The sequence below is a fragment of the Paenibacillus mucilaginosus 3016 genome (genome assembly GCF_000250655.1).
GTDB classification, from domain to species: Bacteria; Bacillota; Bacilli; order Paenibacillales; family NBRC-103111; genus Paenibacillus_G; species Paenibacillus_G mucilaginosus.
The window spans coordinates 3,859,748-3,916,124 of record NC_016935.1; the positions used below are offsets into that span (position 1 = coordinate 3,859,748).

Here is a 56,377-nt window from a genome sequence, read left to right on the forward strand (position 1 = left end):
CCTATGAAAATAACAAGCTATGAGCTGTTCCAGGTTCCGCCCGCGGTGGCTGTTTCTTAAGATAGAGACGGATGAAGGGATTACAGGCTGGGTGAGCCCGTCGTGGAGGGGCGCGCTGCTACCGTGAAGGCATGCGTTCACGAGCTGATGGAGTATCTGACCGGCAAGGATCCGCTCCGGATCGAAGATCACTGGAACCTACTGTACCGCTCGGGCTTCTACCGCGGCGGCCCCATTCTGATGAGTGCGATCGCCGGGATCGACCAGGCTCTGTGGGATATCAAGGGCAAGTATTACCATGCCCCGGTGTACCAGCTTCTTGGGGGCGCCTGCCGCGATTCCATCCGCGTGTATTCGTGGATCGGCGGCGACCGGCCTTCCGATGTGGCCCGGGAGGCGAAGAAGGTGATGGATATGGGCTTTACGGCGATCAAAATGAACGGTACCGAGGAGCTTCAATATATCGATTCCTATCGCAAAATCGACGAGACCATCGCCCGGCTTGCAGCCGTCAGGGATGCCTGCGGGAAGGAGCTTTCGATCGGAGTAGATTTTCACGGGCGGGTACATAAGCCCATGGCCAAGATCCTGGCGAAGGAGCTGGAGCCCTTCCGCCTGATGTTCATCGAGGAGCCGGTGCTGGCGGAGAATAACGAGGCGCTGCGCGAGATTGCCCGGCATACCTCCATCCCCATCGCGACCGGCGAACGCATGTATTCCCGCTGGGACTTCAAAGGCCTGCTGGCTGACGGGGTGGTCGACATCATCCAGCCGGACCTGTCCCATGCGGGCGGGATCACCGAATGCAAGAAAATCGCCGCCATGGCTGAAGCGTACGACGTGGCGCTGGCTCCGCATTGTCCGCTGGGCCCGATTGCGCTGGCCGCGTGCCTGCAGCTGGATGCGACGGCGCACAACGCTTTTATTCAAGAGCAGAGCCTAGGCATTCATTACAACGAATCGAATGATCTGCTCGACTATCTCTCCAATCCGGCTGTGTTCACCTATCAGGATGGTTATGTCCAAATCCCGCAGGGGCCGGGACTTGGGGTAGAGATCAATGAAGAATATGTAAGGAAAATGGCCGAAGCCGGGCACAACTGGCGAAATCCGGTATGGCGGCACCAGGACGGCAGTATTGCCGAATGGTAACCTGCAAGCGAATGAAGGAGGAGCAGTGGCGTTGAACCTATTGTCCATGAAGCTGAGCGGCACCCCTAAAGCCATCTCACACGGCAAACTTGGGGATTGCAGGGGTATCAACCCGAAGGGTGAATCCATCGGATTCACCAACTTCTATATGACCCGGGACGGGGAACCCGTTATTCCCGTTGTGGGGGAATTTCATTTCTCCCGGTTTTCCAGCCTGCATTGGGAAGAGGAGCTTCTCAAGATGAAGGCGGGCGGCGTAACGATCGCCGCTACATATATTTTCTGGATTCATCACGAGGAAGAGGAAGGCTGTTTCCGCTGGGGGGAGCATCTCGATCTCAGGCATTTCGTCGACCTGTGCGGCAAACTGGAGCTGCCGGTCATCCTGCGGATCGGCCCGTTCTGCCATGGAGAAGTTCGCAACGGGGGGATCCCGGATTGGGTATTCCGCAAGCCGCTGGAGATTCGTTCGAATGACCCGCAGTACCTGGCCCTGGTGCGAAGACTGTACCGCGAGATCGGCAAACAGATCAAGGGGCAGCTGTTTCAGGACAGCGGCCCGGTGATCGGGATGCAGTTGGAGAACGAATTCATGCACTGCGGTGCGCCGCTGGACGCCTGGGGATATCAGAGCCGCGTCTTCATGTCCTCCGGCAGGGGAGGCAATGAGCACCTGGCTGAGCTGCGCCGGATTGCGGAGCAGTCCGGGATGAAGCCGGTCTTCTTCACGGCTACGGCCTGGGGAGGGGCGGCCGTACCCGAGACGGATACGCTGCCGATGCTGGCCGGGTATGCGTATACGCCGTGGATTCCGAATCAGCCGCCGAGCCGCGAGTACATCTATCGCGATTTGCATGCGAAGCCGATGGAAGCCGTGGGCTATGACACGCTCCAATATCCAGTCGCGTACTGCGAGATGGCGGGGGGCATGCAGGTCAGCTATACGGCACGCCCGAAGGTAAGCCCGGACAGCGTCGAAGCGATGACCCTCGTGAAGCTGGCGAGCGGAAGCAACCTGCTCGGCTATTATATGTACCATGGGGGCTCCAACCCCCGGGGCGAGACTGCGTATCTGAATGAGTCGGGCCTTCCCCGAATCACCTATGACTATCAAGCCCCGCTGGGCGAGTTCGGCCGGATGGGCCCATCGTATGACCGCATTCGCTCGCTGTCCCTGCTGCTGGATGCCTTCGGGCCGGTCCTGGCACCGATGGGCACGGAGCTGCCGGAGGGCCAATCCGAGGTGAAACCAGAGGATGTGGAGACGATCCGCTGGTGTGTTCGGCAGAAGGACGGAGGCGGTTTCCTCTTCCTGAACAACTTCCAGGATCATGTGGAGCTGCCGGATCGCGAGGGGGTCCGCGTCGAACTGGACACAGGCGTGGGAACCGTATCCTTTCCCCGGGAAGGCACGATGGTCCTCCGGAGCGGAATGGGGGCCGTCCTGCCGTTCCAGCTGGAGCTGTATGGGCTTCATATCCTCTCTGCCACCGTGCAGCCGCTCACGAAGCTGGATTCGGACGAGGAGCCGCTGCTTGTGTTCCAGGCCCTGAGCTCCATCCCGCCGGAGATGATCTTGGATAAGCAGACGGCGGCAGGCATTACTGCGCCAGGCGGGGAAGTGATTGAGGAGGATTCGGTCTGGACCGTTAAGCCGGCCGTCGGGCAGGGCCATTGGGTCGAGGTCCGGAGAGCGGACGGAGGCAAGGTAAGGATCGCCGTACTCTCCCGGGAAGAAAGCCTGCAGGCCTATAAGCTGAAGCTGTGGGGAGAAGAGCGCCTGGTGCTGAGCTCTTCCCGGCTGTATGCGCACGGCGAGCGGCTGGTGTGTACGTCAGAGGGGAGTCACACTTGGGAGGTGGCCGTCTATCCTCCAGTGGCTTCAAAACTGAAGACGAGCACGGGCGGCATTACGGTGAAGAGGGCCGATGGTTTTGCTGTCTATCGCATCTCTGTGCACGCTTATGAGCCCGAGCTGTCGGTCAGCATCACCGGCGGGAAGCATGCGGCGGTCCGGATCGACCCGGCGTGGCCCGAGCAGGTGAGCGACGTGTTTCTCGAGATCGATTATTCGGGGGATGTGGCTGCCGCCTACCTCGGAGGAGAGCTGCTGACCGACCATATCCACTACGGCGAAGTTTGGCCGATCGGCCTCAAGCAGTTTCAGAACGAGCTGGAGCAGGAGGCGCTGCACCTGTCCATTACCCCTTTGCGCCAAGGAGAGGTTCATACGTTCGTCAATCAGGCGCTTGTCGAACGGTTTGAAGGGCAGGAGATTGCCGCATTCCACCGGATTGAAGCGACGCCCTATTACCAGGCTGCCTTATCGATAGTTTATAGCGAATAAATATCGAGCTGGCTGACCGGAATGGGCGTTATATGAAGGAAGGGAGCCGGGAACCCAAACAGCGATGCAGCCCAGCATCGCTGTTTTCATCAGGGGGCCATATCTTCCGTTACAAGTGTAAGATGTTCTTTCGTACTGAAGGGTGTGAATTGGATGACATACCAATAGGGATCCACACTATACAATTCTCGGCCATAGCCAACCGTGGCATGCTTGGAATAACCGGTTCCATCGATCCGTATTTTAGTAACATCAATATGAGAACCATGGCTTATTTTCCCTTGCAGAAAGTAAATCCACCCATCCCGGTATTGTAAGGAACTAAGTTGTCCGCTGCTGTCCCATACGTTCACCGTGTAGAGCTGGATGGACGTGGAACCGTCAAGACTAGTTTTGTAGATGCCATCGGTATCGCCTACCACCTTCGTATGATAGATCCACCCATCGACAATCAAGGGATTACTGAACAGATGTTTATCCGCTTGTTTTTTTCCCCGGCCGGATAAGTCCGTTTGAAATACATCGTAGGTTTCGTTTTGCTGGAAAAAGAGCTGCTGATTGGAGATAAAAAACCGGTGAATGCCCTTTTCCGGGATGATCTTCTCAGTGGATGAACCGTCCGTTTTCATACGGCTGATCCCGGAATCAGAGGTCTCCAAAAAATAAATCCAGTCTTGGTCCACTGCAAGCTGAGAAGCGGAAACAGCGGATAGCCTGGTCCGCTCCGTTCCATCTTGACGAATTTTATAGATCCCGCCGTACTGAAGAACACCATCCACATAGGTCCCCGTATCGATCGTATAATACAACCAATCTCCACTGGCATTGATCGATCTGGCATTATCGTCAGTCAGCTTGATTCTGGTTGCTCCATCTTTCGACCATTTTTCTAGGGAAGGTTGATGATTAAACGGATTGGTGAAGATCCAATCCCCGCTTGAGGCGAGATTCCCACCGATAAGCAGATTACGATGCGCGGCTGCCTCCTCCTGTTTTCTTGTATGTTCCTGTGTTTGTTCTTCACAAGCTTCAATAGAATACCCCTCTGAAGCATCCCATGCCGTCTGCCAATTGAATTCGCTATTGGTGAATCTCCATGTCATTGGGAAGTAAACGATATCGTTAAGAAACAGAATCGGATAAGGCTCCTCTGCATTCCGGATAATCTTCCCATTCACGGTAACAGGGAAAGGAGGCGGCACCGCCTGTTTGGATGTCAGCTGAACAGGGGCGGATTGGAGGTTCTGGGAGAAAGGTTGACATGCAGGCTGCCTGGTAATGTTCAGCCCCTTTTGCTGATCCCACTTCACTTTAAGTCCCAATGCGGCGGTGTTACTCCAAGTCATGGGAAAATAGGTGATACCTTCATAAAGAAACAAGGGATACGGGTTGTGTACATTGTCGAGAGAGGACCCGTTCACTGCTATAGGAAAAGCGAGAGAGTCAATCTCGTAACGGGCATGAGAGTCGGCTGCAAATGTGGTTTGGGCCAGCAGCGGAAGCGTGAAGACCATAGCAAGAACGCTTTTGATTCGTTTCATAAGATGGAAAATCCTCCTGTATCCAGTAAAATAAACTTCTTCGTATACATACTACTTGGGTTAAAGCTCACCACTGTGTGTCTTCCTCGGTTTCATCAAACAACGGTTCATGCGGTACAGCTCCTGCCCGGGTTCCAGTTAGCCCTATAGACGCAAGGAATTGTAAAATGTTTCTTGGCGGATCATTAGGAAATCTTTACTCTTTCCGGTAACGATGAGGAAGCTGCTTCTGTGCAACCTATAGGGCGTTACGGACGTCTCATTCCATGAATCGTTATTCATAAGAGAACGATCCAGAAGGAGAACGAGTCCAATGAAAAAATTCCGTTTGTCCGCCGCTGTCTTCGGGATCGCTGCGGTTCTAGCCTTGAGCAGTCCGCCGCCCGTCTCGGCAATGAAGGTCGGGGATGTGACGGGGCAGGTTCTATCTACCGATATTCATGCTTACGTGAACGGCGCCGAGATGCCCTCCCTTAATTTGAATGGGTACACGGCGGTCGCGGCGGAGGATCTGCGGGAATATGGTTTTGATGTGGCATGGGTGCCTCAGGAACGGAAGATTGTTATCCGCTATAGCGGGAAGAAGGAGGTACAGCCTCTGCCCGTCCAGACTGCGGCCCAGCCGCTAGGTACAAAGCTGGCGGATGTTCTGTATACGGACATCTCCGCATATTACGGTGACCATCAGATTCCTTCTTATAATATTGGCGGAAGAACCGTCGTTACGCTGAATGATCAGTCTGCTTTCGGTAGTGTCGTTTGGTCTGAGAAGGATCGGAGCATCAGCTTTACCCCCGCCGCCCACGATACCGGATGGTTCACCGCTAACCCGCTGGCCGTGCGGGAGACAGGCACGGTCCAGGTGGATCATATTTGGATCGGAGATCCGAAGATTACCTGGAACGGGGAGGAAGTCGGCCGGACGATCGATTATGTGCCTATGCTGGATGTGTCATGGCTTGCCGGCAAGCTGGGCTATACGGCGCAGGAAACGAAAGACGGCAGGCTGCGGGTTGACAATGGGACGGATGGATTTATCCTGAGGCAAGGCGATAACCATCCGGAATTGATCTGGTTTGGGACGACGGCAGGGAAGGTGGAAACATGGAAGGCACCGGTCAAGAGGAACGGCAAATGGCTGCTTCGGGAGCCGGACCTGAAGGAACTGTTCGGCTATGAGTCGGTGTGGAGCCCGGAGACACATATGGAGAACATCACGTACCGTAAGCTGATCGTCGAAGATCATGGGCTCAAGCGGCGAACGGATAACTTCAGTTATATTGTCCGGGCAGACGGGTTCTTGGAAGGAACCTCGAATCTTCCCTTCCTTGGACTTGAAAGAGAAATAGACGGGCAGATGGTACACGCCCCGGTTGTCGCAGGCGGCATGGCCGATGCGGCTGAAGGCGGTCCGAAGTATAGACTGGATACGGCAGTCCAACTGGAGCTGGGAACGAACCGGCTTCATCTTCGATTGACCCAAGGCTATCGCATATTATTCGACTCCGTGTATACGGTGGAGCTTCCCCTGCGGGAACTGGCGCCCATCCTGGACCGGAACACGTCTTACAGCTCCGGAGATTCCACCCGGCTTAAAGAGGTGTCCCCGGCAAAGGCGTATCAGGAAACCTCCGGCTCCGACATGACCTTCTCGGGAACGGCGGAGAAGATCAATGGCACGGAGTTGACTTTTATCATCGAGCGCAAGGCGGGTGAGGACTATGTGCCTTTGGGCGGCCCGGTACCGGCACCGTTCGAGGGCGACCGCTTCCAGACCAAGTTGAAGCTGCCGGAGCAGTCCGGGTTATACAGGGTGACAGCCTTGACCTGGGTTACCAATCCGAAAGGTTCGTTTCAGATGCCGGCGGCTTATTGGTATATTCAGAAGCAAGCCCAATAAATGCAAACCATCCATCCCATCGTTCGAAGGGGGATGGTTTTTTATTTTCTTCAAGGGATTGTAATCTGTAAATAAGTGGGATATGATCATCATTAAATATATCTTAAAGATATATTATGCATAAGGAGGGAAGCATGAAAAGAATCAACACAACCCATTTTGCCATCCTCGGCTTGCTTCGAATCAGACCCATGAGCGCCTATGAACTGGTTAAATTTTCGAAGGAAAGCATCGGATTGTTTTGGAACGAATCCTACGGGCATATCCATAAAAGCATCAAGCACCTGGAGCTCGAGGGAGCTGTGACGGTGGTGGAGGAGACAACGACGGGCAGGCCCAAAAAAGTGTATGGCATTACGCAGCCGGGATGCGAGCAGCTGGATTCCTGGCTGGCACAGGCTCCTGAGGAACCGGTGATGCGGAATGAACTGCTTATGAAAATCTTTGTTTCCGATGAACGCCATGTCCCTCACTTGGTATCGTATCTGGAGGAAGAACTGGAAGCAAGCCGAAGGTTGTCGGCTATGCTGGCGGGAATCAAGGCGATGGTAGAACCAAAGGAAGGTCATCAAGCGCGGCTCTGGCTGTTGACGCTCGAATACGGAGAAAGATACGTACGCATGACGGGCGACTGGTGTCAGTATGCGTTGAACATATTAACCGATGCGGACAGGGGACATGGGAATGAATAACAAACGCTGGAGCATGGCTCCGGTCCTTTGGATCACCCTGATCGTGTGCGTGCTGGCGCCGGCCCTTCTGTGGATTCGAAGGAATCAGCTTCTGGCTTTGGAGGTTTTTGAAAGGGAAGTGTATAATCAGGAGCTGAGCTATCAGGTCACGGTACTCTTTCTGGCCGTTATCCTGATTGGCATGGTTTATGGGCTGACAGGCAAAGCGGGTCTTGCCTATTTGAACCTGAAGAAGCGGGACGGGACCATTCGGCCTGAACCGTGGATCGGCATTACACCGAAAGAGACGGAAACGTGGAAACACTTGGGCTTCAACTTGGCAGTCATCATTACCTTGGTGACGGCGGTTGTGATTTACTTCCAGGTGATTCATGGGAAAAGCCTGAGCCTCGATCTGTTCCCCGGCATCTTATTGGTTCTCGTTTTTGCGCTTATCAATGCGTTCTCAGAAGAAATCATCTTCCGGTTTTCCTTTGTGGCCGTGGTGAGTCATACGGGATGCTCACCGTATTTAGCTCAAGGATTAGCAGCATCCGTCTTTGGGATCCTTCATTACTTCGGAACGCCAAGCGGGCTTCCAGGTGTACTGATGGCCGCTTTCCTCGGCTGGATCCTGGCCAAATCCATGATCGAGACCAAAGGTTTTTACTGGGCGCTCTGCATCCACTTCTTGCAGGATGCCGTTATTTTCTTTGCCTTATTCATGAAGCCGTAGCGGACTGCCGGAATTCATAATAAAAAAACAGGAGGCCCGAAAGCCTCCTGCTTTAAACAACCTACGCCTTAACCAAAACTTCCCTGCCCTCTTTACGGTGTTTCGTATACTCGGCTGTAGCGGTGAACAGAACGTCGGAGGAGGAATTTAGCGCGGTTTCGAACGAATCCTGCAGCACTCCGATAATGAATCCTACACCCACCACTTGAATCGCAATATCGTTCGGAATGCCGAAGATGCTGCACGCCAGGGGAATGAGCAGGAGCGAACCGCCGGCGACACCGGATGCGCCTGCTGCTGCTACAGCGGATACGATGCTGAGCAGGAACGCTGTGGCGAAATCCACCTGGATGCCCAAGGTATGAACCGCGGCCAGCGTCAGAACCGAGATTGTCACCGCGGCGCCCGCCATATTGATCGTAGCGCCCAGGGGAATGGATACCGAGTAGGTATTCGAATCCAGCCCCAGCTTTTCGCACAATCGCATGTTGATCGGAATGTTCGCGGCGGAGCTCCGGGTGAAGAAGGCGGTAATCCCGCTTTCCCTCAAGCAGGTTAAGACAAGGGGATAAGGATTCCTGCGAATATTCACATATACGATCAGCGGGTTGACCACCAGCGCGATAAACAGCATGCAGCCGATCAAGATGAGCAGCAGCTTGCCGTAATCAAGCAGGGAAGAAAGACCGTTGGTCGTTATGGAATTGAACACGAGCCCCATGATGCCGATCGGTGCCAGATTGATGACCCACTTGACGATCTGGGAGACGGCGTCGGACAAATTCGTCAGCATGTCCTTGGTGCTGTCCTTCGCACCCCGCAGGACAAGGCCCAGAAGGATAGCCCAGGACAGAATCCCGATATAGTTGGCGTTCATCAGGGCATTGACCGGGTTGTCCACTACCTGAAAGAGCAGCGTCTTAATGACTTCTACGATCCCTTGAGGCGGGGAAAGATCTTCCGTGCTTTGGACAAGGGACAGGCTTACCGGAAATACGAAGCTGGCAATGACAGCGATCAGCCCCGCGAGAAACGTGCTTGTGCCATAGAGGGCAAGGATCGATTTCATATTCGTTTGATGGCCCTTCTGATGCCTGGAAATGGCGGACATGACCAGGAGCAAGACGAGCAGCGGTGCAACCGCTTTTAAGGCGCTTACGAATAAAGAGCCGAGGAGGCTGACTCCTGACGCGCCAGGAAGGACTAAGGCCAGGAGAACTCCCAGGATAATCCCCGCAAAGATTCGTTTGACAAGGCTCATTTGGTTCCACTTGAGTAACAATGTCTGCAATGTATTCCCTCCGGTAACAATGTAAGAATATAACGGACCCCAGCCATGTTGAAATAGGGCAAGTCATATGTTAACGATAGTTTATCACGTTAATTGTCCAGTGTGCAAAAACGAATATTTCAATGGAAATATTTTTATTAAAAAAACCAGCGGAGCTGATCCTGCGATCAACCCTGCTGGTTTTTTTTCTTTGGCTCGCGTGCCGGATTAACGCTTCACGGGCTCGCCTGCGAAGACTTCCGCCTGCATAGGTGCGGCCATGAAGGCAGGCGCCTGCTGCATGAACGCCTGGAAATGGCTGCTTGCGTTGTACGCCGCGATTGCAGCTTCATCCTTCCACAGCTCCACCATCGTGTAGCGGTGCTCCTGCTCCGTGCTCTTCATCAGGGTGTAGGTCACATTGCCTTCTTCAGCGCGGGAGGCGGGGATGAGGGCTTTGACGGCATTCAGGAACGCCTCTTCCTGGTCGGGTTTTACTTGCAGATGGGCATGAATAATGATCATGACTGTCAGCTTCCTTTCGCTGTTGAAATAGAAATTAATTCCAGGTGGTTACCGTTTCAACCGGCAGGCGGTAGGACGGGTAGCCTTCTTTGGCCGCTTTGCCGATGCTGATGAGCATGATCGGCTGGTAGCGTTCTTGGTCCAGACCGAAGGCTTCGGCAATCTTGTCTTTCTCGTAGCCGCCGATCGGGTTGGTGTCATAGCCGTGGGCACGGGCCACCAGCATAAGCTGCATCGAGACGAGACCGGCATCGATGAAATTCACGTCCCGCAGGTCCGCGGCAGGAAGCTGCTCGTAGTAATTCTTGATCGCCTTGAGCTGCATGTCCTTCACATCCTGCGGCATGTAACCCAGCTCCACCATTTTGCCATAGATTTCGTCCAGGTACTCGGCATTGTTCATGTCGGCGAATACCGCGATGACGGCGGAGGAGGTCAGCACCTGGGTCTGGTTGAAGCGGGCCAGCGGAGCCAGCTTTTCTTTGCCTTCCTGGCTCTCGATGACGACGAAACGCCAAGGCTGCGCATTGACCGAAGAGGGTGCGCGTGTGGCTCCTTCCAGAATGTCGGTCATTTCCTCGCGGCTGATTTTCACTTCAGGGTCATAGGCTTTGACGGAACGGCGTCCGTATGTAATCTCTTTGAAATCATTGGTCTTCTGAAATTCGCTCATGATGGGGACAAGCTCCTTTATTCTGGGTTAGATGTTGTTCTGCATGCGTTCGAGCATATCGGCCAGCACATGGACTTCTTCCTCGCTGAAGCCATGCAGGATCTGGCGGATAAAAAGCTCCTTCTCGGCCGTGTACGCTCCGATCCGCCGCCGGCCTTCCTCGGTGAGTCGCACGAAGGTCACGCGGTTGTCGTCCGGATTCCGGCGCCGGGTAACCATTCCGTCCGCCTCCAGCTGCTTGAGATGGCGCGTAATGGCCGCACTGTCAATGTCGATGCACTTCTGCAGTGTGGATTGGTTGATCTCATCGCTGCGGCACAGTTCGTGCAGAATCTCGAGACGGGACGAGCTGATTCCTGTGCAGCGTTCGAACTTGGGACTGATTTTGTTGCCGAGTCCATTGAGTAGATACAGAATCAGTTCTTCCTTGGAACCGATGCGAGTCATGTTGGAGTCCTCCCGGGTGAATCTGGAACATAGATGAACGGTCATAGGGCCGATTCTGGGATTGCACAAAAGCTTATTTAATTGCCTGCAATTAATTTATCATTTAACAATTGATGTGTCAATTGTTGATGGATCAATGAATGCAGGTTTCTGTTTAGTTGGCATCATCAAGTGCCTCTCCCGGCAGGAAGGGGACCTGGTTATATGGAATATATTGTGTACCCGGCAGGATACTTCCATAAGCAGACATCCATAAGGAGACCTTCATATGAAAACAATCTATGTGGTTCGGCACGGCCAGGCCGAAGGGCAGGAGCCCGGAGCCAAGCTGACGGAGAACGGTGTGCAGCAGGCGGCCAGGCTGGTTTCATTTTTTGGCGGCAGGCAAGTGGATTGCATTCTCTCCAGTCCCTTCAAAAGGGCTTACTCGACCATCCTGCCGCTAGCCCGTCAGCGGGGAATCCAGATTCAGACGGATGAGCGGTTAGCGGAGAGGGTCTTGTCCGGCGGGAGCCATCCGGAGTGGCGGGAGATGCTTCGCAGGACATACGATGATTTGGACTTGTGCTGGGAGGGCGGGGAATCCGGCAGGGCGGCCATGAAGCGTGCCGCGGCTGTGGTGGAGGAAGTGCTGAACAGTCATTACACGAGTGCTGTCCTCGTATCGCATGGGAACCTGATCTCGCTTCTGCTGAAGCTTTATGATGAACGCATCGGGTTCGCGGAGTGGGAACGGTTAACCAATCCGGATGTGTATCAATTATCCTTCCGGGACGAGCTTCCCGAGATTCAGCGAATATGGAACCCGTAAAGGGACGGGTCAAAAAAAAAGGTATGGAGGACCGAGTTCTATGAAACATACGTTACCCGACCAAGTCTTGGCATGGGTTGTACAGGCCGTACATCCGAAAGCCGCTGCTGCTGCGATTGAGCAGCTTCAGGGAGGCGTTTCTTCTCTTGTACACCGGATCACGCTTCGTGTTCACGGGGAAGAGACGGACGTAGTGCTGCGGCTGTTCCACGACGAAGAGTGGGTGAGCGACCAGCCGGACCTCGCCGTCCGGGAGGCGGAAAGCTTGCGGCACGCATCCCGCTGCGCCGGTGTCCAGACGCCGAAGATCCTCGCGATCGACAAGACAGGGGCGCACTGCGGCGTGCCGGCGGTGCTGATGAGCCGGCTCCCGGGCCGCGTCGTATTGCAGCCGCCGGATCCCAAGCGGTGGGTGGAGGCCATGGCCGAAGCGATCTCGCGTATTCACGAGGTGGAGGCAGGCGATTTCCCGTGGTCGTTCTCGCCGTACTGCGATGCCTCGAAGCTGGATACGTCCTCCTGGTCGAAGGTCCCGGACCAGTGGAAGGAAGCTGCCCGTATCGTGACGGGACCCCGTCCGACCCCGGCGGTGAGATTCATTCACCGGGACTATCATCCGGCGAATGTGTTATGGACGGGCGAAGAGGTGAGCGGGATCGTCGACTGGGTCAACGGCTGCACCGGCCCTGCAGGGATTGATGTGGGACACTGCCGTGTGAATCTGGCCCTGCTGCATGATGCGGGAACGGCCGACGCGTTCTTATCCTCCTATCAGGAGCATGCCGGGGATTCTTTTGTCTACGATCCCTACTGGGACCTGGTCACCCTGATCGATTTCGCCTTCTGGCCGCCGGAGGTATACCGCGGCTGGACGGACCTCGGCATGACCGGGCTGACGGATGAGATGATGGGGGAGCGGCTGGACCTTTATTTGTTGAGCGTATTGAAGCGTGTTTTGTAGGATACATCACCGCGGCGCGCCGCAAAACCGCATTCCGTAAGAAATTAAAGCAGCGGCGGCGATGTACGATAGAGGGAGTTATGGATGCATGCCTTTTTAATGAGAGGAGGGCTCGAATAAGTTTCGAAGAGCTGATACTTACATACCAATCGGAGCTGTCCCTATATTCACCGGAACAGCTCCACTGCATCCCTGCCCCCGGAGGATGGTCGCTCTGTCAATTATATGACCACCTGATCCTGACCACACTGGACTATCTCGTGCAGGTGGAGCTCTGCGCTGCGGCTGCGGAGGAGCGGCCGCAGGGGAAGACCGAAGCCGGTGAGCAGGTGTTCGGACTCGGCGGGTTCCCGCCGGTGAAGATCCGGCTGCCGGACGGGCCGGAGAATACTCCTTGCAACACGCACAGCCAAGAGAGTTTGATGCGCGGACTCGACGAAGTGCTGCAGAGCATGAGGGCTTGGGAGAAGAAAATCGATACGATCAACCCCCATCACAAAGTAAAGCATGACGGATTTGGCTGGCTGAATGCACAGGAGTGGTTCGAGCTTGCGGGCATGCACTTTCGTCATCACCTGCGCCAGCTGCGTGAGATCGAAGGATTGATCGGAATGAAGCCCCGGGAGGAAGGGCGGGGACGCTATGGTTCCTCTGCATCCGGATGAAATTCATCCTGACATCTATAGAACAATGGAAAGTGGCTGTCCCATGACAACAAATTCACAGCACGCTGCTTTGAACGAATTCGCCGAATGGATTCCATGGGTCCGGGACGTAAGGGAGCGGGGCAGGGCCGTCTGGCTGGAGCCGATCTCGCCGGGAACCTGGTCACTGAGGGAAGTGCTTACATATATCATGCATTGTGACTGCAACAGTATGGAAGTAATGATTCCAAATATGGCGGAGGGTACGTTTTTCGTTGACATTGAGGAGAATAACCGGCAGGCGCACGGGCGGCGGAGCAGTACACGGATTGGGATGCGCTGATCGATGAGGCGGTGAGGACGCGGCAGGAGCTGCTGAACGTACTCGCAGGCGTCTATGACGATTCGATCCGATTTACGATAGACGGCGAACCCTATACCTACGGAAAATTTATCGGCGTCTTCATCCACCACGATGCTCACCACCGTGGGCAGGTGGAGAGGTTTTTGGGTGCGGGGCGATGAAGATCCTATGGTGCCTGCAGGCCTTCAACCAAGACAAATCTGGAAGATTCCAGTAAAATATAATAGCTTTTTTACATACGTGTTGACCGAAGGAGATTAACGACCATGAAGAATTGTGCCATCTACAGCCCGCAGATGGATCTGGACCGGGTGGCCGGCATTGTCAAAGACCTTTATCCGAAGCACAAGGTAGAAGTCAGCGAGAAGGGAGCCCGCATTGCGGTGATCAGCCGCAAGTGGTTCAGGAGTTCCCGCTTCGGTTTGAACATCATGACCAGCCAGACCCAGCCTGGTGAGTTCGCGGTGATGAAAAACGGGATGGGGAACTATTTTGCGGGACTCCCTGCGGAGAATGCGGCTGTGCAGGAAAAGCTGCTCATTCAAATTTCGGCGCTGAATATGGTGATCGGAGTGGAGACGGACCAGGAGATTACCGGCCCGTTCCGGGAAGCGCTGCTTGAGCTGGCGGACCGGCTGAACGGGATCGTGTTCATGGGGACTCGGGAGCTGCTGGACAGCAGGGGCCGGCTGATCATGGACCTGGACGGGAGAAGCGAAGTGGACGATCTCGTCGTGACGGCCCACGCCAGTTTGTTGGATGGCGACCTCGTTGTTACGGAATCGGGACGCCGACGTAAGGAGCGCAGTGAGAGGATCCTTGAGGAGCAGGGCGTCCGCTATAATGCCCATCTCCCGGTTCGGGCGGGGGATGAAGAAGTAACTATCCGCAGTGTGGAGGAAATAGCCAAGCGGGCAATTGCCTTATGCATTACGGCCCTGAAGGGAGAGTGCCACGGCGCAGGGGAAAGCCCGAAGGATACCCGGTCGCTTGTCAACCGGGTGATCCGACAGAATGGGGCGGAGGATTTCTTTACGCCGAAGGAGGGGGAGTTCTTAAAGGCTGAGGCTCCGGAGCATGGGGACATTGCGGCCTATTCCTGGGGCTACGAGGCTTACACGGTGCTGCTCTGGGCGCTTGGGTATGTTGATGCGCTCGAAACTCCGGACCGGATTTGTGATGTGCCGGAGATGGTTTCGCTGCTCCAGGAGCAGGAGAACTACAAAGGCTTCGTGAAAGGTGCCCGTATGCGGGCGAAGAGCGAGATCCTGGATGCGGCGGATCTCATCTACCGGTACAACTGGGTCTGCGTGGACAGCCGCCTGAAGGGCGAACAGGCCCCCGGAGGACTGGACGCAGGGGTCGTGTATGAGCGTCACCGCGCGTTGAACTGGCTGATCCGGTACCGGGAGCAGGAGTGGGATGAGGTGACGATAGATACGTAGGAGTGGGGAAGCCGGGGGGAGGCAAAAAGGAATGCGTGTCCTGTTCTGCGCGGATCCGTTGGATCCAAGGATGGTTGACAGCGAGTATGCGCAGGAATACGAGGCTGCGAAGCGGCAGGGCTTTGAGGTCGGTCTCATCTCACTCGAAGAGCTGCTTCTTGGGCATGGAACGGCCGCAGTCCGAAGGGTTGAATCCCAGCAAGTGGAGCAGAAGGCGCTCTACCGGGGCTGGATGATGAAGCCGGAGAAGTACAGGCTTCTTTACGATGAGCTCCACAGGAAGAACATCCGCCTGCTCACATCACCGGAGGCGTATGTGCAGGGGCATTATTTTCCTTATTCGTACGATTTGGTCTCCGACCTCACACCCAGAAGCCTATGGGTGGAAGCGAAGGAACTGGAGGAGGGCATGGATCGGATTCACAAGCGGCTCCAGGCCTTCGCGGAGCAAGGCATCCGCTCCCTTCTTATCAAGGACTTTGTCAAATCCCGCAAGCACGAATGGGAGGATGCGTGTTATATTCCGGATCTTACGGACCGCAATCAGGTGGAGAGGGTAGTCGGCAACTTCGTTAGCCGTCAAGGGGAGGAATTGAACGGGGGCGTGGTATTTCGCGAATTCGCTCCACTGGAGCATGCAGCAGTCCACCCGAAGAGCGGTATGCCGCTGTCGAACGAATACCGTCTGTTTTTCCTGCATCACCGATTGCTGACAGCCGCGGCCTATTGGGACGAATTGGAATACAGCGGGCAGGAACTGCCGGATCTCAAGCGGTTCACTGAAGCTGCAGGCCGCATCGCGAGTCCATTCTTCACCATGGATATAGCAAAGACGACCGCTGGGGACTGGCTTGTGATCGAGATCGGTGACGGAGGTGTCTCCGGACTGCCCGCTCATTGTGTTGCGGATGATTTTTATCGGAAGCTTAAGGCACGGTTATGAGAAAATATGCTGTCATCGAGGATGAATCCGGTGTTTGCATCGGTTATTGTGCCGATCTGATTGGCCTAGCGGGCGAGCAGCCCGTAGAAGTGGACGGGGAGATGATCAACCGGATTGTGATGTTCGGTTTTGAACGGAACAGCCGGATTGACGAAGGATATAGCGTTTCAAGCAGCTGGGGCAGTCTTCAATTGGCGATTCTGGATACATCCGAACGAATCATAGGAAGCTATCATTTCGTTTTGTCTCACCCTTCCCGGTTTGACAAGGTCTTTGGGAGGGAACAGAGCCGTCTGGAGTTACTCGGCACGTTGCTGGCACCAGCGTCCGCGGAAGCCCTGGCTGTGTGGGAAGGCTGGAGGGAATCTCCCCCTGTTGAACCGGGTGAATGGATCAAGTTATCCGGAAGAGAACGAAGCGGATGGCTGGAGGTTGTGCGATTGTATGACGGCCAGCTGATGAGAACCCGTCAACTTCAGGGTGACCAAAGACATCAAACTTATGAGATGGATGCTTCCCCGATTACCGATGCGCTCTCTTTTTATTGTGCGTTGGGGGAGGCGGTCCATGGTCCGGGCGGCTATTACGGAACCGAACCGATGAGTCTCTACGATTGTATATGCGGCGGATTCGGTGTCTCTCCACCTTTTCGTATCATCATCCGAAATATTCGGGAAGAGTTGAAGAGGGAACCATTCTTCGCGGCGGCAGTAGATCGGTTAACTTCTTCTGATGTAATCGTTGTGATGGTTCCGAAGGGGGGCTGACGGCATGGGAGCTGGTTTTTCAGCGGTTTTCCCTCATAGACTGAACGGTACAGAGATTGCCGCAATGGCAGAGAAGTTGGCTGGCAGCAGCTTGCCGGTATTGATTGGGCACATAAAAGAAATTCAGTACAATAATCCTCACGTAAGCTGTTCATGGTGCTGGGAGCGGGAGCAAAGATATACGCGAGAATCGAACTACACGAAGAAGAATCTCTTCGATTCGATTGAAGAGGAGTTGGAGTGTAGGGGTACTTTGCTGTTAAAAGGCCCCGCGGGGATCGATCTTCTATTCAGCAGGCATATGTGTGAGCTTCAGACGGGGTCAAGATGGGTTTATGTCTTATCCAATCCAGAGTATAGAGAGAGCATTCGAGCGGTTTGTTGTGAGATTGCTGGTGTACTCGATGCCCAATTTGCAGTATACATGGCGGACAGCTGTTGTGCATCCGACTATCTTTACGATGAACATTCGATGGAGTATTATCTGTCTTCGTTACATAAGAGATTTGGTCCACCGGCCAAGTCACTGGATGTACTTCTCTTAACGCAGGAGAGAACGCGCTCATCAGAAGGATACTTTATCGATTTCTTTCAACAGCGAGTTTGACTCCTGTTTACCTGAGATGACAGTTAAGAAATCAATTGGAAGGCCAACCGGCAAAAGGGCCGGCTGGCCTTTTTGGTATGCCGGTAACTCCGGGCCCCGCTACAGCAGCACCCGCTTCGACCAATCCCCTAGGACCGGCCCGTCTCCGATGGCCGGCAGGCGGAGTTGCCGAGCGGCGGCCTGGAGATACTCGCCACGGTAGGCTGGGCCCGGCTGGAGCAGATCGAGGGGCAGCCCCGGCGCTGGAAGAGGAGCACCGCTTTCCAGGAAGCCCTGCAGCGTCTCCAGGTCCCGCGTATACACGGCCGCATCCCAGCGGACGCGGGAGAGGACTTGGCCGGCCACCTTCACAGGGATGTCTGCGGCCCGGGCGACCAGTTTGGCCGCCTTAAGCGGCTCGCTTCGCAGGAAGGCATGAGCCCGCAGATGCGCCTTCAGGTAAGCGACGGTGAGGTCCTCATGGGTTCTGACCCAGGCCTGGTCTGCGGCCAGGCCGGTCAGATAGTCGTCACCGAGCCCCTCCGAGAACAACAGCCGCCCTTGGCCGTAGTAGTCCAGCAGGCTCGGATAGGGCTCCCACATCACGCTGGCGCCGACGCGCTCCGAAGCGATGCTGCGCAGGCTCTCCGGCATCTCCTGGTGAATCACCTGCCGCGGCGGGGTGCCGATCGATGTGAGCAGCCCCGTCAGCCGGTGGCCGGCGCTGGAATGGGGAACGGTGGCAATCGTCCGTCCCGCCAGATCCGACAGGTCGCGCAGCCGCGCCTGCCGGGGAACGGCGACCGAGATGCCGCGGCCCCGCTCGGCTTTGCCGTCGAAGGCGAGCAGGACGGGGCTGAACTTCGGCAGCACCCTGCCGAGCGCCGCACTCATGGCGATCGGGTAATCGCCGAGGGCGGCGATCTGCACCTCGCCGGCAATCAGGCCTTCCACGAGTTCCAGGCCGTTCGCCGCATCGCGCCAGCGGACTTCAACCGGTCGGAAGGGGGGGAGCAGGCTCAGCTCCTCCTCCAGAAGCCGGAGTCCCTTGATGATCAGGGAGCTCCACATATGGGCGGTCCCGCTCTGGTAGCCGATCGTCATGGAGAGTGGACCCGAACTCACCTGGACATCCCGAACGGGACGGCCGGCGGACGACTGCTCCCGGACCCAGAGCTGCAGCTCGTCGCGGTCAAAGTAGACGTCGCGGCCGATTTTGATAGACGGCAGTCCCTTATGCTGCCGCCAGCGGTCGATCGTAGCCCGGCTCACGCCGAGCAGCTCTACGGCCTGCCCGAGGGTCAGAAGAGAGAAGACCGTATGCGGCTGTCCCTTATCCATAGCCAAACCTCGCTTTCTGCCTCATAAATTCATTAATATCCGACCCAAATACTATGATATTGATTTTATCCCAATACAGCCCGGCTGACAAGAAAAGAACGGTCATCTCCAAGCGTATTTCATCCGAATTTGTATGGAAATTATGGGTCCATCTCCTCATTCATCCTCATTCCTCGTCATCGCTCCTCATGGGCTGGAACCCCGGTTTGCCGCTGTGATACATTGCCTGCATAGCCAACCTGATTCATCGGCTTAATCGGAATGGCGCTACACTTACAGCAGAAATTGGAGTCAACGGCGTAACGTCGATGCGGCAGCAGAGACCGAGACAGGCAAAGGGGAGGATGAACAAGGCATGGAAACCAGAGAATATACGACCGATGTGCTCATCATCGGCGGAGGCACGGCCGGCACCATGGCGGCGATCAAGGCCAAGCAGGCGAATCCGGAGCTGCAGGTGCTCGTGCTCGACAAGGCGGATATCCGGCGGAGCGGCGCGATCTCGATGGGCATGGACGGCCTGAATAATGCGGTGATTCCGGGGAAGGCGACACCGGAGGAATATACGCTCGAGATTACGGAATCCAACGACGGCATCATCGACCAGCGGGCGGTGTACCGCCAGGCGTCGGAGTGCTTCGGCATCGTACAGGAGCTCGACTCGTGGGGCGTTGATTTTGAGAAGGATGAGACCGGCTATTACAACGTCCACCGGGTTCACCGCAAGGGGCGGTATGTGCTCCCGATGCCGAAAGCGAGCGACCTGAAGGTCATCCTCGCCAAGAAGGTCAAGCAGATGCGCTGCCGGGTCGTCAACCGGGTCATGGCCACACGGCTGCTGACCAAGGGCAATCAAGTGATCGGGGCGCTCGGGCTCGATGTGCGGACGGGAGACTTCGTCATTGTCCGGGCCAAAGCCGTCGTGATGACCGCGGGCGCTGCGGGGCGGATGGGTCTGACGGATTCCGGCTACCTCTACAGCACGTACGAGAATCCGACGAATTCGGGCGAGGGCTTCGCCATGGCTTACCACGCGGGCGCGGAGCTGACGGGGATCGAGTGCTACCAGATCAACCCGACGATGAAAGATTACAACGGACCGGCCTGCGCCTATGTGGCGGGACCGTTCGGCGGCTATACGGCCAACAGCAAGGGCGAGCGGGTCACCGGCTGCGACTACTGGAGCGGCGAGCTCATCATGAACATGTGGAAGCTGAAGAACAAGGGCGAGTGGCCGCTGTATCTGAAGCTGACCCACCTGGAGGACAACGTCATCTCGGAGATCGAGTCGATCCTGCACAACAACGAGCGTCCGAGCCGGGACCGGTTCCACGAAGGCCGGGGCAAAAACTACCGCACCGACATGGTCGAGCTGAACTTCTCGGAGGTCGGGCTGTGCAGCGGCCACAGTGCTTCCGGGGTGCTGGTCAACCACGAGGCGGAGACGTCGATGGCCGGTCTCTATGCGGCGGGCGATATGGCCTGCGTGCCGCACCAGTACCTGCTCGGGGCGCTCACCTTCGGCAAGATTGCCGGCACGAATGCCGCGGCCTTTGCCGCCGGGCAGCCGGAATATGAGCCGGACCCGGCGCAGATCGAAGCCGAGCGGGAGCGCCTGCTCCAGCCGCTCTCCCGGCCGGACGGGGTGCCGCACCAGCAGGTGGAGTACAAGATCCGCAGGATCGTCACCGACTATCTGCTCCCGCCGAAGACGCTCACGAAGCTGGATATCGCGCTGGAGAAAATCGAGCATTTCCGCAAGGTCGACCTGCAGCTGCTGGGGGCCCGGGACCCTCACGAGCTCGGCCGGGCGATGGAGATTCACAGCATCGTGGACTGCGCCGAGATGATGGCGAAGGCGTCGATGTTCCGCAAGGAGAGCCGGTGGGGCTTCTACCACTACTTCCTCGACTATCCGGAGCGCGATGATGCGAACTGGCTGAAGCGGGTCATTGTCCGCAAGGGGGACAGCGGGGCCATGGAGCTGTACACGAAGGAGCTGCCGCCGTACATTCTGACGGATGCGGACCGTGAAACGGCCCTGGAAGACAGACAAGGGGAGGTGAACACCCATGAACATGTCGGCTAAAGCGGTAGGACAGCGCTCGGAGGCGAGCGTCATCATCGACCGGGACAAATGCATCGGCTGCGACATCTGCGTCCAGGTGTGCCCGATGGGCATCCTGGCCCTCGACAAGGACGGCAAGGCCTATATGAAGTACGACGAATGCTGGTACTGCACGCCATGCCAGACGGACTGCCCGGTCGATGCCGTCCGCGTCAACCTGCCATACCTTGTAAGGTAGGGAGCACAGGCAAGCGTATACCCATACTTGTCAAAAAGGAGGACATCGCCATGAGGTTATCCGTGAGGCAGCGGCCGCTCCGGGCGGGCAGACTGCTGCTTGCCTCCCTGGCGCTCCTGACCGCAGCGGCCTTGACCGGCTGCGGTACCCGGAGCGGCAGCGGGGCTGCCGAAGCTGTAACATCCGCCAAGCCGGCTCCCCCGTCCGGCGGGAGACAGGCCGTCGTGACCGTCGGCTACCAGTCGCCGACGGCACAGACCTGGGGGGCCCTGATCATCAAGAACCGGGGACTCTACGAGAAGCATCTCAAGGAGCTGGCGCCCTCGGATCAGGTCGAAGTGAAGTGGTTCGACGCAACGGCAGGCTCCATCCTCAACAACCAGATGGTGGGGGGCAAAATCCAGCTTTCGTTCCTCGGCGACATGCCGTCGCTGCTCAACGGGGTGATGGGCATCACGCAGGCGAACTACCGGTCGGTCTTCCTTGCCTTCGACGGCAAGGGGGCGCTTGGCCGCAACCAGGCGATCATCGTGCCGAAGGGAAGCCCGGTGAAGCGGGTGGAGGATCTGGCGGGACAGACCGTGTCCACGCCGATCGGCAGCTCGTCCCACCGGATGCTGCTCGACACGCTGAAGCAGCATGATCTCGTCGACAAGGTCAAGATCGTGGACCAGTCGGTTACGGTGGGCATGCAGAGCATCGAGCAGAACAAGGTGGCCGCCCATTCGACCTGGGAGCCCTATCCGAGCCTGATCGCCCACAAGGAGATCGGGACCGTCCTGCAGCCGGGCGAGGCGACGAAGATCGATTACCTGGCCGGCGTCGTGGCGAACCGGGATTGGGCGGAGGAGAACCGGACCTATGCTGTAGCCTTCCTGCGGGCGCTCGTTGAAGCGCACCAGTTCGCCAGGGAGCATCCGGAGGAGACGGCGAAGATCTTCGAGGCGGAGAGCAAGTTCCCGCCGGAGGTGTGCCGGAAGATGGTGGAGAACATCCGCTTCGATGCGGCGGTCTACAAGAAGGATCTGGAGACGCTGAACGGCAGCATCCAGTTCCTGAGCTCGCTCGGCAAGCTCGAGAAGAAGCTGGAGCTCGGCTCGTTCGTCGACGAGAGCTATCTGCGCGAGGCGGCCAAGTCGCTCAGCCGTCCGTACCTGACGGATTCGGAGCAGGCCGGAAGCTGGCTGCAGGGAAAGGAGCTCTAGCATGGCGATTCGCGAAGAATCCGCCGTCCTGGCCGTTCCCGCCGAAACGGGTGCATTCCGCAGCACAGGAGTCCCCGGCAGGAAGCGTTCCTTCGCCCTGAGGGTGCTGGCGATCCTCGGTTTTCTGCTGCTGTGGCATCTGGCCGTGCAGGCAAATGTGACCTGGCCGCTGCAGCTCGGCAACCTGCCGAAGCCGGGCGACGTGCTTGCCGCCTGGGCGAAGAGCCTGGGGCAGTCCGCTTACTATGCGGACGTCGGCGTCAGCTGCCGCCGGGTGCTGATCGGCATTGCGCTGGGACTCGTGACAGCCGTGCCCCTAGGCCTGTGGAGCGGACTTTCGCGCACGGCGGCAGACACGCTCTTCACGAATCTCGAGCTGTTCCGGCCGATCCCGCTCATCGCGTACCTGCCGGTGGCGATGCTGCTCTTCCGCTCGATCGAGAGCAGCATCCTGTTCATCACCTATATCGGGGCGTTCTTCCCGATTCTGATTTCTTCGCGGGATGCGGCCAAACGGGTGCCGCCGTCCCTGGTGCAGGCCGCGCGGATTCTCGGCTGCGGGCCCTTCCGCGCGCTGTGGCGCGTGTATCTGCCGGCGATGGCGCCGGAGATTTTTACGGGGCTGTCGGTCGGCATCGGAGCCTCCTGGATGGGCGTCATCACGGCGGAGATGATGTCGGGTCAGCTCGGGATCGGCTATTCGACCTGGTCGGCGTATCACCTCATGGACTACAAGCAGTCGATGATCGGCATGTTCACGATCGGGGCGCTGGGCTTCGGGTCATCCGCTCTGGTGCGCGTCATCCAGCACCGGGTGCTCCGGTGGATGTAAGGGGGCATGCCGGATCACCACACCATGGGGTCATTCAGAAAAGGAGGAGAGGCAGCATGCAGGTGGATGTGGGGAGAGTCACCCACGGGTACGGAGGAGCCGGCGGGCATCCTTTCACGGAGGTGCTCCGTGACGTGTCGTTCGGGATCCGGGAGGGCGAATTTCTGTGCCTGCTCGGTCCCTCCGGCTGCGGGAAAAGCACGCTGCTCAAGCTGATCGCCGGGATGGAGCGGCCGCGTGCGGTACGATCGAAGCGGGAGGACGCCCGGTGAAGGGAACTTCGCCTGAGCGGGGGTTCATCTTTCAGGACTATGCCCTGTTTCCCTGGCTTACGGTCCGGCAGAACATCGCGTTCGGCCTGCAAATGCAGGGTGTCCGCGGGATGGCGCAGACCGAGACGGTCAGCCGGTATCTGGCCTTGTTCAGGCTCGAAGAATCCGCAGACTTCTATCCGAAGCAGCTCTCAGGAGGGATGCGCCAGCGCGTGGCCATCGCCCGCTCCCTCTGCCTGAAGCCGAGGCTGCTGCTCATGGACGAGCCGTTCGCCGCTCTGGATGCGATGCTGCGCCACAAGCTGCAGGACGATCTGCTCGAGATCTGGTCCCGCGAACGGATTACTTTCGTTCTCGTCACGCACGATGTCGAGGAGGCGGTCTATCTCGCCGACCGCATCGTGCTGCTGACTCCGCGGCCCGGACGGGTACAGGGGATCGTGCCGGTCGGACTGCCCCGCCCGCGCCGCCGGGAGAGCGGGGAGTTCGCCGCCGTGCGTGCGGATATTCTCGCCAGGCTGCAGGGGCAGGGGAGGCCCGGCGCAGGCGGAAGGGCAGCGGAAGGGCCAGCCTCTGCTGCGGTCATTCATTCGTGAGGAGGGACGGGGAGCAAACGGAAGCGATCCGACCCTGTCTGAAGAGGGCAGCGAGTCAATCCGATTTAGTGTGATGGGAGCCTGTCATAGGTAAGCATCTCCGCTGTCCGGCCGACGATCGTGTTACCCAGCAAGCTTCCACATTCTCAATTTCCTATAAGAAGCGCCGGCATGCCGAACAACCGTCCGGGCCCTCTTCGTGGCCCCTGGACGGTTGTTCTGTTGTGCTTACTGCTTCTATGCCGCGGTCTGACGCCGCCTACCTGCCGCAGATCATCAGCCGGTTCCCGTCGGGGTCTTCGATGACGAACCAGTGCCCGTGCTCGATGCCCGTCACAAGGCTCACGCCATGCTCCTGCATGAAGGCATACGATGCCTGCAGATCTTCCGTCTGCAGCATGACGGACGGGGTGCGGATCGGCGGGGCGCCCTCGGGTTCCCGGCCGCCCCACATCGGCATCGTATCGAGAATGAGATCGGGCCCGGCGGTGGGCAGGATGCACAGGTGGCCGAACTGGATCTCGCAGGGCTCCGTGATGCCGAGCAGACGGCAGTACCAGTCTCTGGCCTGTTCGATGTTCCGGACAGGGATGAATACGCTTCCGATCCGGCGTTCCAAGCGGCTTGCGGATATCGTGGACATGGTATGTTTCCTCCTGGGGGAGTCCGCCGTCCTGCAGCTACCGGATCGGTGAACCGAAGGCGAAGATGTAACCGTCCGGGTCCAGGATGGCGAACTCGCGCATGTGATATTCGCGGGGACTGCGCGGGGGATAGTGGATCATCGCGCCTTTGGCCACCAGCTCGGTATACAGCGCGTCGGCATCGTCGACCCAGACGTACAGGTCCCAGGACCGGCCGTCCACACGGTGGTTCGGCCGGATCTCACCGGCGGCGCCGGACGCGTCATGGATTGCAAAACGCAGGCCGTCCCGGTCGACGAAGCCCGTATAGTGGTTGCACTGGAAGCCGAGCTTCGTATAGTAGGCAAGCGACTGCTCCCGGTCGGCGGACAGGAAGACGGGGCGGTATTCTTTGAACCGGTTGATCACGCTGGATTCTCCTTCTGGGCTGGGCCCGGTTAAGTCGGGAGCCGGAGCGGGAGACAGAGGTCGACGACCCACCGGCCCTCCGGATCCCCGTAAGGGTTGTTGTAGGTCACTACAGCCGCGGGCCGGTCATCATAGACGTACCCGCTGTCCGGCAGCCACTCCCCGAGCAGGGTGTCTGCGACGGCGTCCGCATCCTCCGGGGCTCCCTCGAAGTGGACGACCGCATACGTGCCTCCCGCCCAGGGCCGGACACCGAACTCCTCCGGCAGCCGGGGAAGAACCTCCCGGGCAGCCGCCGGAACGGCAAGTGCTGCGTCGCAGGGACCCCGCTGCAGCGGAAACCGGGTCCAAGGGCCGTGTGCGATGCCCATCAGGAAGGCGGTGCTGCTCCACAGCTCCATCGCATTGGCCAGCCGGTTCAGCCGGGCGAAGCTCATTTGGAGGACCGGATGGGGCTGTGCCGCAGCATATTCCCCGTAATGCCGTATGTAGATCAGGTGGGCCGGAGCGAATTCCCGAACCGCCACCTTCAGCCGACGTCCATTCCCCTTGTGCTCCCCGCTTTCTCCATTATACGTCCACAGCCCGGAATAGCGTTGACTGAGGCTGCTGATCGCTTTGCAAATCTTGCTGTTCTGCAGCGCATGGGCTGCACGGAAGTCGCTCGGGGACACGCCGGCCGCACCCTTGAAGGCGCGGGAGAACACGGCCATGGAAGAATAGCCGCAGTCATAGGCGATCTCCGTGGCGCTGGCTGAGCTCCAGTACACCAGCCGGTGGATGGCCCGCTGAAGCTTGACCCGGGAAGCGAAGCCGTGGAGCGTCTCCCCGGTGACCGCCTTGAACAGGCGGTGCAGGTGGTAGGGCGACACCGAGACGGCGGCAGCCACCTCGTTCAGGGTGGGGGTGGCAGGGAAGCGGCTCTCAATATAATCCACCGCCCGGTTGACGGCTGCCGTCTGCTGGAGCTGGGTGCTCTCTAGCGTCGAATTCATAAGCAATCATGCACTCCTTGGCAGGATGTTCATTGTTCCTTCCCCGACATGTTCCCTGCGGGGAGCTGATTTTCCTGCCGCTTACCGTGAGATTACTCCGTTAACCCTGCCGGACAGATCACTCCGCTGAATTGTTTACGCGTTCTTTTCCAGTCCTTTCCCGCCAAGAGGCCGCATTCTTGCACCTTCGACGCCGGCAATGTACGGCATCGCCTTGGCGATCGCTTCCCTGGTTTCGGGTTGGGCCAGGGCTTCGGCATGGGCCTCCTCACTCGTCCAAATCTCGGTCACCCACAGCGTATCCGGCTCGGTATCCGAGACATGGACGATGTAGGCTTCGCATGCCTGGTTGGCTTGAGCGGAAGCGGCAGCCTCCAGCAGCAGACCGGCCAAGGCTTCGCCTCCGCCGGTTTTGGCCGTGAATTTGGCAGCCATCGAAAATTTTTTCATTCTGAACGCCTCCTGGATCTTTCATATGACCAACATGATAGCGGAGATAGGCAGTAATGTCTTGTAAAAGTACGACAGAACGGTGTGAAGTCACGATCCGGATAGTTTCATTATAAATGTTCTCTGCACACATCGGGCGGAAAACGGCAGGTATACTGAAGATATTCCCTAAGTAAAGTAGGTCGGTGTGTGAATTATCTCGATTTCAGTGCAAGTGCTGTTTCTGCACAAGTCATCAGCAAGCTTCGGGCCGCCGGGTGTGTTTATGCTGAGGAGGAAGCCAGGCTGCTGATGAATACGGCCCGAACACCGGGCGAGCTCGCCGAATTGACGGACCGGAGAGCGGCCGGTTTTCCCCTCGAATCCCTGATCGGGTGGGTGGAGTTCTGCGGGCTGCGGATTGAGGTGGATCCGGAAGTCTTCGTGCCTCGCCGCCGAACCGAGTTTCTTGCGCGGCAGGCCGTCGCCCTCGCTGAGCCGGGGGACATCGTAGTCGACATGTGCTGCGGCACCGGCGCCTTGGGAGCTGTCTTCATCGCCGAGGTTGGACGTATTGAGGTGCATGCAGTCGATATCGATCCGGCAGCGGTGCGGTGTGCCCGCCGTAATCTCCGTTCCCGTAACGGATTCGTATATGAAGGGGATCTCTTCGAGCCTCTTCCTGACCGGCTTCGCGGCCGCATCCGCATTCTTGCAGCCAATGCCCCTTACGTCCCTACGGAGGACGTGAAGTTTCTTCCCCGGGAAGCCCGCATCCATGAGGCACGGAGGGCTCTCGACGGCGGTGCGGACGGACTCGATGTGCAGCGAAGAATCGCAGCCACGGCACCTCTCTGGCTGGCCAACGACGGCTGTCTTCTGATCGAAACCAGTGAGCGGCAGGCGCCGATGACCCTCGAGCTTTTTGCACAATACGGACTGTGCCCGAGAATGATCCGCTCCGAGGAGCTGGACGCCACGGTGATCATCGGAACCCTGACATAAAGCGGAGAGAGCGGAAAGGAGTACAATCCATGAAAAGTCAATCCATGAAACTTCAAACGAATCGGCTCCTGCTGATCCCATTGAATCTCGACCTCATCGATGCAGCGGCTCGGCAGGATACCGGTGCTGTGGAAGCGATGGGGTACAAGTCCAACGGAGAATGGCCGGGTCCTGATTTTCTGGAGGCCCTGCCTTACTTTCGGGAACAGCTGATCAGGAATAACGGCACCCGAGGCTTCGACTCCTGGATCATCGTGGAACAAGATACGCAAGAAATTGTGGGAGGAATCGGTTTTACAGGAGATCCCGATCCGGACGGCCGGATTGAACTGGGGTTTGCAACAAATGACAGCCGCCGCCGCAAGGGGTACTGCTACGAAGCCGCCCAGGCCTTGCTGGAGTGGGCCCAGAAGCACGAGGAGGTCAGGCTCATTACGGCGAGATGCGGGCATGACAATACCGGTTCCAAGAGGGTGCTGTCGAAATTAGGTTTTCAAGCGGACAGCCAAGATGAAGAGCTGATCTACTGGATATATCCGGCTTCGAAAGGATAGGAGGCTCCAAGATGAATAACCGCCTGGAGGACGTTGATTTCCTGAGAGCCCATCTGATGGGGCCCAGTTCGATTGTCATGATCAAGGAATTAACGGCACCTCTCCCTTTGCAAAAAGGAATGCGTGTGCTGGATTTGGGCTGCGGGACCGGGCTTACTTCGATCTATTTGGCCCAAAAGTTTGACGTTACCGTGTTCGCCGTTGATTTATGGATCCCTGCGACGGAAAACTACCAACGATTCAGAGCGTTCGGTCTGGAGGAACAGATCGTCCCTATTCATGCGGACGCCTGCCGCCTGCCTTTTGCCCAATCCTACTTCGATGCCGTCATCAGCGTCGATGCGTATCATTATTTTGGAGCGAATGAAGACTACTTGGACGGCCATCTGTCGCCGCTGGTCAAGGAAGGCGGCCTCTTCGCCGTCGCAGTGCCGGGGTTTAAGACGGAGGTTGACGAGGGCGTACCCGGGCCGCTGCAGCCGTTCCTCCCGCCTGCCGGGGCTGATCTCCACTGGCATACCTGCGATTGGTGGCAGGCGTTATGGGGGCGGTCGCCCCATGTCCGCGTAGAAGCGGTAAGGGAAATGGATTGCTTCGAGGAGGCATGGCACGAGTGGCTCCAGTGCGACAACCCGTATGCACGTGATAATATCCCGCTGATGCAAGCGGATGACGGCAGGTATATGAACTTGATCAAGATGACGGCCACAAAGATCTAGCTATACCCCCAAATATAATAGAGCGCCTCTTTCTGATGGGTCTGTCCACGGTTCGAAACCCGGCATCAGGAAAGGGGCGCTCTTTTTATAAAAGGATGTCATCCTCATCATTGCCTATCCGCCATTCCTGCCGTTCCTCGGCGATCTGCCGGTGAGCTTGCGGTACGACTTGAAGAAGTTCGAGTACGTGTTGAAGCCGGACATGAAGCAGGCCTGCGTGGGGGAGTAGCCCTGAAGCATCAGCCCGTCGGCCATGCGGACCCGTTTAAACGTAATGTACTGGTTGACCGAGTAGCCTGTCGCTTCCTTGAAGGTATGGCACAGGTGGTACTTGGTGATGTAGAACGTCTCGGCGAGCAGGTCGAGCGACAGGTCCTCTTCCAGGTTGGCATTGATGTATTCCAGCACGACATGCACTTTGTCGCTCGACTTGCGGCTCGCCTGGGGATGCTCCGACTCGGCCAGCGCATTGAATGTGGAGAGAATCTGCACGATCACGCACTTCGCGACGAATTCATTCTCGGCGGTTCGGGGGCCTGAGGGCTCGAGCAGCCGCTGCAGCCTGCCGAACAGGTCCAGCAGTCCGCTGGACCTCACCGTCTCGGCCGGAATCTGGTTGTTCTCCCCAAGCTTGCGGAACTTGATTGTGCGAAAAAAATCCACGCCGTTCAGCAGGAAAGGGGGGAGCAGGCTTTCGTTCAGCAGCAGGACGATGCGCTCATACGGCTGATCCTCGGAGATGTTCAGCACATGCAGCTCGTTGGAGTTCATCATGAGCAGGGAATAGGGCTCAAGCTCGTAGGGGCTGCCTTCGACCGTATAGCTGCCGGAGCCGCTGAGGAACATATAAATCTCGCAGCCCTGCTCATAGTGGGGCTTAAAGTGCTGGGGATCGGGCTTCTCATCCCTGGCATGATGATAGTGAAAGGACGCATCCGCCGCTGCGTAGTAATGATTGCGGCCGTTCCACCGCTTCAAGGGTTCCATCGGATCTCCACCGTTTCTTCGGATGTAAGCTGTTATAGCGGTTCTTCTTTTTCATCTTACCGCAACATATTCACAGTTTCAAACAATGAAAGCGATGAACATGTACAAATGAAAGTGGTACAGTAACGGTGCAGAGAAGGTTGAGGAGGATGCAGGATATGGAAAAGGTGAGACTCGGCGTCATCGGCCTAGGCAATATGGGGTCGTCGCACTGCCATCACATTCATGTGGAGAAAAGGGTACCGGGGCTCGAGCTCGGGGCCGTATGCGATGTAAGCGAGGCGCGCAGGGAGTGGGCGCAGCAGCACCTGCCGGGCGTGGCGGTCTATGAGAATGTCACGGATATGTATCAAAGCGGCCTGATTGACGCCGTCCTGATCGCGGGTCTGCACTATGACCATCCGGCGCAGGCGATCGAAGCTTTCGAGCACGGTCTGCATGTGCTGGTCGAGAAGCCGGCGGGCGTCTACACCCGGCAGGTGCTGGAGATGAACGAAGCGGCAGCCCGTTCGGGCAAAGTATTCGGCATCATGTATAACCAGCGGACCAACCCCGTCTTCCAGAAGGTCCGGGACCTCGTGCAGAGCGGAGAGCTGGGCGCGATGAAGCGGGTGGTCTGGATCGTGACGGACTGGTACCGGCCGCAGGCATACCACGATTCGGGCTCCTGGCGCTCCACGTGGAAGGGGGAGGGCGGCGGCACGCTCATCAACCAGAATCCGCATAACCTTGACCTGCTCCAATGGATGCTCGGCATGCCGTCCCGGATCCGTTCGTTCTGCTCTTTCGGCAAGTATTACAACATCGAGGTCGAAGATGACGTGACCGCTTACCTGGAGTATGACAGCGGAGCGACGGGCGTGTATATCACCTCCACCGGGGAGGCGCCCGGAACGAACCGGCTCGAGATTTCGGGCGACATGGGCAAGATCGTCGTGGAGAAAAATCAGATCACCTTCCAGCGCAACCGGATATCCGAGCGGGAGCACAACCGGGTGAACACGGAGCTCTTCAAGAAGCCCGAGAGCTGGACCTGCCACATTCCGGTGTCTTCGGACGGCGGGGAGCAGCATATCGGCATCATGAAGAACTTCACGAGAGCTGTACTGCACGGCGAGAAGCTGCTGGCACCGGGCGAGGAAGGCATCCACGGCCTCCTGATCTCGAACGCCATCCATTACTCCACATGGGTGGACGGATGGGCGGATCTGAAGGATTTTGACCACGATCATTTCTACGAGCTGCTTCAGGAGCGGATTGCGAATTCCAAGGTGAACAAGCAGGTGACTCAGCGGGTGGCCGACGTAGCGGGAACACACTAAGGGGGAAGCGTCACATGTCCAAAATTGCGGGTGCACAGCTCTACACGGTGCGCGACTATACGAAGACGGCGGAAGATCTCCGCACTACACTGCAGCGAATCAAAGCTATGGGCTATACGACGGTTCAAGCCTCCGGACTGTGGCATATCCCGGTGGAGGAGCTGGCCGGTATCGCCCGCTCCCTGGAGCTAGGGATCGTCATCACGCACACGCCATTCGAGCGGTTCGTGGAAGACCTGGACGGGGTGGTCCGGGACCATCATGCCCTGGGGTGCAGCATCGCGGGGATCGGCGGACTGCCGGTGCAGTTCCGCAGCAGCGAGGGCTACGGGGTATTCGCCAAGCAGTTCAACGCGATCGCGGAGGAGCTTGGGAAGCAGGGGCTGAAGTTCAGCTACCACAACCATCACTGGGAATTCGAGAAGCACGGCGGCCGGCTGGGGATGGATGTCCTCCTGGAGGAGACGAATCCGGAGACGTTCCTGTTCACGCTCGATACGTACTGGGTGCAGGCGGGAGGCGCCGATCCGGCAGCCTGGATCCGCAAGCTGAAGGGCCGCATCGAGGCCATCCATCTCAAGGATATGACAATCATCGATCAGAATCAGATCATGACGGAAGTGATGGAGGGCAACCTGAACTGGCCGGAGATTCTCCAGGCGTGCGAGGAAACCGGCGTGAAGTGGTACCTCGTCGAGCGGGATAACGGGCCGACGGACGCGTTCGACAGCCTGCGGATTTCGTACGAGAATTTGAAGCAAGTGGGCTTTGTGTAAGCAAAGGATTGATATGGGGCGGCCTTTTTTTGGCGTGGAAAGCTTATCCCTCTACGAACGATACTCCGAGGCTTCCGCTCCTGTCTTCTTCTGGATGCGCCGGCCGGGAATGTGTATACTGCTATCATAACCTGAAGGAAGGACGGATCGGCGTGACACTGGAGGAAGTGATGAAGCGGCTGGAGGCCATGGGCTCCGAATCCACGAGGCAAACGCTCATGCGGCACGGCATGCCGCCGGCAGGCTATGGGGTGAAGGTGGGCGATCTCAAGAAGCTGGTCAAACCGGTGAAGGGAGACCAGGAGCTGGTGCTGCAGCTGTACGATACGGGCATTTCCGATGCGATGTACCTCGCCGGGCTGACGGTGAACCCGAAGACGGTCGCCAAGGAGACGCTGCAGGCATGGGCCCGCAAGGCCGATTGGTATCTCATTGCCGAGTATACGGTTGCGAGTGCGGCGGCGGAGAGTCCTCATGCCCTGGAGCTGGCACGGGAATGGATCGATTCGCCGGAGGAGCTTGTGGCCGCCTGCGGCTGGAGCACTTGGGCGAACTATGTCTCGATCACACCGGACGAGCATCTGCCGGCAGAGGAGCTGCGCGGTCTGCTGGAGCGTGTGCAGGCGTCCATTCATGAGGAGCGGAACCGGGTGAGGTATACGATGAACGGGTTTGTGATCTCCGTCGGCGGGTACGTGGCCCCGCTTCATGAGGAAGCCGTGCAGGCTGCAGCGGCGATCGGGAAGGTGCGGGTGAACATGGGCGGGACGGCATGCAAAGTGCCTTCGGCCCCGGAATATATCGCGCGGATGATCTCTGCCGGCAAGCTCGGGAAGAAGCGGAAGACGTGCATCTGCTAGGCGGAATGGGAATGCGAAGCGCCAAGAAGGAAACGCCCCTGGGGGAGCTCCTGCTTGGCGCTTCGCTTATTTCTCCACAATATCCGGATGGGCCGTCATGATAGCCTCGGCGGTGTCCCAGAGGACCGGCAGGAAGCCGAGCACCTCTTCGGCACGCCGCGACATCGCGCTCCAGTCCGCGACGCCAAGGTCCTCTGTCAGCGCGTGGAACGCGGGAGTCAGCCGCTCCCCGAGCTCCGGAGCGTCGGCGGCCAGAATCTTGCGGCAGCGGGCGAAGGTGGCGGCGATCCAGAAGACCGCTTCGCGGTGATTGCCTGACCGGATGAGCTCCTCGCTGCCGTCGATGGCAATGGGGCGGGACACCGGCGAGATGTCCGAGCTGAAGAAGAACGGCGTCCTGCCGGCCGCCGCCGCGGCATCGAAGGTGCGGGCCAGCTCCCGCAGGTGCCCCCGGGTGCGCTCCGGGCTCCAGCCGGCACAGCCGAGCAGCTCCAGCAGCCGCCCGTAGATGTCTTCGCGGCCGCAGGCTGTGAGCACGTCACGGGCCGCGAGGTAGCGAAGCCGCACCGTGGGGTTGCGCAGTGCGGCCACGAGGAGCACGTGCGTGGTCACGCCGGTCGCGAACAGCCAGGAGGTGAAGCGGTCATGCGGCGGGGCGGAGGGGTCCAGGCCCTGCAGCCAGGACTCGATCCTTCCGCGGGCTTCGCCGCACCGGCGGCTTACCCAGGTGCGCTCCGCAAAGTGCGCGGCCACCTCCTGCTGCAGCCTTCGCAGCTCCCCCGATGGATCGCTGATGATCGTGTCCCGGCGGAAGCTGCCCGCGAGGTGATACGAGCCGAGCACCTGCTCCGCGGAGGATAGCTGCCCCGCGGACAGGTACGTTCCTTCGATCAGGGCGCCTTCGAATAGAAACTTGCCCGGCTTCACCGGCGGCTCGGCCTGTTCGGTGACGACCACCACATCGACGTCGGAGGCTGCCGGCAGTTCGTCCTCATCCGACAGCCCCAGGATCGACCCGCTGAAGTAAGCCCCGCGGAAGCCCTCGATCCTGCTGGCCTGCCCGGCAACCCACCTTACCGCCGCCGCTTTTGCCGCTCCTGCTTTCATGGATATCCCCGCCTCCATTCATGATAATTTCTGCAGTCCGAATGCTACCCCCGCGCGAATCCGCCGCAGGCAACAAGCCGATTCCATGCGTTCAGCCCTGGAACAGTCTTTTGCTCGGGGTGCGGGATTGCACACACCTGACGGGGCTTATACTCCTCCCCGAAGACGAGGATGGCGCGCACAGGAATCGTCTCCCCCTGAACATCGAAGATCAGATTGACATGTCCGTGACAGAAACAACCGTCATCATATTCCGCCTGGAGTCCTTCGTATGCGTGCAGATGAAAGCCATCCTCTTCGTATATTCTCCGAAGCTCGCCTGCCCACCTTCCGGCACTCCCGTCTGCCGAGAGTCCCCCGTAAAGAAGCGCCGCCTCGTCGTACTTTTGGTCCACCACGGCATCGAGGAAGGAGGCGGTTTGCCGCTCGGAAGCGACCGGGGCGAAGAGAACCCAGAGCCCGGCAGCAAGGGCCAGCACAGCAAGATAAGCCCCTATTTTATACAGTTCTTTCATCTCTTTCTCCTTATATGGAAGATATAGACTTTTCATTACTCCAGTAGACGGAAAACGTGAACGCAGGGTTGCATGCAGGACGGTTTGAGGCAGGATTTCGCCGTCTGTATGTAGAACTCTTTCCACAGCTGAATAAGATGGACGGTGATCCCATGGAAAACAGACATATGCAGGGCAGCCCCGCCGGACAATGGGATGCACAGGAAATTCTGGAGCAGACAAGAGACGGGTTTTACTCCCTGGACCGGCAGTGGAGAATCACTTATGTCAACCACCGGGCGGCCGAGATGCTCCAGCGCGACCGGGAATCGCTTACGGGCCGAACGGTTTGGGATGAATTTCCGGAGGCCGTGAGCAGCTCGTTCTATACGAATTTTCACAAAGCCATCCAGGACTCCGTAGTCATGGAGTTCGAAGAATACTATCCGGCGCCGATGGACAGCTGGTATGATGTCCGGGCTGTGCCGACCCGGGAGGGACTGGCCGTATTCTTCCGCAACATTACCGCCCAGAGGAAACAAGCCCAGCATCGGGAGCAGCATTACAAATCGCTCTTCCTGCAGAACCCCGATGCCGTCTTCTCCTTTGATCTCGAAGGTCATTTTCTCAGTGTGAACCCCGCTACCGCCAAGCTGACCGGGTACAGTGCCCACGAGCTCCTTACCATGTCGTATCTTCCTTTCATGCATGAGAGCACGATGGAACAAACGCATTATCATTTTCAGCAGGCCGCGAACGGGGTTCCCCAGAAATATGAGAATGTCATCGTGCATAAAGACGGGACGCTGATTCCCTGCAATGTCACGAACATGCCCATTATTGTCGACGGCAGAATCGTAGGAGTGTACGGCATAGCGAAGGATATCTCGGAGAGAAAAAAGGCGGAGTACCAGATCCTGGACAGCCAGCTCCGGCTCCGTTCGCTGCTGCATAATCATCCGGATGCGATCTATACGCTTGACGCGGGCAAACGGATCGTGGACTGCAATCCTGCAGGCGAGGATCTGCTTGGCTATACGAAGGCTGAACTGTTCGCCATGACGCTGAAGGATGTGGTCTCTTCCGCTGATATCCGCCTGGCATCGGACATGATCGATGGGGCGTTAACTGCCGGATCATCGGATGCGAAGGAGCTGCTCTTCCTGGACAAGGACGGCTCGCCGCTCTCTTCCCACTGTACGGTGGTGCCGATCCTGATTCACGGGGAAGTCCTTGGGAGCTACATGATTCTGAAGGACGTCACAGAGCAGCGGGAGACGGAGAAGCTGCTGCTGAAGAGCGAGAAGCTGCATATCGCCGGCCAGCTGGCCGCCGCCGTCGCCCATGAGATCCGCAACCCGCTGACCGCCCTTAAGGGCTTCCTGAAGCTGCTCGAGGCTTCGAATGAGAACCGGGAGCGGGGGTATATGTTCGCGATCCTCCAAGAGGAGATGGAGCGGATCGAATCGATCACCAATGAACTGCTCGTCCTCGCCAAGCCGCAGTGCGCTTCTCATGTAAGGCTCGATCTTGCCGCGGTGCTGCGCTCCGTGATTACGCTGGTGAACCCGCAGGCGATCATGCAGAACGTTCAGATTCTTACGAAATACGGCTCGGTGCCACCGGTGCGCGGGGAGGGCAACCAGCTTAAGCAGGTTTTCGTCAATATCTTGAAGAACGCCATAGAGGTGATGCCGGAAGGAGGAGAAGTAGCGATCGGTGTGGAGACGGCAGGGAGAGAGGTTCAGGTGCGCATCCGGGATCAGGGACGAGGCATCACGGATGAGCAAATCTCCAGGCTGGGCGAGCCGTTCTATTCCACGAAGGAAAAAGGTACGGGTCTGGGTCTCATGGTCTCCAAGAAAATTATTGAAGCGCACGGCGGCCGGCTTGAGGTAACGAGCAGGCTGGATGTAGGGACGACGGTCTGCGTGATCCTGCCGGTTTTGGAGGCGGACGAGCCGGTGAAGTCGTGCGTAACTGGACCTTAGCTGTGAGCCTGCCTTTGGCAGGTTTTTTTTGTTAAACGATCCGAAGGGATAACTCGCGCAGGGGCAGGCCCGTTCCCCATACAGCCTGTACAGCATGTTCCGGACGCCCGGATGGCGGCAGGCGGCAGGGTGGGGAAGTTTCTTTTTGGTGCCTACGGCACCGCGGCGTAACGACCCTACAAAAAAGTGCGTACTTTTCATTCGGAGGAGAGGTTGATACGCTAGGTAAGAAGGAGAGGAGGAAGAAGATGTCAAACTATCGGTTAACGGTTGGGGAGTACAGCCTGAACTGGGGAACCCCGATCCGCCTCGACCCAGCGCCTGCCGCGGGGAATGCCTTAACCCGTCAGCCCGGCGGGGAGTGGGACTGGGACCTGCCCGAGGGCGTGTATCTGGCGAGGGATCTTGTTCGCGAGCTGGCCGTGCTGCTGGACTCGGTGGTCGAGCAGCTTGGAGGAGCGGCCGGTTACGAACCCTTGCTGGACAATGTGAAGGCGAGCCTCGCCCTCTCGGGGAGAGAATCGGTACTGCAGCTGGATTCGTTGAGGCTTGCCGACCCGGCGCGAACCGAGCTTGCCGGACAGGCACGAAGGATCGGGGATACCCTGGCCCGCTGGGCGGGAGAGCAGGCCGGGGAAGGGCCGCGGGCGGATAAGGCGATTCTGGGAAGGGTTCGATTCCGCAGCCGGTGCGATCATCACCTGTGGACGCCCCTCGTAACGGATATCCTGACCGGGCCAAGTGGAGGTCCTTCCGTTATGCAGCTGTTCAACGAATATCTGCATCAGCTGGTGCTGTTGAGAGACCTGCTGCTTCCTTACGAGAATTGGCAAGAGGTTCCCATCGGGATAGAGCGCCGGGGGAAGGGGAAGGGCCTTCGGTACACGGAGCAGGCCCGGGCCGCCTTCCTTGCGGAATTCCTGATGAGCAGGCCGTCCCACCTTTCCCTTCTGGGGTATGCACAGAGTGGTTTGGCTCCGGAGTTATCCGCGCCGGGATACGGCTTTCAGTACCGTTACGGCACGATCCTGCCGGCCAGCCTGGGAAGGCATCCCGCAGACAGCCGGAGATTCCTGCTCGGCTGGTATCCGGTCCGGACCGTACCGCACACGGTAGACGTAGGGGCATCCGCGGTCTTCGATTACGTCTACCCTGACTACTATTCCGCACCGCGAAGTCATGCAGATGCGGGAGCGGCAGCCGGCCGTACGCACGAGGGTGACCTACGCGGAATCCGGGAAGCCTTGCTGGAGGTGACCCCGGCGGAGGGTGAAACAGGCCGGGTACAGATCCACTACCGGCTGCAGATCGGCTCCCAAGCCTATCGTGTGGATCTTGGACAGCTCCTTCGGGGGCACCGTTACCTGTACCTTGCCGGACCGAACCAGCCATCGGAAGAGGGCACGAGACTTACGGCTGCGGCTGTGCTGGCTCAACCCGGTCTGGTCCATACGGGCAGCGGTACCCATCACATCTCTGCGGGAAATAATCCGCTTGTGGTCTGGGCCCTGCTCGGAAAGCTGTATCCGGAGAATGTGATCCTGCTGCACGGAGAGGTCAACGAGAAGCTTCAAGGGGCAGGAGGATCAGGCAAAGGGTTCGGGGCAAAGTTCGTGATCTTCTGATGGGCTTTACGCCATTAGGCGTGTTGATCTTCCGTGCGGAGGGGATCCGAGTTGAAGTTCTCCACGTAATCCGCCCCGTATTCGCAGAGCATCTTCAGCATGGGAACCAGACGGCAACCGTATTCGGACAAGTAATATTCCACCTTCGGAGGGGCAACCGGGTAGACCTTGCGTACGATCAGGCCGTCGTTCTCCAGATCCCGGAGCTGTGCGGTCAGCATCTTCTGGGTGGTGCCGGGCATCAGCTTCTGAAGCTCGTGAAAGCGAAAGGTGTTCTCTGACAGGTAGCTCAGGATCAAGATTTTCCATTTGCCGCTGATCAATTCCAGGGTGATTTCAGAGGCGCACCGGTAGTGGTTGTTTCGGAATGAGATCAAATCGAACCTCCCGTCTGCCCATAAAATCAGGCAAGTGCATTGGAATAATGTGAATTATAGCAAATGCCCCTAAGGGCTTCAAGGCAGGGGCCATGAATCGGGAGGGTCCTCCCCTGACCGCAGCGGGACAAATCGGAGCGGCCGCTGCTACAAGGAACGGACCGGCTCGGCCGGAAGGGCAGCCATCGCGCAGGAGGCCCTCCGGTTTTTTTGTGTATAACGGATTTTTTCCTTTGCGGACCCGAAGCCGCTCCCGTACAATGTAGCGAGTACCCAAGAGGAGCGATTTCATGGACCGTAACAAATTTTCGATGATTGCCCACCGGCATCATGTTTTTTATAATCCGCTGAGTGAACCGAAGCTGGCCCGCATGCTGGAGCGGATGGGACTGCAGACAGGGGCCCATGTTCTGGATGTGGGAGCCGGGCAGGGGGAGCTGGCGCTCAGAACCATAGAACGGTTCGGAGTGAAGGTGACTGCGCTGGAGCTCAGTGAGGAGATTACGGAGCTCGGCCGGACCCGCGCGAAGGGCCGGGCGGCGGACGGGTCGCTGAACTACAGGGTGGGCGATGCCCAGGAAGCCGTCATGACGATCCCGGAGGGAAGCTTTGATGCGGCGCTGTGCGTGGGTTCCTCCCATGCACTCGGCGGACGGGATGCCGCGCTCCGCGAGCTCTTGCGGCTGCTGAAGCCAGGCGGAATGCTGCTGCTCGGCGAAGGGTACTGGAAGATGAAGCCGGCTGCGGCTTACCTCGAAGCGCTCGGGGGAGCGGAGGAATCCGAGCTGACGAGCCATGCGGGCAACGTGTCGGCAGGGGAAGAGGCCGGGTTCCATCCGGTCTGGGCCGCTGTGACGAGCGAGGATGAATGGGACGAGTACGAATGGCTGTATGCCAAATCGATCGAAGACTATGCGCTGGAACGGCCGGACGATCCGGATGTGCCCGCGATGCTGGAGCGCAGCCGCCGGTGGCGCAGCACCTATATGACCTGGGGCCGGGACACGCTCGGCTTTGGCATGTATTTGTTCCGCAAACCGGTGTAGCTGCGGCTTAGGCCTCGTACCCCGGGTGAACTTCCGCCTTGACCTTGTCCGGAGAGAAGGCCGGCAATGAATCCGGCATTCTTAGCAACCTTTGGCTGCTCAAGGAAGTCTAGGGGGCAGGAGGTTGTGCGAATGCAGAGAAGCATGAGAAGAAGGATGACAAGGTGGACGATAACCACTGGGGCGGCTGTTCTCACGGCCCTGCTGCTGACCGGCTGCGGGCAGCAGGCGCTTCAGGACTTGAAGGAAGCAGCCGCAAGGGAAGCGGCGGCTTCGAATCAAGCCTCCGACCAAGCCTCTGACCCGCTGAAGAGCGTATCGCCGGAGGTGCTGGAGGGCCTGCTCTGGAAGCATGACGGGCTGCAGTCCGTATTCCGGCAGCACGGGGTAAGGCCTCTCGGGTCAGGCATGAATGAGAGGGGGGCTTACCTGGAGGTCCGGCGGATCGGCGAGCACGATAGAACACTGACAGAGAGGGAGATCGAAGCCTTCAGGCAATCGGTATACAAGGCCGCGGGCGGCCGGTTTCCGCTGAAGATTACGGTCCGCACGCTGGCGGCACAGCCGGACATGACGGGCAGGGTGACCGCCATCGACGGGGAAGGCAGGCTGTTGATCGTCTCGACGGACCGCTTTCTGGATCAGGAGCGCACGCGGCCGGATGCCGACTGGTACCGTATGGCGGACGATGCGGAGATAACGGCGGACGGCAGACGGCTTCAGGCCGCAGAGATCCCCATCGGATCGGCCGTGGAAGCCTGGAGCGAAGGGATGATGCTGACCAGCTATCCCGGCCAGACAACGGGCCTGCGCCTCGTAGTCAAGGCGACGCACAGGGAACCGTGACGGGGCTGTCCATGTCCGGTGAGGGAGTGAACGCCATGCACACGATCGGCATCAATGGGGTGACGTACCGGCTGCTGGCTTCCGCCCGGGTATGGGAGAAAGGAGGGCAGGTGGGCTTCTCCGAGCTGAAGGAAGGACGCAGAGCGAAGGTTTGGTTTACGGGTCTGGAGATCGGAGAGGGGAAGACCGTGAGCCAGATCGTGCTGCTGGACGGGGAGTAACCCTTGAGTGAAGGTGAAGCTGCTCCGGTCCGTATTGACCCGAATCCCTTGCCGGCTGCCCGGCAGATATCGAGCGCTAATCGCGCAGCAGGCATGGTTCAGGCCGCGGCTCTTTAGTTCGAGCTTGCGGCCTTTGCCTGTTTCCCGCTTTCCGTGCGGCGTTCTACTCATAAAATATGGCATCGTAAGGAAACTCGAGCGTTTTCATCCGGTATTCCTTCGGGGTCATCGCCATATAATGGCGGAATACTTTGCCGAAGTAGCTCGGGCTCTCGAAGCCGCAGCGCCGCCCGATCTCGTGGATCGGCAGTTCCGTGGTACGGAGCAGGGCGACCGCGGCTTCCACCCTCCGGTCCCGCAGGTAAGCCAGCGGCGAAGTGCGCTCCGACTTTTGGAACAGCCTGCACAAGTGATGCTTGTTCACCCCGCAGTGCCCGGACAGGGTCTCCAGCGTGACCGGCAGGGCGTAATTCTCCTTCATGTACCGCTTGGCCTTTTCGATCATTGTACTGGAGGTTTCGCTGATTTCCTTGCCGTCATCCGTGCTCGTTCGGACCAAGGTCAGCATCCACTCGTATACCTGGGCGGAGAGCAGGTACTTGTCGGTCACCTTCTCTTCGGCGATCATCCGGAAGAGCCTCCAGAAGCCTTCAATCACCGGAGAGTCGGTCTCTCTTCGGATCACCGGCCCCTCCCGGGCAGTGACGAGATCCCAGAGGCGGGTCGCTTCTTCGCCCCGGATATTCAGCCAGATCACCTCCCATGGTTCTCCCCCTTCAGGAAAATAGTATCGGTGACGGCCCGGCACCTTGATCAGAAAGCCGGAACCCTTCGGCAGGGGATAGCTCTGCTGTTCATACTCGATGCAGCCCTGACCGCTGAGGGTGTACTGGAAAATTACATGTCCGGTGTCCGGCCGCTCTTCACCGGCAAAGCTGTACGCCGGGCTGTTGATGGTCTGCCAGCCAATCGAGTCGATAGTCAATATCGAACGATCTTCATTTCGGAATCCATACGAGGCAGGGGTTAGCACAGCTCAATGTTCCTCCTTGCCAAAGTCAATATTGTTATATTATAAGTCACAACTTTAAGATTGTCCTCCCCGGCGTCCGGATGTAAGCTCATGTGTAGTAGAGAGGGAGTGATAGGTGTGACGAATGAAGAGCTCGTGCTTGAGCTTCTGCCTGACGAGTATTGGTGGGGAGGACGGACGGCCGATGGACGAAGCATGCCCTATGGTTCGTCCTTGTTCATCGTGGACCTGGCCACCGACCTGGGGGGAAATCAAGCCTGCCCCTTACTGATTTCGAGTAAAGGCCGTTATGTGTGGAGCGGGGAGCCCTTTGCTTTCGCGTTCGAACGAAGCCATCTGAAAGTGATCGGCCCGGGACCGCTTATCCAGGGCGAGGGCTATGAAACTTTGCGCGGGGCGTACGGCTATGCATCCCGCACCTTTTTTCCACCGGTGCCTTCGATTCCGGAAGAACTGCTGTTCACCGCTCCCCAATACAATCTGTGGATCGAGCTGCTGTATGAGCCGACGCAGGAGAAGGTGCTGCAGTATGCAGGAGATGTGCTCGCCCATGGGATGCCTCCGGGTGTGATCATGATTGACGACAACTGGCATGAGCCTTACGGGACATGGACGTTTCACTCCGGCCGGTTCCCGGACCCTGGGCGTATGGTTCAGGAGCTGCATGCCATGGGCTTCAAGGTGATGCTCTGGGTGTGTCCCTTCGTTAGTCCGGATTCGCTTACCTTTCGCAGGCTGGAGCCGACTGGGATCCTCTTGAAGGACCGCAGCGGCAGGACGGCGATTCGAAAATGGTGGAACGGCTGCAGCGCGGTGCTCGACTGCACCAACCCGCAGGCCGTACGGTGGATTCACGAACAGCTGGAAGCGCTTCAGCGAGACTATGGGATTGACGGCTTCAAGTTCGATGCCGGCGATCCGGAGTTCTATGAACCGGACGACCTCAGCTATGTCCCCGGCACCACGCGCAACGGCCACTGCGAGGCATGGGCCAGGATCGGGCTGAGCTATCCCCTCAATGAATACCGCGCCTGCTGGAAGCTCGCAGGACAGCCCCTGGCTCAGCGGCTTAAGGACAAGAACCATGAATGGGAAGGCAATGGTCTGGACAGCTTGATCCCGGACGGCTTGGCGCAGGGTCTTCTCGGCTATGCCTATACCTGCCCCGATATGATTGGCGGCGGGCAGTATGAGAGCTTCTCCGTGGACCGGTTGGATCCTGAGCTGTTTGTGCGTTATGCCCAGTGCTCCGCCCTGTTCCCGATGATGCAGTTCTCCGCAGCCCCTTGGCGGGTTCTGGATGAGGAGTACCTGCGTTACTGCATCGAAGCGGCCCGATTGCACGCGCGGTTCGGATCTGAAATTCGGGAGCTTGCCAAGGCAGCATCCGTCACCGGAGAGCCGATACTGCGCCACATGGCTTATGAATTCCCGGGGGAAGGCATGGAAGCCGTCCAGGATCAGTTCATGCTGGGCAGCACGCTGCTTGTGGCTCCTGTGGTGACCCGGGGGGCGAGAGCGCGACAGGTGATGTTCCCGGCCGGTACGTGGGCGGGAGATGACGGCAGTGTGGTGGTTGGGCCTGCGAACCTGCTCATCGACGTGCCGCTGGGCCGGCTGCCCTGGTACAGGAAGCAGTAAACACAGCTGGGATCAAGGTCGTGGAAGGAAGATCAGGATGTGAAAATCAGGGAATGAGGAGGGAGCTTCAGCATGATTCCGTCATGGGAAGCCTTGAAGGTAACAAAGGAGCCGCGAACCCGTTATTACATCGATCCGGTCAGGATCGTATGGCAGTCGGAGGACGAGAGCCCGGCGATCGAACGCGCGGAGCTGCTGCTGACAGGCCGGGACGGCCAGTCGGTGCTGAGCACGTCCATGGAGAAGGCGTGTATTTTCCGCCATGAGGGGAACGCTCCGGGCATCCTGCTTGATTTTGGCACGGAGCTCCATGGAGGGGTACAGATCTGCATTGCAGGCGGCAGCAAGAAGGATACGCGAACGGCCAGGATTCGGGTCCGGTTCGGGGAATCGGCGATGGAAGCGATGAGCGAGCTGGGCGGGACGACGAATGCGACGAACAATCATGCCGTGAGAGACGGGATCTTCGAAGTCAGCTTCATGGGGGCCGAAGAGCTCGGGAACACCGGGTTCCGGTTTGTCCGGATTGATTTTCTGGACGAAGGGCACTTCATCCAGTTGCTTAGCATTCGTGCCGTGGCGGTGATGCATGATCTCGAGTATAAGGGCAGCTTCCGCTGCAGCGACGAATTGCTAAACCGGATTTGGGCAGCAGGCGCCTATACCGTGCATCTGAATATGCAGGATTACTTGTGGGACGGCATCAAAAGGGACCGGCTGGTGTGGACGGGCGACATGCACCCGGAGACCTCGACACTGCAGGCTGTGTTCGGGTCTCATGAGGTCGTGCCGCGGAGTCTGGACTTCATCCGGGACGAGAGCCCGCTGCCGGACTGGATGACGACCTTCCCCACGTATTCCATCTGGTGGGTCCTTGTGCATCACGACTGGTACATGCATAACGGGAATTTGGAGTATCTGCTGGAGCAAAAGACTTATATGACGGGGCTGCTCCGCCAGCTGGCGGATTGCGTGCTTGAGGACGGAACCGCGGACATTCCGAATCCGTTCCTGGATTGGCCTTCTTCCACGAACCCGGAAGGCGTGCGGGCGGGAACGCATGCCTTGTTCATTTGGTGCATGATGGCGGGAGCCAAGCTGTGCGGGGTGATGGAGGAACATGACACGGCGGAGCTCTGCCGGCAGACCGAGGCCAGGCTTCGACAGGCGCTGCCGGATCATAATCACAGCAAGCAGGCGGCCTCCCTGCAGGCTCTGGTCGGACTGCTCGACCCTCAGCAGGCGAACCGAGAGGTGATCGCGCCGGATTCGCCGAGGGCCTATTCGACCTTCTATGGCTACTATATCCTTAAGGCACGCGGCGAGGCGGGGGATATTCAAGGCAGCCTGGACAGCATCCGGTCCTATTGGGGCGGGATGCTCTCGCTTGGGGCGACCACGTTCTGGGAGGACTTCGATATCGAGTGGCTGAACAACGCAGCGCGGATCGACGAGCTGACGCCCCAAGGGAAGGTCGACGTGCACGGCTCCTACGGTGGATACTGCTACCAGGGCTACCGGCACAGCTTGTGCCACGGCTGGGCCTCGGGACCGACAGCCTGGCTGTCCGAGTATGTGCTCGGCATCCGTCCGCTGGAGCCGGGCTGCCGGACCGTCCGTGTCGCTCCGCAGCTGGGCGATCTGACATGGGCGGAGGGCACCTTCCCGACCCCGCACGGCATCGTAAGGGTGAAGCATACGAAGCGGCCGGACGGCACCGTACACTCGGATATTACCGCGCCGGAGGGTGTGACGGTGGTGAGGGCTTGACGATGGAGAGCAGAGGCATGACGGGATGAAATCAGAGCCCGGGTATGGTGAGGCAGGCTGTTGGAGCCGAAGTGCTCTGTGGATCCGGGTTTATCTGTAATTGTGTCCCGCTTGGGCGTATGACCGGCCGAGCGTTTCCCCGGCCGTCCGCTTCGTCAGAAACGCTGCTGTCTTCCACCTGGAGGGCAGCGGCTTATGGGCTTCGTTCGGACCCCTTCTTTTTGTTATTGATGACTTTACAGCAGATATGGTATCTTTATGGGAATTTCTGGTGAGTGGGGGCGGGAGCATGAGCTTGAATCCCATATTGATACCGTTTTCTGAGGAGTTCGAGACTGAGCGGCTGATGCTGCGGGCGCCCCGGTGGGGAGAGGGCGTGCTGGTGAACGAAGCGATCTGCGAGAGCGAAGTCCCGAACCGTTTGCCGGATATCGCTCCGCTGCCGCCGACGAATGGCTGAACTAGTGGGGGATGGGCGTATCACCAGTCCGCTGATTTGCCTGCGCTGCCCCGCCGGACTCACCGCTGCAAAATAACGGAACTGTAGAGGGTATTTCATAATTGTTTCACTCTGTCTTCGAAAAGGCAGAATTTCTAAAACGCTATTTTTAAAACAGGTGGCTAAATTTTAGGCTGCCTGTTTTTGTTGTTTTTGGCGCATGCAATCAACAGCATATTGACAAAGCGTGTAGCTAAGAACACTCAGGGCGGCGTCAACCTCAGCTCTTTTACCGCGCTTCCTAGACGCCCCCAGTCCGTAGTAACCCTTCAGATAGGCAAAGATTCGCTCAACCGTTGTCCGTTTCTTGTATATTTTTTTGTAAGATTTACTGCCCCTGGCTGGTACGGTAAATCGTCTGAGATCCTTCTCTACCTTGATTTTATAGACCCTTTGACACCTGCCGCTTTTTTCTAGCGGGCATGCTTTGCACTCTTGGGGCCTAGTGAATTTTAAGCTTTTGTTCTTGGCATCGAAGCTGTCATATACGTAAGAGTGCCCTTCCTGACACACCGGGTGAAAATTCTCATTCAATCCTTCCGGCGGCTTTTTCGCTCGCTCGTTATAGTCAATTAGAGGCCAGGCTCCCAAGCTCCTTACTTGTTTGTAGACGGCCATAACATCATATCCAGCATCAGCCAAGGCGTGTTTGACCTTCCAGTCAGGAAAATCGGTTTGAAACTTCTTTAGCAGCGGAATCGCCAGCCGTCCGTCATTTACGTGAGCGGAACTGAAGAGGGCGCTCAAAATGTAATGCCCTTTACTGTCTGCGAGAATATGCAGTTTGTATCCATGCCACCACATGAGTTTTCCATTGGAGCCTTTTTTACTGCTCGTACTTGGATGTATAGGAATCAGCGGTTTGAGCTGCTCAAATGTGTAAGGGAGCATATCCTCGAGTTTACGTTCGAACAGGGGCAAAGAAGCTTCCCATGCTTCTCTTTCCAAACGGCGGCGCTCCGCCTCTGCCTTCGTAGGCGCACCCCTTTTATATTTCTTCCGCGGGTCTTCCAGACGCTTAGCGCTGGTGGATGGGGAGTGTTCCATTTCAAGGACAGGTTGTTCGTTAGACTCGGCCTTCGATTCCACTTCCTGTTCTTTACGCGGTTGGCGTTCCTCTGCCTCTACATGGGTGGAGTCAAAGCTAATAAAACTGGGAGAGACGAATCCCGCCGCAGCGGCGAGGGAAATGACTTGGCGCTGCAGCTCCCACAGCACACCGGAGTCGGCGAGTTTTGTATACAACCGTGAAAATGAAGCTTCACTAGGAATAGCGTCGGATCCGCGAAAACGGCAAGTCCTGCGGAACTCTTCATTTGTCCGCAAGCGCTTCAGCAAATCTTTTGTGGTCGGAATACGTTCAATGGTCCCAATGAGCATAGCGTATACCATGGCCGCATAGTTCAGCTCTTCTGGCCGGCCTCTGTGCGTTCTCTTGTTGAGCACGCGCAGTGCAGGTAAGAGGTCAAGCGTTTTGAAAACGATGCTGTATTTATTTTCTGGTGCCATTTCCATAAGCTCTTGCAGGGAAAACAGCTCTTCTTGACGAATAGTATACAAAAGAGTACCTCCTTCGTTTGAGTGTGGTGTGGTAACCATACATTCAATAACTTGGGTAGGTACTCCTTTTTTTTCTGCCCTGAAAGCCAGTTACGGCATGGGTTTTGAATTATGAAAGTGACTCCTGTAGTGCCTTATTCGCCCACAAAACAGGGCCCACGGCCAAATAGCGGAACTCAGGTATCTTATGCCCCCTAAATTGGAAGTAGACTAAACGGTGGACACAACTTAAGGAACGACCTTTATAATAAAGACAAACGAACAAAGGTCGAGGTGTGCCATGAGTCAGCAGCGGGAGAGTTACGACAGTGAGTTTAAGAAAAAAACAGTGGAACATATAGAGAAGGAGGGGAAGAAGCCAATTGAGATTGCCCGGGAACTTGGGATTCCGAAAAGTACCTTAAGCCGCTGGATCAAACAGTACGGGAAAAGTGCAGCTTCGGAACAATCACAAGTCTTTGTGGATTACGAACGACTAAAAAAGTTGGAGCAGCAAAACCGCGAACTGCAAGAGGAGAACGAAATCTTAAAAAAGGCAATGCACTTCTTCACGAAAGACCGGGACTGATTTTTTCGTTTATTTATAAACACCGCTTCCAGTACCGTGTCGAGAAGATGTGCTCCGTTTTACAAGTATCCAGAAGCGGCTATTACAAGTGGGTAAAACACAAGCCTAGTAAACGGGAAAAGCACCGGATGTGGCTGAAAAAACGCATCCGGCATCACTTTTACCGTTTGAAGAAGCGCCCGGGCAGCCCCGTGATTACTGCGATTCTGCGAGAGGAAGACGGTTGTGCTGTCTCCTCAAAAACGGTCAGTCGCCTTATGAAAGAGATGGGTCTTAAGTCGATTACGGTTGGAAAATACAAAGCAACGACCAATTCCAACCACAACATGCCTGTTCATGACAATATCCTAAATCAGCAGTTTAAAGTGGAGGCACCCAACAAGGTCTGGGTAACAGATATTACTTATGTCGCCACTGGCGAAGGCTGGCTATACTTAGCCAGTGTGATGGACTTATATTCACGTAAAATCGTGGGCTGGGCTACAGGCGCGCGGATGACTAGGGAGCTCGTGATCGAAGCCCTGGAGCTTGCTTACAAGCGTCAGAAACCGGCCCCTGGCTTGATCCACCACTCCGACCGCGGATCTCAGTATGCAAGCAGTGATTACCAAGAACGGCTGGCAGACTACTTCATGACCGGCAGCATGAGTCGAAAAGGGAACTGCTATGACAATGCGTGTATCGAGTCTTTTCACAGTACATTGAAAAAAGAGCTTGTGTACCAAACCAAGTTTAAAACTCGTAAACAAGCAACCGATGAACTCTATAATTACATCGAGTTTTACTACAACCGAACACGGCGCCACTCCACTTTGGGTTATAAAACGCCTCATCGCTTTGAACAGATGTACCATGAACAAAGAGCAGCTTAGCGTTAAAGGGTTCCTTCATTTTTGTGTCTACTTTATTGACAGAAGTCCAAATCTCCCCTAAATCGGGGAAAGGGAGCGAATAAGGCATCTCAGTTCCTCTATTTCCTGCCGATGCCCCTGGAATCGGCGAATAGCGCATCACAGTTCCTCTATTCGAAAAAATAGCTCAACAGCCCTCGTACCTGGAGGGCTGATAACGAAATGCTGCGAACAGGCTTTGCTCTTGACAGGACATTCCAGGACATTCAATTACCGCAGCTGCTCAGCCGGATCTTCGGCGAGCGTACCCTCATCCAGGCCACGCTCAGCCAGGTGAGGGGCACGGACCCGACCGGGCGCAGCTGCACCAAAGTTACGGTCAAACCGGTGGAACTGAAGGGCGCGCTGCTCTACCGGTTCAGCTCCTTTTGCGGCCCGAAGGTTCCCCATGAGAAGGCAGAACTAGAGCCGGCGAAAGCCGAGGAGAAGCTTGGCGTCATGCTGGCCGAGCAGTTCCGCCAAGGGCTGCTGCAGACGGGCGAGGCCGACTACCAGGTGCTCGTCAGCAAGAAGGGCCTGGTTCTGTCACAAGAGAGCTGGGAAGTGGAAGGGCAGCAGCTGCTGGAGCTGGGAGGCAGCCATATCACCCAAGTCGGCGAGAGGGAGGGCTGCGTATTTCTTTTCGTTACTCCTTCTGACGTGCAGTTCAGTCTGGATGACGAAGAGAAGAAGACGGATTATATGTCGATGTCCGATGACTTGGGGGCGATAAAAAGCTCCTTCGCCGTACATTGAACTTATCCCAACGAATGAAGGTGGGTCTGATCGACGCGCCAACGAATAAGATCCGGGACAGCTGGAACGAATGGTCCGACACCTGGTACCGGCGCTGCCGTACGGAGGAAGCCATAGCGAAACTCATCGCTGCGCCTTCCTCGGCTTTTCACCCGACGACATATCAGCGTCACGAATGGCGAGGAACGGGTATCGGAACAGGAGCTCGAGAGCTGCCGTGATTGGAAGGGGAATCCGTCGGCGGCTCTTCTCAATAGTTGTCCGTAGGAGGGGCCGTGAAAGGGTAGAACAGACGACTCAGCCCATATTTGGAAAATTGCGACAAAAGGACGCCTTCGCCTCGACACAAACGGACAAGCTATTTGCCTCAAACCTGATATACTCCTATGAAAGCCGCTGCAAGCGGTTTATTCCAGCACAGGGAGGAACAGAATTTGAGAACAAAGGTCGCTGCTGCCGTAAGTTCGCTGCTGGTTGCCACCAGCCTGCTTGCCGGAGTCGGGTATTCCAAACCGGCCGCCCCGGTATCCCAGAAACATACCTATGTGATCGCGTTTCAGTCTTCGCTTCCCGCAAACTATGAATCGATTGTAACGAAAGCAGGCGGCAAAGTGCTGCGGGCCCTGCCGGAACTCGGCGGCCTTGAAGTGGAATCCGACCGCCCGGACTTTCTGTCGAATCTCAGCGGCGTCTCCGGCATCCGGGCGGCCAACCGCGAAATGGTGCATAAGCTCGATCCGGACCCCGCCGGTGCGGACGGCCTGCCGGTGACCGATATCCCGCAGAACGCCGAAACGTACTGGCCGTATCAATGGGACATCCAGCGGGTTACGAATAACGGCGCTTCCTATAAGCTGGAGACCGGCGGAACGAAGCATGCGGACGGGACGGTCAGGCACAAAGCGGTAGTCGGCGTGATCGATTCGGGCATCGACGCGAACCACCCGGACCTCAAGGCGAACTTCCTCGGCGGCATGAACTTTGTTCCGGCCGGGGTCGATGCCAGCGAGAAGGGCGACCCGAACGATATCCGGGACCGCGACGGTCACGGAACCCATGTGGCCGGCTCCATAGCGGCCAACGGCAAGGTGAAGGGCGTCGGTCCGGATCTCGGGATCCGCTCGTACCGCGTATTCGCCGCGGAAGGCGGAGCCCCCACTTCCTGGATCGCTGCAGCCATCGTGCAAGCGGCCAACGACAAGGTGGACGTCATCAACATGTCGATCGGCGGCTTTGACGGGATCGCACGTTACACCTACGAAGGGCTCAAGTACAGCGACGTGGCGGACATGCTTCTCTGGAAGCGGGCGGTGCAGTATGCCGTAAGCCGCAATGTGACGGTGGTAGCCGCCGCCGGCAACGAGGAGCTGAACCTGAATGATGCGCATGCCGTCGTGGACTATATGAACCAATCGTACGGAGAGCTGGGCTTCACCTTCAAGAGCGCCGTGAGAGAAGTGCCGGGGACGCTTCCGGGCGTCATCAACGTCTCCTCTTCGAACCAATGGTCCACAGATCACATTGCGTTCTACTCCAATTACGGCAGCACGATTGACGTGGCCGCCCCTGGCGGTGACAACGGTCCGGTCTACGATGCAAGCCGCAATCTGGACGAGCGCGATTTCCATTACCGTACGCTAAGCACCTGGCCGACGTACCTCGAGCCTTACTTCACTTCGAACCTTTCCGGCTATGCGCTGCTGCACGGCACTTCGATGGCCGCCCCGAAGGTGGCGGGCATTGCGGGTGTGATCAAGGCCGCGCATCCGGAGTACACGCCGGCCCAGGTGCAGTCGCTCATCAAGCAGACGGCCGTGGATCTCGGCAAATCGGGTCAGGACCCTCTGTTCGGCACCGGGGAAGCGAATATCTATAAGGCGCTGAGCCGGTAAGGAGTGAGAGAAGCAAGAGTACGTTAAGGGCAAAGAATGAGGTTTTACAAAAGGATGTTTTCCAGTCACAGATGACGGGGAACATCCTTTTGAGTTTCATCCCAAGGGTCAGACGCGATGCTTCTTTCCTCACCTGCTGCGGTTTTAACTGGAGTTCCTTCGGCTGGTGCGATATAATGCTTAGCCTATAAGCACATTCCTTCAAGGGGGAACCCCTATGACAAAACTGGATGAGTTAACTTCGCTGGAGAGGATTGAAGCGTTTATCGAAGAGAACGAATGGAGTTTCTTGTACATCTCCCGGCCGGATTGCAACGTGTGTCACGCTTTATTACCTAAGCTTAAGGAGCTGCTGGATCATTATCCGCTTATCCGGCTGGGGCACATTGATGCAAGTAAGGTAGAGGCGGTAGCGGCAAAGTTTATGGTTTTTACCGTTCCTTCCCTGCTTCTGATCATTGAGGGAAAGGAATATATGCGAGAGAACCGGTTTGTTCGGTTTGACCGGCTGAATGAGCAGCTGGAACAAATGTACGAGGCATATAACCAATAAAAGGTTTACATCTAAACAAAGAAGAGGAACTCGACGTAAGCCTGAAGGAGCTTGATGTGCCTCATCGGGTAGATGAAATGTAGCGGGAAGGACGACGGAGCTGCTGGATCGGATTCGCGCGTACGGCCTCTCCTTCCCCGGAACGAACGAGCGATTAATTCATGGGGCGCCGACCTTCTTTGTCGCTGCAAAAAGTCATTCGTTCCATATCACCACAACCACCATCGGGACGAACGGATTGCGCTGTGGTGCGCGGCGCCGTCAGGCGTGCAGTCGATGCTGGCAGAATCGGAGCCCGAGATGTACTTCATTCCACCCTATGTCGGCCGCCTCGGCTGGATTGGCATGAGGTTGGATCGGGGGGCCGATTGGGAGGCAATCGCCGGAGTCATCACAGATGCTTATCTGTGCCGGGCGCCGAAGAAATACATAGAAAGCATCGCATTCCAGGAAATGATCCCCAAATACAAGTATAGTTATGAATGAAGGGTTCCCGTATTCAATAGAAAAGTAGGTAAAAACAAGTGACCTCTAACGACGAAAACAGCTGCCGCTTCAGCGAATCCCCGCTCTGGGAGCTGCAGCGGACTTATTATGAAGAGCAGGGCATACGGGCCTGGCAGGATGGGCAGGTCCCGTATTACATCACGAACAATCCCATGATCGCCTCTGTGTACGCCGGCATCCTGTTCGGCTTCTTGCAGGACCGGGCGGCGCAGGGGCACTTGACCGAGCCGGTGACCGTGCTGGAGCTCGGTGCGGGCTCAGGTCGGCTGGCGTTCCACGTGCTGCACGAACTGGAGCGGCTGCAGGCGGACGCTGGACTTCCGCTGCCTCGGCTGCGCTATGTGCTGAGCGACTTTGCGCCGGGCAGCATCGCCTTCTGGCGGGAGCACCCCGGCCTTCGTCCTTGGGTGGAAGCGGGTGTGCTCGACTTTGCCCTCTTCGACGCAGTGAAGGACGGCGAATTGCTGCTGGAGCTGTCCGGGGAGCGGATCGGGCCGGGGAAGCTCGTGCAGCCGCTGGTTGCGCTGGCGAATTACTTCTTCGACAGCATCCCGCAGGAGCTGCTCTATATTGGCGATGGGAACGTGTACGAGTGCCGCGTGGATCTGCAGCTGCCGGAGTCAGCCTTAGCGGAGAGTGCCGCTGAGCAGCTGCTGAGAGCCGAGCCCAGCTATGCCTACGACCGGGCGCCGCAGTATGAAGAGGCGTCGTACCCTTATGCCGAAGTGATCCGGACTTACCGTCAGGAGCTCGAAGACTCGCACATTCTGTTCCCGGCGGCCGGCCTGGCTTGTCTGGAACGGCTCGTCCGGCTGTCCGGGGAGGGGATGGTGCTGCTCACCGCGGACAAAGGCGACCACCGGCTCGAGCCGTGGATCTTCGCGGTGCCCCCGCGGATTGTCCGCCATGGAAGCTTCTCTCTGACGGCCAACTACCATGCGATCCGCCAGGTGTATGAAGGCAGAGGCGCGCTGTGCCTTTTCCCGGGCCATCACTACAGGAACCTGAATGTCGGGTGCATCCTCAGCCTGCCGAATGCGGCCGCCCACATCCAGACCCGGTTGGCTTACCTCCGATCCGTCGACAGATTCGGGCCCGACGACTACTTCAGCCTGAAGCTCGGGTACGAAGAACGCCTGTCCTTACTTGAGATGCAGGAGCTGCTCGCCTTCTGGCGGCTCGGGGTCTACGATGCGGAATGGTTCCTCCGGGGGGCGGGCCGGATGAAGGAGCTGCTCCCGGAGACCAGTGATGAAGAGCAGGAAGACCTGCGTCTGGGCATCCGCCGCATGTGGGAAGGCTACTACACGATGCATCCGGACGAAAAGCGGAAGCTCGCGGCTCTGAGTGCCGGGCTGCTGTTCGAGATGGGAGCCTACATGGAAGCGCTCGGCTACTACCTGGAGGTGCTGAGCGATGAGGCAGGGACCGGAGAGACCGGAGAGGCTGACCCCGGCCTGCTACATGCGGCGGCGGTTTGCTGCTACGAGACCGGGGAGGAAGCGGCCGCACTCGAATGGGCCCGAAGAGCCGCAGCTGCCGGCCCAGAACACGAAGAGGCCTGGTCCCTGCTGAAGCTGCTGGAGGCGGACGGAGCCGGCTAAACCCGGGATCACGACCGAGGCGGCAGTGGACCGGAAGAGTGCCTGGACGGAGATCAGCGTACAGCCAGGAACTGCCATGCCCGAGCTCATCTTTTCCTAACATCTTGGCGTTACGATACAAGGTAATCAACAAGAATATGTGGACAAGGAGTGCAGGAACATGGCAACAGCGGAGGAGAAGCGCAAACAAGAAGAGTTCGTGGAGGCCTATCTGCGCGAGAGGCGAGGGCTCCTGCCGGCGAATGAAGGGCAGGCGGAAACGGCGGCGGTCCAGGCCTTTCAACGGCTGAACCATTGGGTTCACGAAGCCAGAAAGAGAAGGGAAGCGTCCGATTCGTAGAATAAGAGGCGGAGAAGAGGCCGCGTTCAAGGGGCTGGGTGGCGAAAAGAAGTTGCAGGAAGCTGGGCAGTATGATCTTACATATTTGAACGATATCGGCCTTACCCTTTCCTCAGAAGAGATCCGCTCCGCGATCGAGAAGGCTGTGCTGGATCATAACGCTTTTGCGAAGAAAAAGAATATAGCGCCCTTGCCGATATGGCGGGGCGCTTTTTACGTTATTACCGGGTTAGGTTTCGAGTCTCCTCCGCCGTCTATAGAGTTCAACCAAGCCTCTTGTAATTAGGGATTTCAAACTGACGCTAAATAATGTGTGATACCATTTCCACCAAGCGCTCCACTTTATCAATCCCGTTTTCCGATCATCCCAAATCTCGAAAAGCGTAAGTGGGACTGAAAAAAAGAACACCTTACTGACGATAGATAGTAAATTATCCTTTCCTTTGTTTGACATTTGATTATATATAACAGTAGCAATGGGATATAGCACTAAATCAAATAGGATATGAATTCTAAATATCTTAGGTAATAAACGAGTTGGGTACGTTATTAATTTCATTTTTGTTGTAATCTTATCTAACAAAACATTGGTGACTGCATTAAAGACATAGGCAAGAAGCCAATCTTTTTTATCCGGCCGCCTCATCAAAAAAGGCAATATCAACATTGAGAGCAAAAGTAAACAATGCAGGAATGTTAATTCATTCTTTTTTTCCACAAGCACCACCACCTCCAGCTGCATATAAATAGCTTGTTCATAATTAACATTACTATTCGCCTGCGCGGCTATATGATGGGCTGCGATCGAGAAGGCCGTGCCGGATCACAATTCAGTTGCGAAGAAATGACGAATCCCCTACTGGCTCCGGCTGGTGGTTTTTTTAAAAAAGATGCTCACAAATTCGCTCACACGATCACATTTTAATGGGTAGAAATCTATCACAAATCGAAGGAAAGTGATCTGTTTTCTCCCGGAAGTCTGTGGTACGCTTCCAAAAGAAAGCGGTGCCGCAGGCTGCGGCGCATCCGCGTTGGAGACGGGGAGGAAGCAGAATGAAGCTGCAATGGATTGGGGATACGGCTGGGCTGCAGACCGGGATACGGGAGCTGGCCGGGGACATCCCGTTCGCCGAGAGTAAGGACGGCATACCGGTACATATCGAAACCTGCGGGGAGGGACTCGTTGTAGGGCGGCAGGATGGTCGGGCTTATATCCGCTATGCGGAGAAGCATCTGTTCTACCGGGGGCTGGGGCTGCTGGTCCAGTACGGGTCCGAGGCAGAATCTTTCGAGCTCAGGGAGCAGGCCCAGTTCGATCTCATCGGCCCGATGTTCGATCTCTCCCGCAACGGGGTGCTCACCGTGGAGAGCTTCAAGTTCATGCTGCGGAAAATGGCGCTCATGGGGCTGAACACGGTGATGCTCTATATGGAAGATACCTATGAGATCGAGGGTGAAGACTATTTCGGCTACATGCGGGGCCGCTATTCCCGTGCAGAGCTGAAGGAGATTGACGACTATGCCGATCTGTTCGGCATCGAAGCGTTCCCGAGCATCCAGACCCTGGCTCATCTCGAGGAGTTCCTGAAGTGGGACGCGGCGAAGGGGTACCGGGACACGAAGGGAGCCCTGCTCGTCGGCAGCGAAAAGACAGAGGAGCTCATCGGGCGGATGATCGACAGCGTCAGCGCCCCCTTCCGGAGCCGGAAGATTCACATCGGCATGGATGAGGCGGAGGAGCTCGGCCGCGGCCGGTATCTGGATCTGTACGGCTACCGCAGCCGCTTCGAGATCATGACGGAGCATCTGAGCCGCGTCCTGGAAGCCGTGCGGGAACGCGGTCTGAAGCCGATGATGTGGAGCGACATGTTCCTGAAGTTCGCTTCCCGGGACGGGGCCGAGCACTACGACAAGGAAACGCAGATTCCCGAGAGCATGGCGCGCCGGATCCCGAAGGACGTGGACATGGTGTACTGGGACTATGCGCACCAGGAGCAGGAAGACTATGAGCTGTTGATCGCCA

The 56,377-nt window shown here is 57.5% G+C and carries 56 protein-coding genes and 3 pseudogenes (1 of these 59 only partly in view); 42 read left to right on the forward strand and 17 right to left on the reverse strand.

The annotated features are described in order from the left end of the window. Positions 1-3: 3 nt before the first annotated feature. Together dgoD and PM3016_RS16745 are read left to right on the forward strand one after the other, a co-directional pair. Positions 4-1,152, forward strand: a pseudogene (gene dgoD / locus PM3016_RS16740) (galactonate dehydratase). Positions 1,153-1,183: 31 nt separating this feature from the next. Continuing rightward, positions 1,184-3,499 carry a beta-galactosidase gene (locus tag PM3016_RS16745; protein ID WP_014370237.1) on the forward strand — a complete coding sequence of 772 codons (2,316 nt, stop codon included), beginning with the start codon at positions 1,184-1,186 and terminating at the stop codon, positions 3,497-3,499. Between the two features lie 89 nt (positions 3,500-3,588). Here PM3016_RS16745 and PM3016_RS16750 read toward each other — a convergent pair whose 3' ends face one another. Next, the gene (locus PM3016_RS16750; protein ID WP_014370238.1) at positions 3,589-5,040 is read right to left on the reverse strand and encodes a DUF5050 domain-containing protein; all 1,452 of its coding nucleotides are present in this window, start codon (positions 5,038-5,040) and stop codon (positions 3,589-3,591) included. 313 nt (positions 5,041-5,353) lie between these two features. On the opposite strand from PM3016_RS16750, the gene PM3016_RS16755 reads away from it, so the two are divergent. The 3 genes from PM3016_RS16755 to PM3016_RS16765 all read left to right on the forward strand — a co-directional run bounded on the left by PM3016_RS16755 (position 5,354) and on the right by PM3016_RS16765 (position 8,347). Next, entirely contained in the window at positions 5,354-6,940 is a 1,587-nt protein-coding gene (locus PM3016_RS16755) for a hypothetical protein (RefSeq protein ID WP_014370239.1), read from the forward strand. A 134-nt stretch (positions 6,941-7,074) separates the two neighbouring features. After that, positions 7,075-7,632 (forward strand): PadR family transcriptional regulator, encoded by a 558-nt coding sequence (locus tag PM3016_RS16760; RefSeq protein ID WP_014370240.1) that lies wholly within the window; start codon positions 7,075-7,077, stop codon positions 7,630-7,632. Continuing rightward, the gene (locus PM3016_RS16765) at positions 7,625-8,347 is read left to right on the forward strand and encodes a CPBP family intramembrane glutamic endopeptidase (RefSeq protein ID WP_014651020.1); all 723 of its coding nucleotides are present in this window, start codon (positions 7,625-7,627) and stop codon (positions 8,345-8,347) included. Before PM3016_RS16760 ends, PM3016_RS16765 begins: the two co-directional genes overlap by 8 nt. Positions 8,348-8,408: 61 nt before the next feature. Here the strand turns inward: PM3016_RS16765 and sstT are convergent, their stop codons facing one another. From sstT to PM3016_RS16785, 4 genes are all read right to left on the reverse strand, one after another. Then, positions 8,409-9,638 carry a serine/threonine transporter SstT gene (gene sstT, locus PM3016_RS16770; RefSeq protein WP_014370242.1) on the reverse strand — a complete coding sequence of 410 codons (1,230 nt, stop codon included), beginning with the start codon at positions 9,636-9,638 and terminating at the stop codon, positions 8,409-8,411. 207 nt (positions 9,639-9,845) lie between these two features. Further along, positions 9,846-10,142, reverse strand: coding sequence for a putative quinol monooxygenase (locus PM3016_RS16775; RefSeq protein ID WP_014370243.1), 297 nt, complete (start codon positions 10,140-10,142; stop codon positions 9,846-9,848). A gap of 34 nt (positions 10,143-10,176) precedes the next feature. Beyond that, positions 10,177-10,815, reverse strand: a complete 639-nt coding sequence (locus tag PM3016_RS16780; protein WP_014370244.1) for a nitroreductase family protein — start codon at positions 10,813-10,815, stop codon at positions 10,177-10,179. 27 nt (positions 10,816-10,842) lie between these two features. Then, complete coding sequence (locus PM3016_RS16785; protein ID WP_014370245.1) at positions 10,843-11,262, reverse strand: MarR family winged helix-turn-helix transcriptional regulator; 420 nt, start codon at positions 11,260-11,262, stop codon at positions 10,843-10,845. 268 nt (positions 11,263-11,530) lie between these two features. On the opposite strand from PM3016_RS16785, the gene PM3016_RS16790 reads away from it, so the two are divergent. The 9 genes from PM3016_RS16790 to PM3016_RS16825 all read left to right on the forward strand — a co-directional run bounded on the left by PM3016_RS16790 (position 11,531) and on the right by PM3016_RS16825 (position 17,804). Further along, a complete protein-coding gene (locus tag PM3016_RS16790; RefSeq protein WP_014370246.1) occupies positions 11,531-12,073 on the forward strand; it encodes a histidine phosphatase family protein in 543 nt (180 codons plus the stop codon). A 40-nt stretch (positions 12,074-12,113) separates the two neighbouring features. Beyond that, positions 12,114-13,034: a phosphotransferase family protein gene (locus PM3016_RS16795; RefSeq protein ID WP_014370247.1), complete on the forward strand. Its 921-nt coding sequence runs from the start codon at positions 12,114-12,116 to the stop codon at positions 13,032-13,034. Between the two features lie 80 nt (positions 13,035-13,114). After that, complete coding sequence (locus PM3016_RS16800; RefSeq protein WP_014370248.1) at positions 13,115-13,699, forward strand: DinB family protein; 585 nt, start codon at positions 13,115-13,117, stop codon at positions 13,697-13,699. A gap of 43 nt (positions 13,700-13,742) precedes the next feature. Continuing rightward, positions 13,743-14,021 carry a hypothetical protein gene (locus PM3016_RS16805; RefSeq protein WP_148279687.1) on the forward strand — a complete coding sequence of 93 codons (279 nt, stop codon included), beginning with the start codon at positions 13,743-13,745 and terminating at the stop codon, positions 14,019-14,021. Positions 14,022-14,032: 11 nt separating this feature from the next. Further along, a complete protein-coding gene (locus tag PM3016_RS41390) occupies positions 14,033-14,203 on the forward strand; it encodes a hypothetical protein (protein ID WP_413783327.1) in 171 nt (56 codons plus the stop codon). A gap of 105 nt (positions 14,204-14,308) precedes the next feature. Then, complete coding sequence (locus PM3016_RS16810; protein WP_014370250.1) at positions 14,309-15,487, forward strand: DUF4272 domain-containing protein; 1,179 nt, start codon at positions 14,309-14,311, stop codon at positions 15,485-15,487. A 31-nt stretch (positions 15,488-15,518) separates the two neighbouring features. Then, positions 15,519-16,430 carry an ATP-grasp domain-containing protein gene (locus PM3016_RS16815; RefSeq protein WP_014370251.1) on the forward strand — a complete coding sequence of 304 codons (912 nt, stop codon included), beginning with the start codon at positions 15,519-15,521 and terminating at the stop codon, positions 16,428-16,430. Beyond that, positions 16,427-17,197, forward strand: a complete 771-nt coding sequence (locus PM3016_RS16820) for a barstar family protein (protein ID WP_013916891.1) — start codon at positions 16,427-16,429, stop codon at positions 17,195-17,197. Before PM3016_RS16815 ends, PM3016_RS16820 begins: the two co-directional genes overlap by 4 nt. A 4-nt stretch (positions 17,198-17,201) precedes the next feature. After that, positions 17,202-17,804 carry a hypothetical protein gene (locus PM3016_RS16825; protein WP_014370252.1) on the forward strand — a complete coding sequence of 201 codons (603 nt, stop codon included), beginning with the start codon at positions 17,202-17,204 and terminating at the stop codon, positions 17,802-17,804. A 99-nt stretch (positions 17,805-17,903) separates the two neighbouring features. Here PM3016_RS16825 and PM3016_RS16830 read toward each other — a convergent pair whose 3' ends face one another. Then, a complete protein-coding gene (locus tag PM3016_RS16830) occupies positions 17,904-19,124 on the reverse strand; it encodes a helix-turn-helix domain-containing protein (RefSeq protein WP_014370253.1) in 1,221 nt (406 codons plus the stop codon). Between the two features lie 355 nt (positions 19,125-19,479). Between PM3016_RS16830 and PM3016_RS16835 the strand changes: the two genes are divergently transcribed. From PM3016_RS16835 to PM3016_RS16855, 5 genes and pseudogenes are all read left to right on the forward strand, one after another. Then, positions 19,480-21,213 (forward strand): fumarate reductase/succinate dehydrogenase flavoprotein subunit, encoded by a 1,734-nt coding sequence (locus tag PM3016_RS16835; protein WP_013916895.1) that lies wholly within the window; start codon positions 19,480-19,482, stop codon positions 21,211-21,213. Further along, positions 21,197-21,430 (forward strand): 4Fe-4S dicluster domain-containing protein, encoded by a 234-nt coding sequence (locus tag PM3016_RS16840; RefSeq protein WP_013916896.1) that lies wholly within the window; start codon positions 21,197-21,199, stop codon positions 21,428-21,430. The genes PM3016_RS16835 and PM3016_RS16840 overlap by 17 nt, the downstream gene beginning before the upstream one ends. 50 nt (positions 21,431-21,480) lie before the next feature. Beyond that, entirely contained in the window at positions 21,481-22,635 is a 1,155-nt protein-coding gene (locus PM3016_RS16845) for an ABC transporter substrate-binding protein (protein ID WP_014370254.1), read from the forward strand. A 1-nt stretch (position 22,636) separates the two neighbouring features. After that, entirely contained in the window at positions 22,637-23,467 is an 831-nt protein-coding gene (locus tag PM3016_RS16850; RefSeq protein ID WP_014370255.1) for an ABC transporter permease, read from the forward strand. A 56-nt stretch (positions 23,468-23,523) separates the two neighbouring features. Beyond that, positions 23,524-24,335: pseudogene (locus PM3016_RS16855) on the forward strand (ABC transporter ATP-binding protein). A gap of 259 nt (positions 24,336-24,594) precedes the next feature. Here PM3016_RS16855 and PM3016_RS16860 read toward each other — a convergent pair. The 4 genes from PM3016_RS16860 to PM3016_RS16875 all read right to left on the reverse strand — a co-directional run bounded on the left by PM3016_RS16860 (position 24,595) and on the right by PM3016_RS16875 (position 26,832). Then, complete coding sequence (locus PM3016_RS16860; RefSeq protein ID WP_013916900.1) at positions 24,595-24,978, reverse strand: VOC family protein; 384 nt, start codon at positions 24,976-24,978, stop codon at positions 24,595-24,597. A 37-nt stretch (positions 24,979-25,015) separates the two neighbouring features. Further along, the gene (locus PM3016_RS16865) at positions 25,016-25,387 is read right to left on the reverse strand and encodes a VOC family protein (RefSeq protein ID WP_013916901.1); all 372 of its coding nucleotides are present in this window, start codon (positions 25,385-25,387) and stop codon (positions 25,016-25,018) included. Between the two features lie 29 nt (positions 25,388-25,416). Beyond that, a complete protein-coding gene (locus tag PM3016_RS16870) occupies positions 25,417-26,382 on the reverse strand; it encodes an AraC family transcriptional regulator (RefSeq protein ID WP_238540522.1) in 966 nt (321 codons plus the stop codon). Between the two features lie 135 nt (positions 26,383-26,517). Next, the gene (locus PM3016_RS16875; RefSeq protein WP_013916903.1) at positions 26,518-26,832 is read right to left on the reverse strand and encodes a putative quinol monooxygenase; all 315 of its coding nucleotides are present in this window, start codon (positions 26,830-26,832) and stop codon (positions 26,518-26,520) included. Positions 26,833-27,021: 189 nt separating this feature from the next. Here PM3016_RS16875 and PM3016_RS16880 point away from each other — a divergent pair, with 189 nt between their 5' ends. From PM3016_RS16880 to PM3016_RS16890, 3 genes are read left to right on the forward strand one after another with little or no spacing between them, the layout of a single operon-like run. Next, the gene (locus tag PM3016_RS16880; protein WP_014370257.1) at positions 27,022-27,816 is read left to right on the forward strand and encodes a putative protein N(5)-glutamine methyltransferase; all 795 of its coding nucleotides are present in this window, start codon (positions 27,022-27,024) and stop codon (positions 27,814-27,816) included. Between the two features lie 29 nt (positions 27,817-27,845). Next, positions 27,846-28,370 (forward strand): GNAT family N-acetyltransferase, encoded by a 525-nt coding sequence (locus PM3016_RS16885; protein WP_014370258.1) that lies wholly within the window; start codon positions 27,846-27,848, stop codon positions 28,368-28,370. An 11-nt stretch (positions 28,371-28,381) separates the two neighbouring features. Further along, entirely contained in the window at positions 28,382-29,089 is a 708-nt protein-coding gene (locus tag PM3016_RS16890) for an SAM-dependent methyltransferase (RefSeq protein WP_014370259.1), read from the forward strand. A gap of 114 nt (positions 29,090-29,203) precedes the next feature. Here PM3016_RS16890 and PM3016_RS16895 read toward each other — a convergent pair whose 3' ends face one another. Next, complete coding sequence (locus PM3016_RS16895) at positions 29,204-30,076, reverse strand: AraC family transcriptional regulator (protein WP_014370260.1); 873 nt, start codon at positions 30,074-30,076, stop codon at positions 29,204-29,206. 158 nt (positions 30,077-30,234) lie between these two features. Here PM3016_RS16895 and PM3016_RS16900 point away from each other — a divergent pair, with 158 nt between their 5' ends. The 3 genes from PM3016_RS16900 to PM3016_RS16910 all read left to right on the forward strand — a co-directional run bounded on the left by PM3016_RS16900 (position 30,235) and on the right by PM3016_RS16910 (position 33,034). Next, entirely contained in the window at positions 30,235-31,398 is a 1,164-nt protein-coding gene (locus PM3016_RS16900) for a Gfo/Idh/MocA family protein (protein WP_013916908.1), read from the forward strand. A 14-nt stretch (positions 31,399-31,412) separates the two neighbouring features. Beyond that, entirely contained in the window at positions 31,413-32,174 is a 762-nt protein-coding gene (locus tag PM3016_RS16905; RefSeq protein WP_014370261.1) for a sugar phosphate isomerase/epimerase family protein, read from the forward strand. Between the two features lie 152 nt (positions 32,175-32,326). Then, positions 32,327-33,034 (forward strand): DNA alkylation repair protein, encoded by a 708-nt coding sequence (locus PM3016_RS16910; RefSeq protein ID WP_014370262.1) that lies wholly within the window; start codon positions 32,327-32,329, stop codon positions 33,032-33,034. Between the two features lie 66 nt (positions 33,035-33,100). Here the strand turns inward: PM3016_RS16910 and PM3016_RS16915 are convergent, their stop codons facing one another. Together PM3016_RS16915 and PM3016_RS16920 are read right to left on the reverse strand one after the other, a co-directional pair. Continuing rightward, on the reverse strand, positions 33,101-34,141 hold the full coding sequence (locus PM3016_RS16915) for a hypothetical protein (protein ID WP_014370263.1): 1,041 nt from the start codon (positions 34,139-34,141) through the stop codon (positions 33,101-33,103). A gap of 44 nt (positions 34,142-34,185) precedes the next feature. Then, positions 34,186-34,656, reverse strand: a complete 471-nt coding sequence (locus PM3016_RS16920; RefSeq protein ID WP_014370264.1) for a hypothetical protein — start codon at positions 34,654-34,656, stop codon at positions 34,186-34,188. A gap of 152 nt (positions 34,657-34,808) precedes the next feature. On the opposite strand from PM3016_RS16920, the gene PM3016_RS16925 reads away from it, so the two are divergent. Together PM3016_RS16925 and PM3016_RS16930 are read left to right on the forward strand one after the other, a co-directional pair. After that, positions 34,809-36,626 (forward strand): PAS domain-containing sensor histidine kinase, encoded by a 1,818-nt coding sequence (locus PM3016_RS16925; protein ID WP_014370265.1) that lies wholly within the window; start codon positions 34,809-34,811, stop codon positions 36,624-36,626. Between the two features lie 248 nt (positions 36,627-36,874). Further along, positions 36,875-38,251, forward strand: a complete 1,377-nt coding sequence (locus PM3016_RS16930) for a hypothetical protein (RefSeq protein WP_014370266.1) — start codon at positions 36,875-36,877, stop codon at positions 38,249-38,251. 14 nt (positions 38,252-38,265) lie between these two features. Here PM3016_RS16930 and PM3016_RS16935 read toward each other — a convergent pair whose 3' ends face one another. Beyond that, positions 38,266-38,628, reverse strand: coding sequence for a winged helix-turn-helix transcriptional regulator (locus PM3016_RS16935; protein ID WP_013916916.1), 363 nt, complete (start codon positions 38,626-38,628; stop codon positions 38,266-38,268). Positions 38,629-38,918: 290 nt separating this feature from the next. Here PM3016_RS16935 and PM3016_RS16940 point away from each other — a divergent pair, with 290 nt between their 5' ends. From PM3016_RS16940 to PM3016_RS39725, 3 genes are all read left to right on the forward strand, one after another. After that, positions 38,919-39,674: an SAM-dependent methyltransferase gene (locus tag PM3016_RS16940; protein ID WP_013916917.1), complete on the forward strand. Its 756-nt coding sequence runs from the start codon at positions 38,919-38,921 to the stop codon at positions 39,672-39,674. Positions 39,675-39,806: 132 nt separating this feature from the next. Beyond that, positions 39,807-40,520, forward strand: a complete 714-nt coding sequence (locus PM3016_RS16945; RefSeq protein ID WP_238540523.1) for a hypothetical protein — start codon at positions 39,807-39,809, stop codon at positions 40,518-40,520. Between the two features lie 11 nt (positions 40,521-40,531). Continuing rightward, entirely contained in the window at positions 40,532-40,741 is a 210-nt protein-coding gene (locus PM3016_RS39725) for a hypothetical protein (protein ID WP_238540524.1), read from the forward strand. A 163-nt stretch (positions 40,742-40,904) separates the two neighbouring features. On the opposite strand, the gene PM3016_RS16950 is transcribed toward PM3016_RS39725, so the two are convergent. Next, positions 40,905-41,726: an AraC family transcriptional regulator gene (locus PM3016_RS16950; protein ID WP_238540525.1), complete on the reverse strand. Its 822-nt coding sequence runs from the start codon at positions 41,724-41,726 to the stop codon at positions 40,905-40,907. A gap of 165 nt (positions 41,727-41,891) precedes the next feature. On the opposite strand from PM3016_RS16950, the gene PM3016_RS16955 reads away from it, so the two are divergent. The 3 genes from PM3016_RS16955 to PM3016_RS38710 all read left to right on the forward strand — a co-directional run bounded on the left by PM3016_RS16955 (position 41,892) and on the right by PM3016_RS38710 (position 45,645). Next, positions 41,892-43,415: a glycoside hydrolase family 31 protein gene (locus tag PM3016_RS16955; RefSeq protein WP_014370268.1), complete on the forward strand. Its 1,524-nt coding sequence runs from the start codon at positions 41,892-41,894 to the stop codon at positions 43,413-43,415. A gap of 72 nt (positions 43,416-43,487) precedes the next feature. Then, positions 43,488-45,185 carry an alpha-L-rhamnosidase-related protein gene (locus tag PM3016_RS16960; RefSeq protein ID WP_013916921.1) on the forward strand — a complete coding sequence of 566 codons (1,698 nt, stop codon included), beginning with the start codon at positions 43,488-43,490 and terminating at the stop codon, positions 45,183-45,185. A 289-nt stretch (positions 45,186-45,474) separates the two neighbouring features. Next, on the forward strand, positions 45,475-45,645 hold the full coding sequence (locus PM3016_RS38710; RefSeq protein WP_014370269.1) for a hypothetical protein: 171 nt from the start codon (positions 45,475-45,477) through the stop codon (positions 45,643-45,645). A 168-nt stretch (positions 45,646-45,813) separates the two neighbouring features. On the opposite strand, the gene PM3016_RS16965 is transcribed toward PM3016_RS38710, so the two are convergent. After that, complete coding sequence (locus PM3016_RS16965) at positions 45,814-47,244, reverse strand: transposase (RefSeq protein WP_014368491.1); 1,431 nt, start codon at positions 47,242-47,244, stop codon at positions 45,814-45,816. Positions 47,245-47,524: 280 nt separating this feature from the next. On the opposite strand from PM3016_RS16965, the pseudogene PM3016_RS39125 reads away from it, so the two are divergent. The 8 genes and pseudogenes from PM3016_RS39125 to PM3016_RS17005 all read left to right on the forward strand — a co-directional run. After that, positions 47,525-47,794 (forward strand): annotated as a pseudogene (locus PM3016_RS39125) (transposase); the annotation flags it as partial. A gap of 29 nt (positions 47,795-47,823) precedes the next feature. Then, positions 47,824-48,684, forward strand: coding sequence for an IS3 family transposase (locus tag PM3016_RS39130; RefSeq protein ID WP_238540601.1), 861 nt, complete (start codon positions 47,824-47,826; stop codon positions 48,682-48,684). 201 nt (positions 48,685-48,885) lie between these two features. Then, positions 48,886-49,458 (forward strand): hypothetical protein, encoded by a 573-nt coding sequence (locus PM3016_RS39730; RefSeq protein ID WP_014370270.1) that lies wholly within the window; start codon positions 48,886-48,888, stop codon positions 49,456-49,458. 434 nt (positions 49,459-49,892) lie between these two features. Next, positions 49,893-51,350 (forward strand): S8 family serine peptidase, encoded by a 1,458-nt coding sequence (locus PM3016_RS16985; RefSeq protein WP_013916925.1) that lies wholly within the window; start codon positions 49,893-49,895, stop codon positions 51,348-51,350. Positions 51,351-51,567: 217 nt separating this feature from the next. Continuing rightward, on the forward strand, positions 51,568-51,903 hold the full coding sequence (locus tag PM3016_RS16990; RefSeq protein ID WP_013916926.1) for a thioredoxin family protein: 336 nt from the start codon (positions 51,568-51,570) through the stop codon (positions 51,901-51,903). Positions 51,904-52,179: 276 nt separating this feature from the next. Continuing rightward, positions 52,180-52,389, forward strand: a complete 210-nt coding sequence (locus tag PM3016_RS16995; RefSeq protein WP_013916927.1) for a hypothetical protein — start codon at positions 52,180-52,182, stop codon at positions 52,387-52,389. Positions 52,390-52,427: 38 nt separating this feature from the next. Next, entirely contained in the window at positions 52,428-54,014 is a 1,587-nt protein-coding gene (locus PM3016_RS17000; protein ID WP_014370272.1) for a hypothetical protein, read from the forward strand. 160 nt (positions 54,015-54,174) lie between these two features. After that, positions 54,175-54,354, forward strand: coding sequence for a hypothetical protein (locus PM3016_RS17005; protein WP_013916929.1), 180 nt, complete (start codon positions 54,175-54,177; stop codon positions 54,352-54,354). A gap of 229 nt (positions 54,355-54,583) precedes the next feature. On the opposite strand, the gene PM3016_RS38715 is transcribed toward PM3016_RS17005, so the two are convergent. Beyond that, the gene (locus tag PM3016_RS38715; protein ID WP_238540526.1) at positions 54,584-55,072 is read right to left on the reverse strand and encodes a CBO0543 family protein; all 489 of its coding nucleotides are present in this window, start codon (positions 55,070-55,072) and stop codon (positions 54,584-54,586) included. 335 nt (positions 55,073-55,407) lie between these two features. Between PM3016_RS38715 and PM3016_RS17015 the strand changes: the two genes are divergently transcribed. Then, on the forward strand, positions 55,408-56,377 hold the 5' portion of the coding sequence (locus PM3016_RS17015; protein WP_014370273.1) for a beta-N-acetylhexosaminidase. The gene runs 941 nt beyond the window's last position; the window shows 970 of its 1,911 coding nt (coding positions 1-970); its start codon is at positions 55,408-55,410; its stop codon lies beyond the right edge, outside the window.

Bases quoted from the DNA above. Each gene is read 5' to 3' on its own strand.
- PM3016_RS16755 (WP_014370239.1), top strand. From the start codon at position 5,354: ATGAAAAAATTCCGTTTGTCCGCCGCTGTCTTCGGGATCGCTGCGGTT.
- PM3016_RS16790 (WP_014370246.1), top strand. From the start codon at position 11,531: ATGAAAACAATCTATGTGGTTCGGCACGGCCAGGCCGAAGGGCAGGAG.
- PM3016_RS16875 (WP_013916903.1), bottom strand. From the start codon at position 26,832: ATGAAAAAATTTTCGATGGCTGCCAAATTCACGGCCAAAACCGGCGGA.
- PM3016_RS16920 (WP_014370264.1), bottom strand. From the start codon at position 34,656: ATGAAAGAACTGTATAAAATAGGGGCTTATCTTGCTGTGCTGGCCCTT.
- PM3016_RS16995 (WP_013916927.1), top strand. From the start codon at position 52,180: ATGCTGGCAGAATCGGAGCCCGAGATGTACTTCATTCCACCCTATGTC.
- PM3016_RS16775 (WP_014370243.1), bottom strand. From the start codon at position 10,142: ATGATCATTATTCATGCCCATCTGCAAGTAAAACCCGACCAGGAAGAG.
- PM3016_RS16780 (WP_014370244.1), bottom strand. From the start codon at position 10,815: ATGAGCGAATTTCAGAAGACCAATGATTTCAAAGAGATTACATACGGA.
- PM3016_RS16805 (WP_148279687.1), top strand. From the start codon at position 13,743: ATGACAACAAATTCACAGCACGCTGCTTTGAACGAATTCGCCGAATGG.
- PM3016_RS16870 (WP_238540522.1), bottom strand. From the start codon at position 26,382: ATGAATTCGACGCTAGAGAGCACCCAGCTCCAGCAGACGGCAGCCGTC.
- PM3016_RS16760 (WP_014370240.1), top strand. From the start codon at position 7,075: ATGAAAAGAATCAACACAACCCATTTTGCCATCCTCGGCTTGCTTCGA.
- PM3016_RS16825 (WP_014370252.1), top strand. From the start codon at position 17,202: ATGGGAGCTGGTTTTTCAGCGGTTTTCCCTCATAGACTGAACGGTACA.
- PM3016_RS16850 (WP_014370255.1), top strand. From the start codon at position 22,637: ATGGCGATTCGCGAAGAATCCGCCGTCCTGGCCGTTCCCGCCGAAACG.
- PM3016_RS38710 (WP_014370269.1), top strand. From the start codon at position 45,475: ATGAGCTTGAATCCCATATTGATACCGTTTTCTGAGGAGTTCGAGACT.
- PM3016_RS16765 (WP_014651020.1), top strand. From the start codon at position 7,625: ATGAATAACAAACGCTGGAGCATGGCTCCGGTCCTTTGGATCACCCTG.
- PM3016_RS16930 (WP_014370266.1), top strand. From the start codon at position 36,875: ATGTCAAACTATCGGTTAACGGTTGGGGAGTACAGCCTGAACTGGGGA.
- PM3016_RS16890 (WP_014370259.1), top strand. From the start codon at position 28,382: ATGAATAACCGCCTGGAGGACGTTGATTTCCTGAGAGCCCATCTGATG.
- PM3016_RS16795 (WP_014370247.1), top strand. From the start codon at position 12,114: ATGAAACATACGTTACCCGACCAAGTCTTGGCATGGGTTGTACAGGCC.
- PM3016_RS16810 (WP_014370250.1), top strand. From the start codon at position 14,309: ATGAAGAATTGTGCCATCTACAGCCCGCAGATGGATCTGGACCGGGTG.
- PM3016_RS16820 (WP_013916891.1), top strand. From the start codon at position 16,427: ATGAGAAAATATGCTGTCATCGAGGATGAATCCGGTGTTTGCATCGGT.
- PM3016_RS16925 (WP_014370265.1), top strand. From the start codon at position 34,809: ATGGAAAACAGACATATGCAGGGCAGCCCCGCCGGACAATGGGATGCA.
- PM3016_RS39725 (WP_238540524.1), top strand. From the start codon at position 40,532: ATGTCCGGTGAGGGAGTGAACGCCATGCACACGATCGGCATCAATGGG.
- PM3016_RS16800 (WP_014370248.1), top strand. From the start codon at position 13,115: ATGGATGCATGCCTTTTTAATGAGAGGAGGGCTCGAATAAGTTTCGAA.
- PM3016_RS16785 (WP_014370245.1), bottom strand. From the start codon at position 11,262: ATGACTCGCATCGGTTCCAAGGAAGAACTGATTCTGTATCTACTCAAT.
- PM3016_RS17005 (WP_013916929.1), top strand. From the start codon at position 54,175: ATGGCAACAGCGGAGGAGAAGCGCAAACAAGAAGAGTTCGTGGAGGCC.
- PM3016_RS16915 (WP_014370263.1), bottom strand. From the start codon at position 34,141: ATGAAAGCAGGAGCGGCAAAAGCGGCGGCGGTAAGGTGGGTTGCCGGG.
- PM3016_RS16945 (WP_238540523.1), top strand. From the start codon at position 39,807: ATGCAGAGAAGCATGAGAAGAAGGATGACAAGGTGGACGATAACCACT.
- PM3016_RS39730 (WP_014370270.1), top strand. From the start codon at position 48,886: ATGCTGCGAACAGGCTTTGCTCTTGACAGGACATTCCAGGACATTCAA.
- PM3016_RS16895 (WP_014370260.1), bottom strand. From the start codon at position 30,076: ATGGAACCCTTGAAGCGGTGGAACGGCCGCAATCATTACTACGCAGCG.
- PM3016_RS16815 (WP_014370251.1), top strand. From the start codon at position 15,519: ATGCGTGTCCTGTTCTGCGCGGATCCGTTGGATCCAAGGATGGTTGAC.
- PM3016_RS16940 (WP_013916917.1), top strand. From the start codon at position 38,919: ATGGACCGTAACAAATTTTCGATGATTGCCCACCGGCATCATGTTTTT.
- PM3016_RS16835 (WP_013916895.1), top strand. From the start codon at position 19,480: ATGGAAACCAGAGAATATACGACCGATGTGCTCATCATCGGCGGAGGC.
- PM3016_RS16845 (WP_014370254.1), top strand. From the start codon at position 21,481: ATGAGGTTATCCGTGAGGCAGCGGCCGCTCCGGGCGGGCAGACTGCTG.
- PM3016_RS16905 (WP_014370261.1), top strand. From the start codon at position 31,413: ATGTCCAAAATTGCGGGTGCACAGCTCTACACGGTGCGCGACTATACG.
- PM3016_RS16830 (WP_014370253.1), bottom strand. From the start codon at position 19,124: ATGGATAAGGGACAGCCGCATACGGTCTTCTCTCTTCTGACCCTCGGG.
- PM3016_RS16840 (WP_013916896.1), top strand. From the start codon at position 21,197: ATGAACATGTCGGCTAAAGCGGTAGGACAGCGCTCGGAGGCGAGCGTC.
- PM3016_RS16960 (WP_013916921.1), top strand. From the start codon at position 43,488: ATGATTCCGTCATGGGAAGCCTTGAAGGTAACAAAGGAGCCGCGAACC.
- PM3016_RS16885 (WP_014370258.1), top strand. From the start codon at position 27,846: ATGAAAAGTCAATCCATGAAACTTCAAACGAATCGGCTCCTGCTGATC.
- PM3016_RS16750 (WP_014370238.1), bottom strand. From the start codon at position 5,040: ATGAAACGAATCAAAAGCGTTCTTGCTATGGTCTTCACGCTTCCGCTG.
- PM3016_RS16990 (WP_013916926.1), top strand. From the start codon at position 51,568: ATGACAAAACTGGATGAGTTAACTTCGCTGGAGAGGATTGAAGCGTTT.
- PM3016_RS16860 (WP_013916900.1), bottom strand. From the start codon at position 24,978: ATGTCCACGATATCCGCAAGCCGCTTGGAACGCCGGATCGGAAGCGTA.
- PM3016_RS16900 (WP_013916908.1), top strand. From the start codon at position 30,235: ATGGAAAAGGTGAGACTCGGCGTCATCGGCCTAGGCAATATGGGGTCG.